General features: G+C 73.2%; 47 protein-coding genes and 1 rRNA gene (1 of these 48 cut by a window edge). 14 read left to right on the plus strand and 34 right to left on the minus strand.

The window, feature by feature from the left end; translation table 11 throughout:
* The 4 genes from ACLQ2U_RS25905 to ACLQ2U_RS25920 form a co-directional block, all read right to left on the minus strand.
* Positions 1-541, minus strand: the start of a protein-coding gene (locus ACLQ2U_RS25905; RefSeq protein WP_425753465.1) for an ABC transporter substrate-binding protein. 782 nt of this gene lie to the left of the window's left edge; 541 of the gene's 1,323 nt are visible here — the first part of the coding sequence; the start codon lies at positions 539-541; the stop codon falls past the left edge of the window.
* Positions 538-1,395: a carbohydrate ABC transporter permease gene (locus ACLQ2U_RS25910; protein ID WP_425753467.1), complete on the minus strand. Its 858-nt coding sequence runs from the start codon at positions 1,393-1,395 to the stop codon at positions 538-540. Before ACLQ2U_RS25910 ends, ACLQ2U_RS25905 begins: the two co-directional genes overlap by 4 nt.
* Before the next feature lie 25 nt (positions 1,396-1,420).
* Positions 1,421-4,234, minus strand: coding sequence for an exo-alpha-sialidase (locus ACLQ2U_RS25915; RefSeq protein ID WP_425753469.1), 2,814 nt, complete (start codon positions 4,232-4,234; stop codon positions 1,421-1,423).
* Positions 4,235-4,646: 412 nt separating this feature from the next.
* Positions 4,647-4,835: a hypothetical protein gene (locus tag ACLQ2U_RS25920; protein ID WP_425753471.1), complete on the minus strand. Its 189-nt coding sequence runs from the start codon at positions 4,833-4,835 to the stop codon at positions 4,647-4,649.
* A 48-nt stretch (positions 4,836-4,883) separates the two neighbouring features.
* On the opposite strand from ACLQ2U_RS25920, the gene ACLQ2U_RS25925 reads away from it, so the two are divergent.
* Positions 4,884-5,258, plus strand: a complete 375-nt coding sequence (locus ACLQ2U_RS25925; RefSeq protein WP_425753473.1) for a winged helix-turn-helix transcriptional regulator — start codon at positions 4,884-4,886, stop codon at positions 5,256-5,258.
* A 262-nt stretch (positions 5,259-5,520) separates the two neighbouring features.
* Positions 5,521-6,609, plus strand: a complete 1,089-nt coding sequence (locus ACLQ2U_RS25930; RefSeq protein WP_425753475.1) for a hypothetical protein — start codon at positions 5,521-5,523, stop codon at positions 6,607-6,609.
* Positions 6,610-6,657: 48 nt separating this feature from the next.
* On the opposite strand, the gene ACLQ2U_RS25935 is transcribed toward ACLQ2U_RS25930, so the two are convergent.
* The 8 genes from ACLQ2U_RS25935 to pepN all read right to left on the minus strand — a co-directional run bounded on the left by ACLQ2U_RS25935 (position 6,658) and on the right by pepN (position 15,731).
* Positions 6,658-6,933 (minus strand): helix-turn-helix transcriptional regulator, encoded by a 276-nt coding sequence (locus ACLQ2U_RS25935; protein ID WP_425753476.1) that lies wholly within the window; start codon positions 6,931-6,933, stop codon positions 6,658-6,660.
* A gap of 76 nt (positions 6,934-7,009) precedes the next feature.
* A complete protein-coding gene (locus ACLQ2U_RS25940; RefSeq protein WP_425753478.1) occupies positions 7,010-9,427 on the minus strand; it encodes a ComEC/Rec2 family competence protein in 2,418 nt (805 codons plus the stop codon).
* On the minus strand, positions 9,424-10,269 hold the full coding sequence (locus ACLQ2U_RS25945; protein WP_425753480.1) for a helix-hairpin-helix domain-containing protein: 846 nt from the start codon (positions 10,267-10,269) through the stop codon (positions 9,424-9,426). The genes ACLQ2U_RS25940 and ACLQ2U_RS25945 overlap by 4 nt, the downstream gene beginning before the upstream one ends.
* Before the next feature lie 202 nt (positions 10,270-10,471).
* On the minus strand, positions 10,472-11,338 hold the full coding sequence (locus ACLQ2U_RS25950; protein WP_425753482.1) for a DegV family protein: 867 nt from the start codon (positions 11,336-11,338) through the stop codon (positions 10,472-10,474).
* A gap of 48 nt (positions 11,339-11,386) precedes the next feature.
* The gene (locus ACLQ2U_RS25955) at positions 11,387-12,034 is read right to left on the minus strand and encodes a histidine phosphatase family protein (protein WP_425753483.1); all 648 of its coding nucleotides are present in this window, start codon (positions 12,032-12,034) and stop codon (positions 11,387-11,389) included.
* On the minus strand, positions 12,031-12,438 hold the full coding sequence (rsfS, locus tag ACLQ2U_RS25960; protein ID WP_425753485.1) for a ribosome silencing factor: 408 nt from the start codon (positions 12,436-12,438) through the stop codon (positions 12,031-12,033). Before rsfS ends, ACLQ2U_RS25955 begins: the two co-directional genes overlap by 4 nt.
* 110 nt (positions 12,439-12,548) lie before the next feature.
* Positions 12,549-13,145, minus strand: coding sequence for a nicotinate-nucleotide adenylyltransferase (nadD, locus tag ACLQ2U_RS25965; protein ID WP_425753487.1), 597 nt, complete (start codon positions 13,143-13,145; stop codon positions 12,549-12,551).
* A 69-nt stretch (positions 13,146-13,214) separates the two neighbouring features.
* Positions 13,215-15,731 carry an aminopeptidase N gene (gene pepN, locus ACLQ2U_RS25970; protein WP_425753489.1) on the minus strand — a complete coding sequence of 839 codons (2,517 nt, stop codon included), beginning with the start codon at positions 15,729-15,731 and terminating at the stop codon, positions 13,215-13,217.
* A gap of 66 nt (positions 15,732-15,797) precedes the next feature.
* Here pepN and ACLQ2U_RS25975 point away from each other — a divergent pair, with 66 nt between their 5' ends.
* Positions 15,798-16,016: a DUF397 domain-containing protein gene (locus ACLQ2U_RS25975; protein ID WP_334490961.1), complete on the plus strand. Its 219-nt coding sequence runs from the start codon at positions 15,798-15,800 to the stop codon at positions 16,014-16,016.
* Between the two features lie 14 nt (positions 16,017-16,030).
* Here ACLQ2U_RS25975 and ACLQ2U_RS25980 read toward each other — a convergent pair whose 3' ends face one another.
* Entirely contained in the window at positions 16,031-16,441 is a 411-nt protein-coding gene (locus ACLQ2U_RS25980) for a hypothetical protein (protein WP_425753491.1), read from the minus strand.
* Positions 16,442-16,664: 223 nt separating this feature from the next.
* On the opposite strand from ACLQ2U_RS25980, the gene ACLQ2U_RS25985 reads away from it, so the two are divergent.
* Positions 16,665-17,912 (plus strand): cytochrome P450, encoded by a 1,248-nt coding sequence (locus tag ACLQ2U_RS25985; protein WP_425753493.1) that lies wholly within the window; start codon positions 16,665-16,667, stop codon positions 17,910-17,912.
* Positions 17,913-17,970: 58 nt separating this feature from the next.
* On the opposite strand, the gene ACLQ2U_RS25990 is transcribed toward ACLQ2U_RS25985, so the two are convergent.
* From ACLQ2U_RS25990 to ACLQ2U_RS26010, 5 genes are all read right to left on the minus strand, one after another.
* Entirely contained in the window at positions 17,971-18,345 is a 375-nt protein-coding gene (locus ACLQ2U_RS25990; RefSeq protein ID WP_425753564.1) for an alcohol dehydrogenase catalytic domain-containing protein, read from the minus strand.
* Between the two features lie 7 nt (positions 18,346-18,352).
* Positions 18,353-18,991, minus strand: a complete 639-nt coding sequence (locus ACLQ2U_RS25995; RefSeq protein WP_425753495.1) for a cyclase — start codon at positions 18,989-18,991, stop codon at positions 18,353-18,355.
* A 185-nt stretch (positions 18,992-19,176) separates the two neighbouring features.
* Positions 19,177-19,827: a DUF3618 domain-containing protein gene (locus ACLQ2U_RS26000; RefSeq protein ID WP_425753497.1), complete on the minus strand. Its 651-nt coding sequence runs from the start codon at positions 19,825-19,827 to the stop codon at positions 19,177-19,179.
* A complete protein-coding gene (locus ACLQ2U_RS26005; RefSeq protein WP_425753499.1) occupies positions 19,824-20,288 on the minus strand; it encodes a phage holin family protein in 465 nt (154 codons plus the stop codon). The genes ACLQ2U_RS26000 and ACLQ2U_RS26005 overlap by 4 nt, the downstream gene beginning before the upstream one ends.
* Positions 20,289-20,319: 31 nt before the next feature.
* Positions 20,320-21,141, minus strand: a complete 822-nt coding sequence (locus tag ACLQ2U_RS26010; RefSeq protein ID WP_425753501.1) for a hypothetical protein — start codon at positions 21,139-21,141, stop codon at positions 20,320-20,322.
* A gap of 202 nt (positions 21,142-21,343) precedes the next feature.
* Between ACLQ2U_RS26010 and ACLQ2U_RS26015 the strand changes: the two genes are divergently transcribed.
* Positions 21,344-21,826, plus strand: coding sequence for a DUF4383 domain-containing protein (locus ACLQ2U_RS26015; protein WP_425753503.1), 483 nt, complete (start codon positions 21,344-21,346; stop codon positions 21,824-21,826).
* A gap of 109 nt (positions 21,827-21,935) precedes the next feature.
* Positions 21,936-22,595, plus strand: coding sequence for a DUF6766 family protein (locus tag ACLQ2U_RS26020; protein ID WP_425753505.1), 660 nt, complete (start codon positions 21,936-21,938; stop codon positions 22,593-22,595).
* Between the two features lie 24 nt (positions 22,596-22,619).
* On the opposite strand, the gene ACLQ2U_RS26025 is transcribed toward ACLQ2U_RS26020, so the two are convergent.
* From ACLQ2U_RS26025 to ACLQ2U_RS26065, 9 genes are all read right to left on the minus strand, one after another.
* Complete coding sequence (locus ACLQ2U_RS26025; RefSeq protein ID WP_425753507.1) at positions 22,620-23,069, minus strand: GNAT family N-acetyltransferase; 450 nt, start codon at positions 23,067-23,069, stop codon at positions 22,620-22,622.
* Positions 23,070-23,139: 70 nt separating this feature from the next.
* Entirely contained in the window at positions 23,140-24,621 is a 1,482-nt protein-coding gene (obgE, locus tag ACLQ2U_RS26030; RefSeq protein ID WP_425753509.1) for a GTPase ObgE, read from the minus strand.
* A gap of 90 nt (positions 24,622-24,711) precedes the next feature.
* Positions 24,712-24,966 carry a 50S ribosomal protein L27 gene (gene rpmA / locus ACLQ2U_RS26035; RefSeq protein WP_425753511.1) on the minus strand — a complete coding sequence of 85 codons (255 nt, stop codon included), beginning with the start codon at positions 24,964-24,966 and terminating at the stop codon, positions 24,712-24,714.
* Between the two features lie 11 nt (positions 24,967-24,977).
* On the minus strand, positions 24,978-25,292 hold the full coding sequence (rplU, locus tag ACLQ2U_RS26040; RefSeq protein WP_425753513.1) for a 50S ribosomal protein L21: 315 nt from the start codon (positions 25,290-25,292) through the stop codon (positions 24,978-24,980).
* Between the two features lie 195 nt (positions 25,293-25,487).
* Positions 25,488-25,970 (minus strand): hypothetical protein, encoded by a 483-nt coding sequence (locus tag ACLQ2U_RS26045; RefSeq protein WP_425753515.1) that lies wholly within the window; start codon positions 25,968-25,970, stop codon positions 25,488-25,490.
* Positions 25,971-26,090: 120 nt separating this feature from the next.
* Positions 26,091-29,075, minus strand: a complete 2,985-nt coding sequence (locus tag ACLQ2U_RS26050) for an Rne/Rng family ribonuclease (RefSeq protein ID WP_425753516.1) — start codon at positions 29,073-29,075, stop codon at positions 26,091-26,093.
* A gap of 131 nt (positions 29,076-29,206) precedes the next feature.
* Entirely contained in the window at positions 29,207-29,926 is a 720-nt protein-coding gene (locus ACLQ2U_RS26055; protein WP_425753566.1) for a TIGR03936 family radical SAM-associated protein, read from the minus strand.
* Positions 29,927-30,120: 194 nt separating this feature from the next.
* Complete coding sequence (locus ACLQ2U_RS26060) at positions 30,121-30,243, minus strand: hypothetical protein (RefSeq protein ID WP_425753518.1); 123 nt, start codon at positions 30,241-30,243, stop codon at positions 30,121-30,123.
* Between the two features lie 66 nt (positions 30,244-30,309).
* Positions 30,310-32,295 carry a TIGR03960 family B12-binding radical SAM protein gene (locus ACLQ2U_RS26065; RefSeq protein ID WP_425753520.1) on the minus strand — a complete coding sequence of 662 codons (1,986 nt, stop codon included), beginning with the start codon at positions 32,293-32,295 and terminating at the stop codon, positions 30,310-30,312.
* A 159-nt stretch (positions 32,296-32,454) separates the two neighbouring features.
* On the opposite strand from ACLQ2U_RS26065, the gene ACLQ2U_RS26070 reads away from it, so the two are divergent.
* On the plus strand, positions 32,455-33,771 hold the full coding sequence (locus ACLQ2U_RS26070) for a hypothetical protein (protein WP_425753522.1): 1,317 nt from the start codon (positions 32,455-32,457) through the stop codon (positions 33,769-33,771).
* Positions 33,772-33,833: 62 nt separating this feature from the next.
* Positions 33,834-35,306, plus strand: coding sequence for a cryptochrome/photolyase family protein (locus ACLQ2U_RS26075; protein WP_425753524.1), 1,473 nt, complete (start codon positions 33,834-33,836; stop codon positions 35,304-35,306).
* Between the two features lie 33 nt (positions 35,307-35,339).
* On the opposite strand, the gene ACLQ2U_RS26080 is transcribed toward ACLQ2U_RS26075, so the two are convergent.
* A complete protein-coding gene (locus ACLQ2U_RS26080; protein ID WP_425753526.1) occupies positions 35,340-36,041 on the minus strand; it encodes a lysophospholipid acyltransferase family protein in 702 nt (233 codons plus the stop codon).
* Positions 36,042-36,177: 136 nt separating this feature from the next.
* Positions 36,178-39,324 carry an isoleucine--tRNA ligase gene (gene ileS / locus ACLQ2U_RS26085; RefSeq protein WP_425753528.1) on the minus strand — a complete coding sequence of 1,049 codons (3,147 nt, stop codon included), beginning with the start codon at positions 39,322-39,324 and terminating at the stop codon, positions 36,178-36,180.
* Between the two features lie 320 nt (positions 39,325-39,644).
* Between ileS and ACLQ2U_RS26090 the strand changes: the two genes are divergently transcribed.
* From ACLQ2U_RS26090 to ACLQ2U_RS26105, 4 genes are all read left to right on the plus strand, one after another.
* Positions 39,645-40,661, plus strand: a complete 1,017-nt coding sequence (locus tag ACLQ2U_RS26090) for an ABC transporter ATP-binding protein (protein ID WP_425753530.1) — start codon at positions 39,645-39,647, stop codon at positions 40,659-40,661.
* Entirely contained in the window at positions 40,658-41,428 is a 771-nt protein-coding gene (locus ACLQ2U_RS26095; RefSeq protein WP_425753532.1) for an ABC transporter permease, read from the plus strand. Before ACLQ2U_RS26090 ends, ACLQ2U_RS26095 begins: the two co-directional genes overlap by 4 nt.
* Positions 41,429-41,440: 12 nt before the next feature.
* Positions 41,441-42,229, plus strand: a complete 789-nt coding sequence (locus tag ACLQ2U_RS26100) for an ABC transporter permease (protein ID WP_425753534.1) — start codon at positions 41,441-41,443, stop codon at positions 42,227-42,229.
* Between the two features lie 115 nt (positions 42,230-42,344).
* A complete protein-coding gene (locus ACLQ2U_RS26105; RefSeq protein ID WP_425753536.1) occupies positions 42,345-42,785 on the plus strand; it encodes a carboxymuconolactone decarboxylase family protein in 441 nt (146 codons plus the stop codon).
* Positions 42,786-42,886: 101 nt separating this feature from the next.
* Here ACLQ2U_RS26105 and ndk read toward each other — a convergent pair whose 3' ends face one another.
* The gene (gene ndk / locus ACLQ2U_RS26110; RefSeq protein WP_425753538.1) at positions 42,887-43,312 is read right to left on the minus strand and encodes a nucleoside-diphosphate kinase; all 426 of its coding nucleotides are present in this window, start codon (positions 43,310-43,312) and stop codon (positions 42,887-42,889) included.
* A gap of 142 nt (positions 43,313-43,454) precedes the next feature.
* Between ndk and ACLQ2U_RS26115 the strand changes: the two genes are divergently transcribed.
* On the plus strand, positions 43,455-44,738 hold the full coding sequence (locus ACLQ2U_RS26115; protein WP_425753540.1) for a VOC family protein: 1,284 nt from the start codon (positions 43,455-43,457) through the stop codon (positions 44,736-44,738).
* A gap of 7 nt (positions 44,739-44,745) precedes the next feature.
* Here the strand turns inward: ACLQ2U_RS26115 and ACLQ2U_RS26120 are convergent, their stop codons facing one another.
* From ACLQ2U_RS26120 to ACLQ2U_RS26130, 3 genes are read right to left on the minus strand one after another with little or no spacing between them, the layout of a single operon-like run.
* Positions 44,746-45,174 carry a DUF4233 domain-containing protein gene (locus ACLQ2U_RS26120; RefSeq protein WP_425753542.1) on the minus strand — a complete coding sequence of 143 codons (429 nt, stop codon included), beginning with the start codon at positions 45,172-45,174 and terminating at the stop codon, positions 44,746-44,748.
* Positions 45,171-46,505: a bifunctional folylpolyglutamate synthase/dihydrofolate synthase gene (locus ACLQ2U_RS26125; protein ID WP_425753544.1), complete on the minus strand. Its 1,335-nt coding sequence runs from the start codon at positions 46,503-46,505 to the stop codon at positions 45,171-45,173. Before ACLQ2U_RS26125 ends, ACLQ2U_RS26120 begins: the two co-directional genes overlap by 4 nt.
* Positions 46,502-49,120: a valine--tRNA ligase gene (locus ACLQ2U_RS26130; protein WP_425753546.1), complete on the minus strand. Its 2,619-nt coding sequence runs from the start codon at positions 49,118-49,120 to the stop codon at positions 46,502-46,504. Before ACLQ2U_RS26130 ends, ACLQ2U_RS26125 begins: the two co-directional genes overlap by 4 nt.
* Before the next feature lie 69 nt (positions 49,121-49,189).
* Between ACLQ2U_RS26130 and ACLQ2U_RS26135 the strand changes: the two genes are divergently transcribed.
* Positions 49,190-49,873, plus strand: a complete 684-nt coding sequence (locus tag ACLQ2U_RS26135; RefSeq protein WP_425753548.1) for a hypothetical protein — start codon at positions 49,190-49,192, stop codon at positions 49,871-49,873.
* 128 nt (positions 49,874-50,001) lie between these two features.
* Here ACLQ2U_RS26135 and rrf read toward each other — a convergent pair.
* Positions 50,002-50,074: ribosomal RNA gene (gene rrf, locus ACLQ2U_RS26140) — 5S ribosomal RNA — on the minus strand; the annotation flags it as partial.

Here is a 50,074-nt window from a genome sequence, read left to right on the forward strand (position 1 = left end):
TCGCGGTGGCGGTGCCGACCAGGTCGTTCCAGGTCCAGCCGGCCTTCGGCTCCGGGACGCCGTGCTTCTGGAAGAGCGTGCGGTTGTAGTAGACGGCCAGGCTGGAGACGTTCTGCGGCAGGCAGAGCTGCCTGCCGCCCCACTTGAAGGCGTTCATCGCGACCGGGTAGTAGTCGGCCGGGTCGATCGCGTCGGAACCGGCGATCCGGTCGTCCAGCGGCTCGACCACGTCCTTGGCGGCGAACTGGCCGTAGAAGCGGTAGTTCATCAGGAACAGGTCCGGCGGCGCGCCGCCGGCCACCGAGGTGGCCAGCCGGGCCAGCAGGTCCTTGCGGTCGCTGGCCTCCACGAGCTGCACCTCGGCGCCGGGCCGGGCCTCCTCGTACGCCTCGATGAGGGTGCGGTACGCGGCCAGCTCCTCCGGTGCGCCGAAGACGAGCAGGCGCACCGGCCCGTTGGCCGAGGGCCCGGAGCCCGAGCCGCAGCCGGCGGCGAGCAGCACGGTGGAGAGCAGCAGGGCGAGCAGCGCCTTGGGTCTCATGGGTTCCGTCCCGTCGGATCGTCATCGTGGAGGAAGCGCCGCTGGGCCAGCACGAAGACCAGAAGCGCCGGCGCCGTGGCGAGCACCGCCCCGGCCAGGAACACCGGGAAGTTCGTCGGGTCCAGCACCGACAGTGAGCGCAGTGCCAGCGGCAGGGTGAACAGGTCGCGGTCGTAGAGGTAGATCAGCGGGTCGAGGAAGTTCGACCAGGTGAGCACGAAGGTGAGCGCGGTGAGGGCGGCGGTCACCGGGCGGACCAGCGGGAGGGCCACCCGCCACCAGGTGCGCATCGGTGAGAGGTCCTCCACCAGACAGGCGTCGTAGAGGTCCCCCGGCAGCGCCCGGAAGGCCAGGTAGTAGACCAGGACGTAGAGCGGCGAGGTGCCCAGCAACGCCGGGGCGATCAACGGCACCAGGGTATCGGTCAGCCCGAGGATCCGGAAGATCGCGAAGCGGGGCACCAGCAGGGCGATGGCCGGCACCATCAGCGCGACCAGGGAGGCCGCGACGACGGTGGCGGTGGTGCGCGGGGCGAGCCGGGCCAGCGCGAAGCCGGCCAGGGAGGCAACGAGCACGCTCAGCGGCACCGCGACGACCGCGACCAGCACCGAGTTCAGCGATGCCCGCAGCAGCCCGCCGAGTTCGACGGCCTGCTGGTAGCCGGTGGTGGACACCGGATCGGGAACGAGTTGCGGGGTCGGTGAGGGCGGCAGGCCGGGCTCAGTGAGCGAGCCGGAGACCAGCAGCAGCAGCGGCGGGACGAAGACGAGGATGACGAAGGCCGCGCCGAGGGCGCGCCAGATGCGTCCGGCCGCCTCGGGCAGCGGTGAGGGGCCGCTCGCGCGGCCCCTCACCTGGTTGGTGCCGATGATGTTCTACCTACTTCAGGTTCAGCTGCCAGGCGCTGAGGCCGTGCGAGGCGGCATAGAGGATCCGCTTGCCCGGCACGATGGTGAGCCCGGCCACCTCGACGCTCGGCATGCCGCCGGCCGCCTTGGTCCAGGTCGTCGTGCCGTTGGCCAGCCGCAGGACGCCGAAGTCGGTGGACGCGTAGAGGTCACCGGTGACGTCGTCGCGGACCAGGTCGGTGATCGGCTGGTCGCCGAAGTCGTACGACCGGTCCGTCCAGGTCGCCGTCGCGCCGGCCACCTTCACCTCGAACGCGTGCCCCACGGTGGCCGGGGTGTTCGAGTTGAACCCGCTGTAGGAGATCCACGCCCGGGCCGGGTCGGCCGGGTCGATGTGGATGCTGGTGACGAAGCGGTTCGGCGTGGTCGCGGTGTCGATCCGGGTCCAGGTCACCGCCGAGGCCGGCTCGGCGTCGGCGTTGCGGGTGACGAACACCCGGCCTGTGCTGGTGGCCGCATACGCGGTGGACGAGTCGGAATCGACCCGCTGGATCACCGAGACCGCGCCGCCGGCCCGGTCGCCCCAGGCGGCGTCGGTCAGCGGGGTGGCCCCCAGCTGCTCCCAGTCGCCGCACTGGGTCCCGCTGGTGTTGATCCAGCTGCTGCAGAGCCGCTTCGCGTCCTCGATGCTCCGGTTGCCCAGACCGAAGGTCTTGGTGCGGTAGACGGAGCGGCCGGTGCCGGCGAACATCGTGCCGCTGACCTTGGGGTCGCTGATGATCGGGGCGTAGAAGAGGCTGCCGGCGTGGCCGAAGATCGGGTCGCCGGTCCAGATCCAGCCGCCGATGTCCCCGTTGTCGAAGTTCACCTCCGGCGTGACGTCGAAGAAGGAGTGGAACCGGAACTCCGGCTTGCCGACGTCGAAGCCGGAGGCCCCGCCGTCACCGATCATCGTGTTGACCCAGCGCGTGCGCTGGCCCTTGTTCTCCCAGGTGCCGTTGTCCTGGGTGCCGCCCTGCAGCAGCGTGTGGTCGTGCGGGCTGACCGACAGGCTGATGAACTGCAGCGTGTTCATGCCCTTGTTGATGCTCTCCAGCTTGGAGGGGATCTTCGAAAGCATCTGCTTGCACCGGTCCCGCTGCCCGGTGCTGTTGTTGAGCCCACGCTGCGGGTCGTTGCACCACTCCGAGCGGTCGACGAACTCGCCGCTGGATCGCATCACGCCGCCGTCGTTGGACTCGAAGAACTGGTACGGGTTGTTGGGGTTGGTGACCAGGTCGTGCTGGTCGGGGTGCAGCCCGTTCGGGTGCAACTCGTTGGTGCCGTCGAAGGTCATGTCCGTGCCGCTGACGCCGGCGTCGGTGGAGAGGACCACGGCCCGCTTGTTGGCGATCGTCTCGCCATAGGCGTACGAGCCGCCGGTGTAGACGATGTCCGGGTGCCCCTCGGGGGTGTGCACGAAGACGTCGTACCAGCACTGACCGCCGCACTGGTCGTAGGTGGCGAATCCGGGGTCGGCCGGGTTCGAGCTGGTCAGATCGGTGAAGGTGGGCGTGCCGCTGGCCACGTCGTCGCTGCGGAACAGCCGCGAGTACGGGTTGCCGATGTTGCCCTCGTAGACGTACATCCGGGTCTTGCCGTTGGGCAGGGCGGTGACGTCGATCGCGGGCCGGGTCTGGATCACCGCGGGGTTCAGCGACGGCTTGATCTGCGTCCAGGTGGCGCCGGCGTCCGCCGAGCGCCAGACGCCCCGGGCGTACGAGGAGGCATAGACGATGTTCGAGTTCTTCGGGTCGAGCTTGACCTGGCGGACACCGCGCGGCGAGCAGGCCGCGGTGTTGGTGAACTCCGCCGCGCTGCCGGTGCACTGCGTCGCGTCGGCCGAGCCGTTGTGGATGAACTTCCAGCTCTTGCCGCTGTCGGTGGTCTTGTACAGGCCCCACTTCGCTGCGTCCGGCACCGGACGGGTCACGCCGGTGCAGCAGGAGCTGGACATGCCGCGCAGCGCGGTGGTGGTGGCGACGTAGAGCGTCTTGGGGTCACCCGGCTTGATGGTGATCTCGCCGATGCCCTTGCCGCCGAGCAGGTCCTTGCCGAGCGGCCCCTGCCAGGTCGCGCCGCCGTCGGTCGACTTGTACAGGCCGACGCCCGCCACGCAGCCGGAGCCACAGGTGTTCGCCTCACCGGTGCCGATGTAGACCGTCCTGCCGGTGGGGTCGTTCTTGTCGATGGTCACCGAGCCGGCCGCGTTGATGCCCAGGGGCCCGCCCTGGTAGGTCCACTGCGGCTGGGCGGCCAGCACGTCGGGGGTCGCCCAGACGCCGCCACCCGCCGGGGTGATGTAGGCGCGGCAGGAGCCGGGTTGGCAGTTGTCGCTGATGGCAATCGAGGTGGTGCGGCCGCCCGCCACGTACTCGTTCGGCACGTAGTTGTACGCGTTGCGGAACTCGGTGAACGGGTAGAGCGCCTCACTCGGCCCGACGTTCGTCCACGTGCCCTTCATGACCCTGCCGGTCGGCACGGCGCGAGCCTGGGCGGACTTGTGGGCGGCCTTCGCCCGGTCCACCTGGGCGATGCTGATCGTGTTCGCCGGAAAGGCACGCTCCAGGAACTCCTGCTGGGCGGCACCGCCAGGACCGTCCGGCGACATGCCGTCGTTGCCCGGCACTGCCTGCCGCAGTCGCTCCAGGCGGGCGCCGAGTGCGCCCGGCATCTCGCCGTCGCCGACGGCCGCGGCGGCGGTCGGCACCTCGGCTCCGCTGTAGTGGATGCCGGCGGCACCCGTCGTCGCCACGAGGGCGGCGACCGCTAATCCTGCGAGCAGATGGCGACGTCTGCGCTTCACGAGGGATCCCTCCGGAAAGCGTCACCGCAGCGCGGCACCTCGGATTGGCGACCGTCACTGGCAGCGTCCATGCAGGAGAATGTCAGAGTGCGTCGACGCAGGCAACCCCCCTCGATGGATGCCGTTGGACAAGTGATTGCATTCGCGCGGGAGGGTTACTGCGCGGACATGCCAGCGCATCACGAGGACTACCGCGAATCGCGATCATCACCGGCGCCGACTCCGGCATCGGCAAGGCCTGCGCGGTCGCACTCCACGATCACGCGCCCCGGGTCGGCTCGTCGGCGTACTCGGGCTCGGGCCGCTAACCAAGGTGATGGCGCAGGAGCTGGCCGCGGACGGGATCACGGTCAACGCGGTCGCCCCGGGCGAGATTGCCACGCGATGACCGGGCAGGAGGACGTCGACCCGTTCACCGAGGAGCGGCCGGGGTACCGGTCGGGCGACCGGGGGACGCGCGGGCGATCGCCGCGGTCGTGGCGCTGCTGGCGTCACCGTCGGCGGCGTACGTCGCGGGGGCGTCCTGGGTGGTGGCGGTTAGTTGCCGGCCGCCGCCGCGGGCGATCAGAGCGGGTTCCTCGGTGGCGCTGTCACCGCCCAAGCAAGGCGGGTAAGAATTTTCGGGCATTTACGCGCGTATCATGGCAGTATGAGCAGGCTGCCTGCCGGCCAGCGCTGGCAACAGGAGTTGATCGCGCTGGAGATGAGCAACCCCGGACACTCGATCGACGCCATCGCGGAACGCCTGGACATCAGTCCCCGGACCGCTGCGCGACGGGTCCGGGCCGTGCTCCAACGCATCCCGGTACAGGAAGCGGACACGCTCCGCCGGCAGTCGGAAGCGCGGATCCTGGACTGGATGCGGCGGTGTAACACCCCGCTGGACTCCCCCGGGCTGTCAGTTCAGGACACGATCCGGACGCTCTCCCTGCCGTCCACGCTGGAGCGCGACCGGGTGCAACACTTCGGCCTGCGCACACCCTCCGCCGTGGTGGGCCAGCTAGAGCAGGCCGGCACCCGGTGAGCCCCCTGGCACGGCCGGACCTGAACGGCCCCGGCGCGCTCGGCCGGTGCCGCACCCATCGCCGGCCCCTGCTCCCGTCGCGGGTGTCCGACCTAGGGCGCGCGGCGGCGGACAAGGCGGCAGGGCAGGCACGCGAGCGCCTGGAGCAGATGGGCGAGCCGGCACCCGAGCCGGGCACGTGGCAAGCGAAGACACAGCGCCGGGGCTACTGCGCGACGGACGCGGCGGAGGCCGCCTGGACCCGACTCACGGAGGCATCCCGATGATCTACCCGACCGACAAGCGCGTGCGGTATGCCCCGACCCTGGCCGTGTGGATCGTGGACACGCAGGCGAGCCACGCCGGAGGCGCGGATCAACTCTTGGCCGCGATGATGGTCTACGCCACGGAATCCGGGAACATGCCGGACGGGTGCACCTGCGCGCCGGAGTCCTTCAGCGTCTCCGCCATGACCGGGGTGACCGCCAGCCCGGCGCGAGTCCACCCGCTCGGCCAGCAGGGTGGAATCGCCGTGTACGGACACGGCACCGTGCCGGAGAACGGCGTGGCGCCGGAGCGGCGCAACGCGCACCAGTGCCCGCGCGCGGACGCGGCCGGAGAGCGGCAGGCGCGCAAGCTGGTGAAGGCTGGCCGCTGGGGCGACCTGTACGCGCTCACCGAGCCGTTCCCGCCCGCGCCGGGCACCCTCCAGCCCGCCGCGCCGGATAACAATGCTCCGGCGTGGCAGGCTGAGCCGCTGTCCGTGCCCGGGGTTGGTCTGATCCCGGACCGGCACATCCACCCGGCCACCCGGGCGGACCTGGCCAGGCTCGGCACGCTCGCGACGGAGGCCACCCGGCTCGGCAGCGAGGCGCGCAAGGCGCAGGCCGCAGCGGCACAGGGACCCATGGAGGTCCGGCGGCTCGCGACGGTGGCCGCGCTGTCCGGCAAGGCGCTGGACGCCGCGGAAGTGGCCAAGATGGTCCGCGAGCGACAGGAAGCGGCGGAAGCCGCGCAGGCCGCGGCGGACGGGACGAGAGACGCGGTGGACAAGGTGCGCCGCGAGGTGGCCGCCGGGATCGCGGAGCGCCGGGAGGAGTGGCTGACGTACCTCCACGACCAGGCCACCGCCGGGCTGGCGCGCCTGGACCTCGTGGTGGCGGAGCTGGAGGCTGCGGTGGAGAACCTGGCAGAGATCGATCGGGTACGGCAGACCGTGGAGCAGGCCGACTCCGGCCGCCTGTTCTCCGCCGGATCCATGATCGTCGGCAACGCCGTGGAGGCGGCCAGGCGGAGCCGGGAGCGCGCGGCTACGGCGCTTGCCGGGCTGGAGCGGCACGCGAGCAAGGACAAGGCCACTCAGGCAGCCTGAGCCCACCTGGACGAACGGCCCGGGACCCTCCGCAGGGTCCGGGCCGTTTCAGCACTCGTCCGGGTCAGCGCCACGCGCCTGGTGCGGCCGGTGTTCCGTGATCCACGCTTCCACGTCCTCCACCAACCACACCGCTCCCCCGGCCAGCCGATCGAACGGCTCCGGGAAGTCCGGGCGGGAAACGATCTGCACGACCCGAGCGCGGGACACCTGTAGGCGTTCCTGTAGCTCCGAGCCGCCCAACCCGCACCGGGCCACCGGGCGCTGCGCGCAGTGCCGGGGCAACGGGTGCGAGTTGCTCGAGTGGGCAATCGGAGTGGTCAAGGCACACCAGGAATCCCCCGCCGTGCACTGACAGATGCCACTACGCGACGGGGAAACTCAGCGCCAGATCGAGGCGTCACGGCTGCCGCCCCAGACGGGTGTCGCGCCCCACTACCGCTACCGCGAGTCCCCGCCCGTCCAGCACCACCGCCGCATCTCCGTCGGTGTCGGTGCGCAGCACCCGCGCACCGCCCCGGGTCAGCCGGCCCAGCAGGCCCGGGTTCGGGTGCCCGTAGTCGTTGCCGGCACCCACCGACACCAACGCGACGGCGGGACGGACCGCGTCGAGGAACTCCGGCGCCTGGTAGGCCGAGCCGTGGTGGGCGACCTTCAGCACGTCGGCGCGGAACGCGCCGGGCGGCGCGGCCTCCAGCAGCGCCCGCTGCTCCTCGGTCTCGGCGTCCCCAGGAAGCAGGATCCGCACCCCGCCCACTGTGGCGGCCAGCACGAGCGAGTTGTTGTTCGGGTCGGACCTGCTGCCCCGGACCGGGTACGGCGGCCCGACCACGACCAGCTCCACTCCCCCGGCCCGCCAGGTCCAACCCACCGGCGCGGTACGCAGAGCGGCCGAGCCGGCCCGCGCGGCGACGCGTACCTGAGACAACCCGAAGGCCGGCTCCGACCACTGCGGAACCAGCACGGCGGCGACCCGCCGGCCCCGGAACACCCCCGCCACCCCGCCCACGTGGTCGGCGTGGAAGTGGCTCACCACCAGCAGCGGGACCTCCCGTACGCCGAGCCGGCGCAGGCACCCGTCCACCGCGGACGGCTCCGGGCCGGCGTCGACGACCACGGCCCGCCCGGCCGCCACCGGAAGCACCAGGGCGTCGCCCTGGCCGACCGCGCAGCCGACCACCACCCAGCCGGCGGGTGGCCAGCCGCTGGCGATCAGCCGGATCGGCAGGGTGCCGAGGATCACCGCGACGGTGCAGACCGCCAGCAGCCGGCGGACCACCGGCCGGCGGGCGGCGAGGAGCAGCCCCAGGGTCAGCCCGGCCAGCAGCAGCGCGCCGGGCACCCCACCCGGCCAGGGCAGAGTGCCCAGCGGCAGCCGGGCCCCGACCCGGGCCACGGTCACCAGCCACCAGGCCGGCCAGCTCGCCAGCCAGGCGGCGAACTCCGCGCCGGCCGGCCAGAGCGGCGAGACCGCGGCCGCCGCCACGCCGAGCACCGTGGCGGGCGCGATCGCCGGCACCACCAGCAGGTTGGCCGGCACGGCGACCAGGCTGACCGTCCCGGAGATGCCGGCCACGACCGGTCCGCAGGTCAGTTGCGCCGCCGCCGGGACCGCGAGCGCCTCGGCCAGCCCGGGTGGCACGCCCCGCCGCCGCAGCGCGTCCCGCCACCCGGGGGCGAGCAGCAGCAGCCCGCCGGTGGCCAGGACGGAGAGGGCGAAGCCGGCGTCCCCGGCGAGGTCCGGGTCGACGAGGACCAGGACGGCCACCGCGGCGCTCAGCGCCGGCAGCGCGGCCCGGGGCCGCCCGGCGGCCAGCGCGGCCAGCGCGATCGCGCCCATGGTCGCGGCCCGGACCACGCTCGGCGACGGGCGGACCAGGACGACGAAGCCGACCAGCGCCAGCCCGCAGAGCACGGCGGCCGCCCGCGGACCGGCCCGGGCCCAGCGGGCGAGCAGCAACACCGCGCCGACCACGATCGCCACGTTGGAGCCGGAGACCGCGTTGAGGTGGGTCATCCCGGTGGCCCGGAAGTCCTCCTCCACCGCGGCGGGCAGCCGGCTGGTGTCCCCGACCACCAGGCCGGGGAGCAGGCCGCCCTGCTCGTCGGGGAGCGGGGCGCAGGCCCGTTGCAGGCCGGCGCGGAGCGTACCGGCGGCCCGCTGGAGCCACGGTGGCGGACCGAGCGGCACCGGCGGGCCCACCGTGGTGAGCACGGCCGCGGTCAGGTCGCCGCCGCGGGGCGCGGTCAGCCGCCCCTCGGCGGTGAGCCGTTGCCCCGGCAGCAGCCCCCGCCAGCCCGGATCGGTGGCGAGCACCAGCACGCGTACCGGTGCGCGCAGCCGGCCGCCGTCCGGACCGGTGAGGTGGACCAGCTCCGTCGCCACCAGCAGGGTGGCCGACCGGCCCGGCGCTCCGCGTACCGGGCGGGGGTCGTCGCGGACGGCCAGCTCGGCGGTGACCCGCACCCGCTCGGCCACCAGTGCCCGCAGCGGACCGGCGTCGCGCCCGTGCAGCCGGGCTGCGGTGGCGGTGGCGCCGCAGACGACGCCGAGCAGCACGGCGACGGCGATCCAGCCGTACCGCCGGGTCCTCGGGCCTGGCCGCCCGACGAGGCCGGAGAGGTGCCCGACGGCGAGGCTGGCCAGACCGGCGGCGGAGGCGGCGAGCAGCGCCGCCGTCGGGGCGGTGAGGTGCAGGCAGGCCAGCGCGGTGAGCCAGGCCGCCACCGCCAGGCCGGCCAGGCGCAGGTCCGGTGGCTCCGCCGCCGGCTCCGGCGCCACGCCCCCGGGACCGCCCGGCCCGTTCGCCCGGTTCACACCGTCACCAGGTCCTTGAGCTGCTCGTACCGGGCATCGCCGATCCCCTCCACCTGGCGCAGGTCGCCCACCGAGCGGAACCCGCCGTGCTGGTCGCGGTGGGTCAGGATCCGCTGGGCGAGCACCGGACCGACCCCGGGCAGCGCGTCGAGCTGCGCCAGCGTCGCGGTGTTGAGGTTGAGTCGGCCGCCGGCCCCGGGTGCACCGCCCGGGCCGACACCACCACCGGCCGGTGCGCCGCCCGGGGCGGGCTGGCCGACCGGCGCCGCGACGCCGACCAGGATCAGCTCCCCGTCGGCGACCTTGCGCGCCGGATTGAGCAGGGCGACGTCGACGCCGGGAAGCGCCCCGCCGGCCGCCTCGACCACGTCGGCGACCCGGGCGCCGGCGGGCACCCGGACCAGCCCGGGACGGCGTACCTTGCCGGCGACGGCGACCACCAGGTCGCCGCCCGGGGTGGCGGCAGTCCCGGGCGCGGCGGACGGGTCCGCGGCGACTGGCGCGGCGGCCGCGGGTTCCGGTCGGACCGGCTCGGCGCGCGGCCGGGACCGCCAGGCCCAGAAGCCGGCCCCGAGCACCACGACCACGGCGACGACGGCCAGCGCCCGCACGCCACGTCGACCGGGGTCGAAGGCGCCGGGCCCGGGGAGCCGCGACCCGGGCGGGGCGTCGCCGTCGTCGGTGGTCACGCCCGCCCGGCCGTCCGCCGGGTCCTCGACCGGCCAGGACCCGGCGGACGGCCGGGGCGCGGGGGCAGGCCCGTCCACCCGATGCGCCCCCACCGCCGGATCGACCAGCCGGAACAACCGCCGCCGCACCATGGTCTCCTCGTCGTCTGACACGGCGCGAGGGTAGGGCGGCCGACGACTCCCGGTCAGCGCGCCGGCGGTCGGCTGTGGACGGGACGGCGCCCTGTGGACAACCGCCTGATCATGGACCGGTCTGCTACCGGGACGGGACCGGGGTCAGCTCGCCTCGGGGTCGAGGCCGAGCGCCGCCCGGCCGACGCCCCGGCCACCGCCGGTGACCACGTACGACCGGCCGTCACGCATCGTCGGAGGGTCCCGGCCTGCGGTGCACGACGACGCTGGCCAGGCCGGGCCCGGCGTGGGCGGCCACCACCGCGCCCGCCTCGGAGACGTACGTGTCGTGCAGCCGGTCGCCGAACCGGACGGTCAGCGCCTCGACCAGTTCCGCGGCGCGCTGCGGTGCGGCCAGGTGGTGCACCCCCAGGTCGACGTCGGCGTCGCCGGCCGCCTCGACCGCGAGGTCGACCAGGCGGGCCACCCCCCGGCTGGCGGTGCGCACCTTGTCCTTGAGCACGATCGCGCCGTCCGGCATGTGCATGATCGGCTTGACCGAGAGGGCGGTGCCGAGCAGCGCCTCGGCCGCGTTGATCCGGCCGCCCCGGCGGAGGAACTCCAGCGTGTCGACGTAGAACCAGATGGTCGTGCGGTCGACGGCGGCGAGCGCCGCGTCGCGGACCGCGGCCAGGGGGGCGCCGGCCTCGGCGGCGGTGGCGGCGGCGAGCACCGGGAAGCCGAGGCCCATTCCGGTGGAACGGCTGTCGACCACCTCGACCCGGTCGTCGACCTCGGCGGCGGCGAGCCGCGCCGCCTCCACCGTGCCGGAGAGTTCCGCGGACAGGTGCACCGAGAGCACGCCGTCCGCGCCGGCGTCGAGCAGCTCACGGTACGTCCGGGCGAACTGTTCCGGCGACGGCCGGGACGTGCTCACCGAGACCCGCCGGCCGCCGAGCACCCGGGTCGCGTCGGCCGGGAATGTCTCCACCCCCTCCAGCCCCTCCGCGCCGTTGAGCACGACGGTCAGCGGCACCACGGTCAGCCGGTGCGCCTGCACCAGCTCGGGCGGAAGGTAGGCGGTGGAGTCGGTGACGACCGCGACGGGCATGCCCGGCACGCTAGCCGATGACGGGACCGGACGCCCGGGCCGGAGGACTCAGACCGGCTCGGTCGACGCCGGCCGGGTGATCAGGCCGACATTGTGGGAGCGCAGGTGCCAGCCCGGGGCGGCACGCCGCGTCACGCCGTCGTCGTACCGCAACTCGGTCCAGTGGCAGTTGGCCAGCGAACCGACGGTGCGCAGCACCGCGTGGTCCCAGCCGAGCAGGTGGCCGACGCCCTGCCGGGCCCCGCCGCCGTGGGTGGTCACCACGACGGTGCCGCCGGCGGCGAGGTCGGCGGCGTCCTGGAAGGCCGTGCCGACCCGCTTGCCGAGGTCGTCGAGGGTCTCGATCTCGGCACCCGGGTCCGGGTCGCCGGCCCGCCAGCGGGCGTACTCCTCGGGGAAGCGCGCGGCGGCCTCGGTGAGGGCCAGCCCCTGCCACAGGCCGAAGTACCGCTCACGGAGCCGGGCGTCGGTGCGTACCGGCAGGCCGGTGACCTCGGCCAGGGCGGCGGCGGTGTCCACGGCCCGGCTGAGGTCGGAGGCCACGATGACGTCGGGGCGCAGCGCGGCGAGCAGCGGCGCGGCCGCCCGGGCCTGCTCCCGGCCGAGGTCGTTCAGCGACACGTCGGTCTGGCCCTGAACGCGGCTGGCGGCGTTCCAGTCGGTGTTGCCGTGCCGCCAGACGATCAGCCGGGTCATTCGGCGGAGACGGAGCCGGTCGCGTCGGCGTCAACCAGGTCGCGGTCGACGAACTCGATCTGCGGGCAGTCCTTCCACAGCCGGTCGAGGGCGTAGAACTCCCGCTCCTCGGTGTGCTGGACGTGCACCACGATGTCGACGTAGTCGAGCAGCACCCAGCGGCCGCCCCGCTGGCCCTCGCGGCGGACCGGCTTGGCCTTCTCCGGCAGCTCGAGCAGGCGCTCCTCGATCGCGTCGACGATGGCCAGCACCTGACGCTCGTTGGGGGCCGAGGCGACCAGGAAAGCGTCGGTGATGGCGAGCTGGTCGCCCACGTCGATGATGACGATGTCCTGTGCCTTCTTGTCGGCCGCAGCCTGGGCGGCGGCCATCGCCAGCTCGTGAGCGCGTTCGGAAACTGTCACCATTCTCCTTCGATCAACCGTGCGACTCTCCAAGCGTCTCATACCCGGCGGTGCGACGACTTGTCAGTTCTGGTCGATTACGGGGACGAAACACCACAGACCGCGCGGATTCATGGCTGGTAGAGGCGCCGTTTCGCGATGTACTGCACCACCCCGTCCGGCACCAGGTACCAGACCGGCTCCCCCCGGCCCACCCGGGCGCGGCAGTCGGTGGAGGAGATCGCCATCGCCGGCACCTCCACCAGGCTGACCGTGTCGGCGGGCAGGTGCTTGTCGGTCAGTTCGAAGCCCGGGCGGGTCACCCCGATGAAGTGGGCCAGCTCGAAGATCTCGTCCAGATCCTTCCAGGAGAGGATCCGCTCCAGCGCGTCCGCGCCGGTGATGAAGTACAGCTGGACCTTCGGGCCGTACTCGGCGTGCAGGTCACGCAGCGTGTCGACGGTGTAGGTGTGGCCGCCGCGGTCGATGTCGACCCGGCTGACCTGGAAGCGGGGGTTGGAGGCGGTGGCAATCACCGTCATCAGGTAGCGGTCCTCGGCCGGGCTGACCGGTTCGTCCGCCTTCTGCCAGGGCTGACCGGTGGGGACGAAGACGACCTCGTCCAGGCCGAACCGGTCCGCCACCTCGCTGGCCGCCACCAGGTGCCCGTGGTGGATCGGGTCGAAAGTGCCGCCCATGATCCCGATCCGCCGGATGTCTTCCTCCACCCGTTGATCGTAGGCCGGGGCCGGCCGGCGACCCGTTCGGGCCGCCGTACCGTCCCGGACACCTGCCCGTCACGCGGCCGCCGCGGCCACCGCCGTCCTGGCCACCAGCGCCCGCCGCAGATCGTCGTCGGCGTCCGTCACCACCCGGCGCAGGCCCGGGGTGAGGTCGTCGCGGGCCAGCAGCGCCGCGGCCGATTCCCGGGTCGGCTGCGCCACGGCGTAGCGGGGGAAGGCCAGGCCCGCCACCCGGTCGGCCACCCACGGGGTACGCCGCCGCGCGGCCTCCGGCATGTCGGTGAAGTACCGGTCGACGTACCCGGCGGTCAGCTCGACCTGCTCGGGCTGCCAGAAGCCCTCGGCGGCCGCCTCGACCAGCCGGTTGGAGAGATCGGTGTTGCGGGTGATGATCTCCCAGGCGACCTCCTTGGCCGACACCTCCGGCAGCGCCGCCCGGCAGCGGGCGGCCCGTTCCGCGCCGGTGGCGCTCGGGTCCGCCGCCGCCTCCGCGGCGATCTCGGTCTCGCCGGCCGCGCCGAGCACCACCATCCGGCGCAGCAGGGCCCAGCGCAGCTCGGCGTCGACCGTCAGCCCCTTTGGCGCCCCGTCACCGGCGAGCCAGCCGGCCAGCAGGTCCGCGTCGGCGGTGGCGGCGATCAGGCCCCGCCCGGCGGCGAGCTGCAACGAACCGCCGGCGGGGGCGCCGGCGAGCAGCGCGGCGGCGGACCCGGCGATGCGGAGCAGGGCGGCGTCCCGGGCCAGCGGGTCGAGGTAGCGGTCGACCAGGACGCGGCTGCGCCCGAGCACCTCCTCGGCGATGATCACCTCGGTCTCGGCGGGCAGCGCCGCCGTGATCAACGCCACCACGGCGGCGACCGGGCGCTCCCCGTCGGTGGCCGCGTCCAGCGCCTCGCCCCAGAGCAGCGCCCGGGCCAGCGGGTCGTCCAGGCCGGGCAGCACCATCGGCACCGCGTCGGCGGAGGCGGGATCGAGGCGGATCTTGGCGAAGGTCAGGTCGCCGTCGTTGGGCAGCAGCAGGCCGGTGGCCGGCTCGCCGACCAGCTCGGTGAGCGCGGTGCGCCCCTGGTCGGCGTCCGGGTCCAGATCCACCTCGAACCGGCGCGCCGCGCCGTCGGCGGCGTACCGGCCGACGCCGACGCGGTGCGGGCGCAGCACCGGGTACGCCTCCGGCGCGGTCTGCACCACGGCCGCGCCGGTCCACCGGCCGTCGGCGTCCACCGCGGTCTCCATCCGCAGCGTGTTGACCTGGGACCGGCGCAGCCAGCACTCCGCCCAGTCGCTGAGGTCCCGACCGCCGGCGGCGCTGAGGCTGGCGAGCAGGTCGGCGAGGGTGGCGTTGCCGAAGCGGTGGGCGGCGAAGTGGGCGTTGAGCCCGGCGAGGAAGGCGTCGTCACCGAGCCAGGCGACCAGCTGCCGGAGCACGCTGGCGCCCTTGGCGTACGAGATGCCGTCGAAGTTGAGCAGCGCCTGCGCGGCGTCGGCCACCTCCTCCGGGGCGACCGGGTGGGTGGACGGACGCTGGTCGGCGGCGTACCCCCACGCCTTGCGGCGGATCGCGAAGGTGGTCCACGCCTGGTCGAACCGGGTCGCCTCGGCGGTCACCCGGGTGCCCAGGTATTCCGCGAACGACTCGTTCAACCAGAGGTCGTCCCACCAGCGCATGGTCACCAGGTCGCCGAACCACATGTGCGCCATCTCGTGCGCGATCGTGGTCGCCCGCACCTCCCGCTCGGTGTCGGTGACCGCCGAGCGGAACACGTAGTCGTCGCGGAGGGTGACCAGGCCCGGGTTCTCCATCGCGCCCGCGTTGAACTCGGGGACGAACGCCTGGTCGTACTTGCCGAACGGGTAGCGCTGGGCGAAGAGCTGGTGGAAGCGGTCCAGGCACTGCCTGGTGACGGTGAAGATCTCGTCGATGTCGGCGTCCAGGTGCGCGGCGAGCGAGCGGCGGCAGTAGACCCCCAGCGGAATGCCGTCGTGGGAGTCGCGGCGCACGTGCCAGGGCCCGGCGATCAGCGAGACGAAATAGGTGGACAGCGGCGCGGTCGGGGCGAACTCCCAGCGGCCGGGGCGGGGGCTCTCGGCGAGCTGGCCGTTCGCGGCGACGGTCCACTCCGGCGGCGCGGTGACCGACAGGGTCACCGGGGCCTTCAGATCGGGCTGGTCGAAGGCGGCGAAGATGCGCTGCACGTCGTCCAGGAAGGACATCGCGTAGAGGTAGGTCTCGCCGTCGGCCGGGTCGACGAAGCGGTGCATCCCCTCGCCGGTGTTCGAATACGCCATCTCGGCGGTGACGGTGAGCGTGTTCTCCGCGGCGAGGCCGAAGAGCGGCAGCCGGTTGTCGTCCAGCGTGCCCGGATCGAGGTCGCGGTCGTTGAGGCGTACCCCGAGCAGGGCCGCGGGTCTGACCTCGGCGAAGGTCCCGGCGCCGGGGGTGGCCCGAAAGCGGATGGTGACGGTCGAGCGGAACCGCTCGCCGCCACCGGTCAGGTCGAGGTCCACCTGGTAGGACTCGACGGTGATCAGCGCGCGACGCGCGGTTGCCTCTACACGGGTCAGGCTCGGCATCCGCTTATCCTGCCCGACGGGGGCCGGACCGGCTTCCCCACGACGCGTGGTGATGGAGGACGAACAATGGGTCAGCACCCCAAGGGCGATTTCGACCTGTCCCGGGCGGTCTGGCAGCGGGCCGAGGGTGACACCACCGACAGCGCGGTCGAGGTGGCCTTCGTCGACGACCTGATCGGCATGCGCAACTCCGCCGAGCCGGACGGCCCGGTGCTGGTCTTCACCCAGGCCGAGTGGGACGCCTTCGTGGCCGGAGCCCAGGACGGCGAGTTCGACCTGGACTGACCGCCGGGCGCGGCTCATCCGTCGCCCTCGCCCCAGCCGAGCCCGCCGGGCCCCGGGGCGTGGTGGAAACCGGGATGGCCGGCCACGTCCGCGCAGCGCTCGCCGTCCGGCCCGACCGCGCCGCAGAAGAGCCGCTCCGCCCGGTGCCAGGCGTCGGCCGGCGACAGGGCGGCCGCGCCGAGCGCCAGCTCCGGGCGGAGCAGGCTCAGCGCCTCGGCGTACGCGACGGCGAGGTCGCGGGCCTGCTCCGGCCCGTCCGCCTCGAAGCCGAGATGGGCGGTGAAGCGTCGGGGTGGCCGGGGCGCCCGCCGGGGCGCCGAGATCAACGGCGGGTCGTCGGGGCGGCGGCCCGCCCCGCCGCGACCGCCGCCGATCGCCTCGACCGCCCGCCGCTGCCGCCAGTACGGCGGCCTGTTCTGCCGCATCCGTCCTCCCCGTGGTCGACGCCGGCCGGACACCCGCTGCCGGCCCGGGGACGAGCCAACCAGGTTTCCGGCGCCGTGGGAGGGGCCAGCGGACGACCCGCCCGCTGGCCCACACCCGGCGGACGGCGCCGCCGGGTCCGCCGCCGGAGGGGATTGTGCGGTCCCGACCCGGGTAGACGACCGACCAGAACGGCCGAAACGTCACCCGTGTCAGGAGCATCCGATGGCCACCACCCCCGTCGACCGCAGCCCGGAGAGCACGCTGGCGTTCCTCCGCGAGGGGTACCGGTTCATCAGCTCCCGCTGCGAGCGCTACGGCAGCGACGTCTTCGCCACCCGGCTGCTGCTGGAGCCGACCATCTGCCTGCGCGGCCGACCGGCGGCGGCGCTCTTCTACGACCCGGAGCGCTTCCACCGCGCCGGCGCCGTGTCGACGCGGGGGCAGCGGACGCTGACGGGTCGCGGCGGCGTGCAGGGGCTGGACGGCCGGGCGCACGCCGACCGCAAGGGCATGTTCATGTCGCTCATGACGCCCTCCGCGGTCCGTCGGCTCGGCGACCTCGTCGAGGACGAGTGGCGGGCCCGGATCCCGGTGTGGGAGCGGTCCGGCCAGCTGGGGCTCTACGACGAGGTGGGCCGGATCCTCGCCCGGGCGGTCTGCGCCTGGACGGGCGTACCGCTGGCCGAGGGCGAGGTCGCCCGGCGCACCGACGAGCTGCACGCGATGATCGACGGATCGGTCGCGGTCGGCCCCCGGCACTGGCGGGGGCTGCTCGGCCGCCGCCGGGGCGAGCACTGGATCGCCGACGTGGTCGAGCGGGCCCGGGTGGGCACGCTGCCCGCCCCCGAGGGGAGCGCGCTTCGGGTCATCGCCGAGCATCGGGGCGCGCGGGGCGAGCTGCTGCCCCGCCGGATCGCCGCGGTGGAGCTGCTCAACGTGCTGCGCCCCACCGTCGCCGTCGACCGGTACGTGGTCTTCGCCGCGCTGGCCCTGCACGACCACCCGGCCTGGCGGGACCGGGTCCGCGCCGGTGACGACGTCGCCGAGTGCTTCGTCCAGGAGGTGCGCCGCTACTACCCGTTCTTCCCGGTGGCGGCCGCCCGGGTCCGGCGCTCCTTCGACTGGCAGGGCCACCACTTCCCGGAGGGCCGCCGGGTGCTGCTCGACCTGTACGGCACCAACCACCACCCGGAGCTGTGGCCCGAGCCGGAACGGTTCCGCCCGGAGCGGTTCACCGGCTGGCGGGGCGACCCGTACGGCTTCGTGCCGCAGGGCGGGGGCGAGCACCTCGGCGGGCACCGCTGCGCCGGCGAGTGGATCACCATCGAGCTGATGAAGCGGGCGGTCACCCTGCTCACCGGCGCGATGCGCTACGAGGTGCCGCCGCAGGACCTGGCGCTGGACCTGAGCCGGATACCGACCATGCCGCCGAGCGGATTCCTGATCGACGACGTCCGCCGCACCGACTGACCGGCGCCGGACCGCGCAGATCGAATCGACGCCCGGCCCGCGCCGCTCAGGGCCTTGTTCATCGCCGCGTCGAGCGGGCACTTGTCGACCAGCCCGCCGTAGACCCCGACGATGCTGACCGTGCCGCCCTTGCGGCAGGCCATGATCGCCTGCCGGACCGAGGTGGGCCGGTCGGTGGGGCCACCACCGAGCCGACCACCACCCGGTTGCCGGCCTTCAGCCGCTGGACGCCGCGCCCGGTCTCCACCACCTCGCCCATGAACTCGTGGCCGAGGATGTCGCCCTCCCGCATCGCCGGCAGAAAGTCGTTGATCAGGTGCAGGTCGGATCCGCAGACGCTGCTGGCCCGGACCTTGCGATGATGTCCCCCTCGGCCCGGATCCGCGGCTCGGGCACGTCCCGCACCGCGAGCTTGCCGACACCTTCCCAGCAGAGCGCCCTCACGCCCGCCCTCCCGTCGTCCGCTTCTCCCGGACCTTGTCGGTCGCCGCCTCCTGCGCCGGGGTCCGCCCGGACGGGTCTCGCCGGGTGTCGATCATCTGGCCGCTCTCGACCAGCGACTTGATCCGGCGCAGCGCGTCCCGCAGGCCCAGGTCCGGCTCGTCGCCCCGGGCCAGGCCGAGCGCCCGGCGCAGCGGCCCACCGGTGCGGTAACGCAGCTCGGCCCGGATCTCGGTGCCCTGGTCCTGGGGCGCGGTGGCCAGGTCGACGTGCCCCTCCTGCGGGACCGGTCCGTCGGTCACCCGCCAGCTCAGCCGGCCCGGGCCGTCGACGGTGATCTCGGCCCGCCACTCGGTGCCGCCGCCGGCCGGGTCGCTGGCCACGCAGCGCCACCGGTTCTCGTCGAGCTGTTCCAGGGTGGCCCACTCGGCCAGGGCCTGGTCCAGCCGTTCCCGGTCGGTCCAGAAACCGATGACGGCGTCCATCGGCCGGTCCACGGTGATCCCGCGCCGCACCACATACCAGCCGCCCTGCCGGTCGGGTTGGTGGCGCCGTCGTCGGGCCACCACCCGGCCGACCCCGACCGCGGTCACGGCGGTGGCGCCGAGCAGCGCCCACCTCGTTCCGTTGCTGGTCATCACGTCTCCTCCGCCCGGGGCGCCCGGGGATGGACACCCGCATCCCGGAGCGCTACCCGGCGAGGGACCGTCGAAACGCCCCAGTTTGACCCATCCAACGCGGCCGGCCCGGGACGCAGACAGCTCGCGGCCACGTCCCGGCGGACGCCGGGAGTGGCCGCGAGCTGCGGTGTGCGACGAACCGGTCAGTACCGGACCTGTTCGCGCGACTGCTGCGCCTGGTCCTTGACGTCGTGCGCGGCGGAACGGGTGTCATCCTTGACCGCGTGCACGGCGTCCTGCGCGGTGGACTTCACCGACTCGGTGGCGTGCTGCGCCGGCTCGCGCAGTTCCTCCCTGAACTCGCTCGCGGCCTCGGCCAGCTTCTCCTTGACGGCGCCGCTGTGCTCGTTGGCCTTCTCCTTGACCTGCGTGGCGAGCTGCTGCTCGCGGCGGGTGGCCGGGATCAGCGAGGAGACCAGCATGCCGACGCCGAACGCGATCATGCCGGCGGCCACCGGGTTGCCCTCGGACTTCTGCCGGATCACCTGCGGGGCCCGCTGGGCGGCGTCACCGACGGTGGAGGCGGCCGAGTGGGCCTTGTCGCCGACGGTGGAGGCCGTCGAGGAGGCGCGGTCGCCGACCGAGTGGGCGGCGTGACCGGTGCCGTGGCCGAGGTCGGAAGCGGTGCCCATAACCTTGTCCCTCACATTCTGCAGCGCGTTGCGCGCCCGCTGCTTGCGGTCGTCGACGATGCGGCTGGGGCTGACCTTGTACGCCAGCGCGTCCACGTCGGTGCTGAGGCTGGTGCGGGTGGCCTCGATCTCCCGGCGGATCTGGTCGGGATCGGTGCTCATCGGGTTACTCCCTCCGGGTGAGGCTTCAGCGCGTCGGGGATCCGCTGCACGCTGTCGTTGGTCTGCTTGAGGCCGCGGATCCGCTCGGCGTTCTTCTTGCCCATGGAGTAGAGGACCGCGGCGATGGCCGCCCAGATGACGGCGACGATCAGCCCGGCCCAGCCGGCGTCCATCACGTTGGACAGCCCGGCCCAGAGGGCGAGCGAGAGGAAGAGCGCCACCATGTAGCCGCCGAAGCCGGCGCCACCGAAGAGACCGGCGGCCTTGCCCGCCTTCTTCCCCTCCTGGCGGATCTCGGCCTTGGCCAGCTCCACCTCCTGCCGCATCAGGGTGGACAGGTCGGTGGTGACCTGGCGCATCAGCTCACCGAGTGAGCTGCCCCGCACCTCGTCCGCGGTGTGCGGGGCACCCGCGGGGTGGTACCCGGAGTCCAGTCCGGACCCCTGCGTCGGCATGCTCATGCCGCCGCCTCCCTTCGGATGACTCGTGCGCTCACGGACGGGTGGTGCCGCTGGACGGGACGCCCGGCAGCGGGTCGGTCTGGGTCACCGGCGGCAGCGGCTGGCCGGTGCCGCCGGCCGGGTCGGCGTAGCTGGTGCTGGTGCCCCGGTCCGGGTGGGCCGCGCCCTGGCCGGAGTAGCCCGGGTCCGGCTCGGCGTAGGTGCCCGGGGTCGGGTCCAGGTAGCCGGCCGCCGGGACCGCGTCCGGCACCGCGCGCGGCGCCGGCGGGGTCGGGATGACCGCGGTCTGGTCCGGGTCGGTGTGGCCGGTGGTGGAGCCGTACCGGCCGGGCGCGCCGCTCTGGCCGTCGCTCGCCGAGGTGAGGCCCTTGGTCAGCCGGCCGGCGACCACGCCGAGCAGGGCGGCCCCGACCAGGAAGGTGCCGGGGTTGCGGCGGGCGTAGTCCTTCACCTCGTGGATCAGATCGCCCGGCTCCCGCTCCTCCAGCCAGCCGGCCACGCCGTGCACCCGGTCGGCGGCCTGGTGGGCGAGCTCGGTCACCGGACCGGGCTGGCCGCTGTTCTGCGCCATCGAGCGCATCTCCTCGGCCAGCGAGCGCAGGCCGCCGGCGGCCCGGCGCTGCTGCTCGCCGGTCTGGCCGGCGAGCTGGTTGCGGGCCTCGCCGTAGAGGTTGCGGGCCTGGCGCTTGGCCTCGCCGACCACCTCGTGGCCCTGCTCCTTGGCGGTCTGCGCGACCGCGCCGCCCGCGTTGGCGGCCTCGGATCCGACCTGACGGGCCTGGTCCCGGGCGCCGCCGCCGTTGCTCTGCCCCTGCCCGTAGGTGGAAGTCGTGGGTGAAAGATCGTAAGTCATGATGTCCCTTCCGCTCGGACACTCGTCGCGGTTCTGCGCTTGGGGGAACCCGCCGACCGTGACGTCGGCGTATCCAAGTCCCTACCCCCAGTCGTCGGGTCCATGCCTGATTCGTCATTTCTCTGCGGAAAGGACCGGGCGCGATCACACAATGGAGGGTCGTCCGGCCCCGGCCGGCAGCTGATCCACGGAGGTGACATCGATGGCACGTGACGTGCGCGGGCGCGCCCCGGCGGGCCCGAGGCCCCGGATCAAGGCGGTCGCCGCCGCGGTGGCCGCCGTCTTCGCGCTGATCGGCGTGCTCGGCTTCGTTCCGGGGATCACCACCCACTACGACGAGCTGACCTTCGCCGGTCACCACTCGGGGGCGAAGCTGCTCGGCCTGTTCCAGGTGTCGGTCCTGCACAACGCGCTGCACCTGCTCTTCGGCCTGGTCGGCCTGGCGATGGCCCGCAGGGTGGTCGGCGCCCGGCTCTTCCTGGCCGGCGGCGGCGCGCTCTACCTGGCGCTCTGGCTCTACGGCTTCGCGATCGACCGGGAGGCCACGGCCAACTTCATCCCGGTCAACGACGCGGGCAACTGGCTGCACCTGGCGCTCGGCTTCGGCATGCTCTGTCTCGGCCTGCTGCTCTCCAACGACGTGGGCACCGGCGGCCGACCGGACACCCCGATCGACCGCCCCTGATCACACTCAGCCGCGACTGACCTGCCCGGATGGTCCAGCGTGTCGGAGTTTGACCACTCGCCGGACGGGGCATCGGGAAGATCTCGATGCGCGAGACGAGGAGGTCCCGATGCCGCGGTGGATCCGGAGCAACGCGCTGACCGTCGCGATGCTCGGCGCGTTCCTCGTCTTCCTGGCGTTGCAGAGCGTCTTCGGCTGGCAGACCCACAACGAGGAGCTGGCCGGGTACGGCGCGCAGCCGCTGAGCTGGCTGGCGTACCTCGGCACCGGCCACTTCGCCGAGTCCGTCTTCGAGAACTGGGAGTCGGAGTTCCTCCAGATGGGCGGCTACGTGCTGCTCACCGCGTACCTGGTGCAGAAGGGTTCGGCCGAGTCGAAGCCGGAGGATCAGACCGACCGACCGGAGGACGACGAGCGCCGGGCGAAGCCCGACTCCCCCTGGCCGGTCCGCGTCGGCGGGCTGCCGCTGGCGGTCTACCGCAACAGCCTCTCGCTCGCGCTGCTGCTGATCTTCCTCGGCTCGTTCGTCGGGCACCTGCTGGGCGGCGTGGTGGACTACAACGAGCAGCAGGCACTGCAGAGCGGGGCCGCCCCGATCAGCGCCTGGCAGTTCCTCGGCACCAGCGACTTCTGGTTCCAGTCGATGCAGAACTGGCAGAGCGAGTTCCTCGCCGTGGGGACGCTGATCGTGTTGAGCATCTTCCTGCGCCAGCACGCCTCGCCGGAGTCCAAGCCGGTCACCGCCGCGCACGCCGAGACCGGCGCCTGAGGCGTCCGCCCTGGCGGCGACCGCTCAGGCCGTGACCGGCAGCCGCTTGGCGAAGCAGACGCTGTACGGGTTGCCGACGTACTCGCCGTAGACCGGAATCGGCTCGTAGCCGCACGAGGTGTAGAGGCCGATCGCGGCCGGCAGGTAGGTGCCGGTCTCCAGGCAGAGCACCGAGTGCCCGCGCTGCAAGGCCAGTTCCTCGAGCGCGGGCAGCAACTGCCGGGCGATGCCTCGCCCCCGGTACGCCGGGCGGACGTACATCCGCTTCAGCTCGCCGGTGTCCGCGTCGAGCGCTTGGATCCCGCCGCAGGCCACCGCCCGGCCACCGAGCACCACCGCCAGGTAGTGGATGTCCTCGTGGGTGACGGTGACCTGGCCGTCCAGGCCGCCGTCGGCCTCACGCAACTCCCGCTGCTGGGCGACGACCAGGGCGCCGATCTCCGGATCGGTGACGGGACGGGACTCGATCAGCATCATCCCACGCTAGGCCGAGCCGATTTCGCGAAGGTTTCCGGCGATCGACCCGAACACGGCCGGAATCGAGCTATTCCCGGTCCTCGTCGTCGTCCAGGTCGTCGGAGAGATCGGCGTCCAGGCCGCCGGCCGCCTCCACCTCGTCGGCGGGGCGCTGCCGGCGCGCCTTGCGGGCGGCCAACCGCTCCCCCGCCGAGGCGCGGGTCGACTTGTCCTCCAGCCGGAGGTCGGTGCCCCGGTTGCCCGGGACGAAGTCCACCCCGGCGTAGAGGGTGGGCTGCCAGTCGAACTCGCGGTCGCCGATCCGCACCAGGTCACCCGGGTTGGCACCGGCCTTGGCCAGCTTCTCCTCCACGCCGAGCCGGGCCAGCCGGTCGGCCAGGAAGCCGATGGCCTCGTCGTTGTCGAAGTTGGTCTGGCGCACCCAGCGCTCGGGACGGCTGCCCCGGACGGTGAAGGAGCCGTCGGCCTCGGCCTCGATGGTGAAGCCGGCGTCGTCGACCGCCTTCGGGCGGATGACGATCCGGGTCGGCTCGGCCGGCGGCGCCGCGCTGCGAGACTGCTCCACCAGCTCCGCCATCGCGTACATGAGCTCCTTGAGCCCCTCGCGGGTGGCCGCGGAGACTTCGAAGACCCGGAAGCCGCGCGCCTCCAGGTCCGGCCGGACGATGTCGGCGAGGTCCCGCCCGTCCGGTACGTCGACCTTGTTCAGCGCCACCAGCCGGGGCCGGTCGGCCAGGCCGCCGTACTCGGCCAGCTCGGCCTCGATGGTGTCGATGTCGGCGAGCGGGTCCCGGCCGGGCTCCAGCGTCGCGGTGTCCACCACGTGCACCAGCACGGCGCAGCGCTCGACGTGGCGGAGGAACTCCAGCCCGAGCCCCTTGCCGGTGGCCGCGCCCGGGATCAGGCCCGGCACGTCGGCGACGGTGAAGGTGTGGTTGTCGACCCGGACCACGCCCAGGTTCGGCACCAGGGTGGTGAACGGGTAGTCGGCGATCTTCGGCTTCGCGGCGGAGATCACCGAGATCAGCGACGACTTGCCGGCCGACGGGAAGCCCACCAGCCCGACGTCGGCGACGCTCTTCAGCTCCAGCACCACGTCCAGCCGGTCGCCGGGCTCGCCCAGTTCGGCGAAGCCGGGGGCCTTGCGCCGGGCGTTGGCCAGCGAGGCGTTGCCCCGGCCGCCGCGCCCGCCCCGGGCCGCCTCGAACGTGGTGCCCGCGCCGACCAGGTCGGCCAGGACCTCACCGTCGAGGTTCTGCACGACAGTGCCGTTCGGCACCTTGATCACCAGGTCGTGGCCGTTGGCGCCGTCCCGGTTCGAGCCGGCGCCACCCTTGCCGTTCTCGGCGTTGAGGTGTGGGCGGAAGTGGAAGTCGAGCAGCGTGGTCACCTGGGGGTCGACCACCAGCGAGACGCTGCCGCCGTGCCCGCCGTTGCCCCCGTCGGGGCCGCCGAAGGGCTTGAACTTCTCCCGGTGGATGGAGACACAGCCGTGCCCGCCGTCGCCGGCCAGCATGTGCAGGACGACCCGGTCAACGAACGTCGTCACGACGCCAATCCTTCCAGCGAGGTACGCCCTCGCACGCGAAAAGACGAAGCGGGCCGGGACACGAGGTCCGCGGCCCGCTTCGCCAGAGAACTACTGCTGCGGCACGATGCTGACGGTCTTGCGGCCGCGCTTGGTGCCGAACTGGACCGCACCGGCGGCCAGCGCGAAGAGCGTGTCGTCTCCGCCGCGGCCGACCAGGTCACCGGGGTGGAACTTGGTGCCACGCTGACGGATGAGGATCTCACCCGAGCTGACGACCTGACCACCGAAGCGCTTCACGCCGAGTCGCTGGGCCGCGGAGTCACGACCGTTACGCGAGCTGGACGCACCCTTTTTGTGAGCCATTGGAGGACGACCTACTTCCCGCTGGAGATGCCGGTCACCTTGACCTGGGTCAGCGGCTGGCGGTGACCCTGGCGCTTGTGGTAGCCGGTCTTGTTCTTGAACTTGTGGATCCGGATCTTCGGGCCCTTGGTGTGCGCGGCGATCTCGCCGGACACCGCGACCGAGGCAAGCTTCGTCGCGTCGGTCACCAGGTCGTCACCGTCGACGAGGAGCACCGCGGTGAGCTTCACCGCGTCGCCGGGGGCACCGGCGAGCTTCTCGACCTCGATCACGTCGCCCTCGGCGACCTTGTACTGCTTGCCGCCGGTCTTGACGATCGCGTACATCGGAGGCGGACTCCCTGTCGTTGAGGCTGCTGGCGGTCGTTCCCACGGCAACTCGCCGGGTAGCTGTGACACCGGCGGCGCGGGCAAGCGGGAACTCGGCACACCAAAGTGCGCCGCAGGAAAGAGTACGCCATGCACCGGCCGACGCCCAAACCGGGCCCGGCCGGCGGCCGGTCAGCGGGCGCAGAGCTGGTCTCAGCGGGCGCAGAGCTGGTCGAGGCGCTGCTGGAGCCGGTCCAGCTCCGTCTCGTCGATCGACTCGACGTCGGTGCCGAGCATGCCGACCTCGGCGGCCAGGTCGGTGAGCAGGGTCTTCAGCTGCGGGTCGGTGGCCCGGGCGGACTCCTGCCGCAGCGCCGAGCGCCAGGCGGTCAACGCGCCCTCCGCCCGCTTCCGGGCGGTTTCCGCCCCCGTGCTGTCGTTCGCCCCGACCGCGGCGATCATCTTGCCCAGTTCCTCGACGTACGTGCGGACGGCCGTCGAGGAGGCCTGCTCCGCCTCCGCGCAGATCTGCGGCCCGTTGCCCCCGGCCGGGGAGCCGCTGACCGGGACCGACGGGACGACGGTGGGCGCGGCGGAGATGGCGGGGCCGGCGAGGTTGTCCGATCGGTCGTCGGAACAGCCGGCGCCGGTCAGCAGGGCGGTGGTCACCACGATGGCGGCTAACAGGCGGCGCATGGTCTTCTCCTAGCCCGGGGGTGACCGATCGTAGCCCCGGGGTGGATGACGCGGCAGGGCCCCTCCCGCCGGCACGGTCGCCGGGGAAAGGGCCCTGCTGGGCGTCGGGCGGTCAGCGCGTCACGGACGGGTCCGTCGACGGGCGCCGCCGCGGCGGGACCGGCGCCGGCCGGTGCCGCCCTCGCCGCTCTCCTCGTCGGCGTCGCCGATCGCGTCCGGGTCGTCCGTCCCTGCCAGCCGGGCCGACTCGCCCTCCTGGGCGTCGGCGACGGTCGGCGCGGCCGGGGTCTCCGCCTCGTACCGGGACAGGTCGTAGCCCATGGTGTCGTGGTACTCGGCGTCGGTGCCGGCGTCGGTCGCCTCGGGGCTCTCGGTGGTCTCGGCCACGGTGCGCTCCACCGCCGCGCCCTTGCGGGAACGACGCCGGGACGAACCGGCATCGGGCTGCTCGGTGGTCGGGGTGGTGACCGCGGCGGCCACCGCCTTGACCTTCTCCCCCGGGCCGCCGGTACGCGGCTTCTCCGGCACCGGCTCGGTGTGGATGATCAGGCCGCGGCCCTTGCAGCACTCGCAGGGCTCGCTGAACGCCTCCAGCAGGCCCGCGCCGATCCGCTTGCGGGTCATCTGCACCAGGCCGAGCGAGGTGATCTCGGTGACCTGGTGCTTGGTGCGGTCCCGGCCCAGGCACTCGGTCAGCCGGCGCAGCACCAGCTCCCGGTTCGACTCCAGCACCATGTCGATGAAGTCGATCACCACGATGCCGCCGATGTCGCGCAGCCGCAGCTGCCGGACGATCTCCTCGGCCGCCTCCAGGTTGTTGCGGGTGACCGTCTCCTCCAGGTTGCCCCCGGAGCCGGTGTACTTGCCGGTGTTGACGTCGATGACGGTCATCGCCTCGGTGCGGTCGATCACCAGCGAGCCACCGGAGGGGAGGTAGACCTTGCGGTCCAGCCCCTTGATGATCTGCTCGTCGATCCGGTAGTCGGCGAAAATGTCGGTGGCGCCGACGTGCCGGCGCAGCCGGGCGACCAGGTCCGGCGAGACGTGCGACAGGTACGACTCGACCATGTCGTACGACTGCTCGCCCTCGATCACCAGCTCGCGGAAGTCCTCGTTGAACAGGTCCCGGACCACCCGGATCACCAGGTCGGGCTCCTCGTAGAGCAGCACCGGGGCGCCACCCTCGGCCGCCTTGGCCTGGATGTCCTCCCACTGCGCCTGGAGCCGCTTGACGTCCCGGGCCAGCTCGTCCTCGCTGGCCCCCTCGGCCGCGGTACGGACGATCACCCCGGCGCCATCCGGCACCAGCTTCTTGAGCACGTCCCGCAGCCGCTTGCGCTCGGTGTCCGACAGCTTCCGGCTGATGCCCGAGGCGTTGCCGTTCGGCACGTAGACCAGGTGCCGTCCGGAGAGCGCGATGTGGCTGGTCAGCCGGGCGCCCTTGTGCCCGATCGGGTCCTTGGTGACCTGCGCCAGCACCGAGTCGCCGGAGCGCAGCGCCTGCTCGATCGAGCGGGCCCGCCCCTCCAGGCCGGCGGTGTCCCAGTTGACCTCGCCGGCGTACAGGACGGCGTTGCGGCCGCGCCCGATGTCGACGAAGGCCGCCTCCATGCTGGGCAGGACGTTCTGCACCTTGCCCAGGTAGACGTTGCCGGCCATGGTGGCGGAGGAGTTGCGGGTGACGTAGTGCTCGACCAGCACGCCGTCCTCCAGGACAGCGATCTGGGTGCGGTCGCCGCGCTGGCGGACCGCCATCACCCGGTCGACCGCCTCCCGGCGGGCCAGGAACTCCGACTCGCTCAGGATCGGCGGGCGGGTACGCCGCTGCTCACGGCCGTCCCGGCGGCGCTGCCGCTTGGCCTCCAGCCGGGTCGAGCCGGAGACGCCCTGCACCTCGTCGACGGCCTTGCGCGGCTCACGGATCTTCACCACGGTGGGCACGCCGTCGTCGGCGCCCCCCTCGACGTCCCCGGCGCCCCGGCGGCGACGACGGCGACGACGGCGGGTCACCCCGTCGCCCTCGCCCTCCTCTTCCTCGGCCTCCTCGGCCTCGCCGCCCTCGGCCTCCGCCTCGGCGGCCTCCTCGGCCTCCTCGTCCTCGGTGTCGTCGACGCCGCCCTTGCCGCGACCGCGGCCCCGGCGCCCACGACGACGGCGGCGGCGAGCGGCGGCGGTCTCCTCGTCGTCCTCGTCCTCGGTGTCGATGCCCTCCTCGGCCTCGCCGGTGGGCTCCTCCTCGGCCGGGGCCTCCTCGGCCGCCTCGACCGGCTCGGCCTCCCGGCGGGCCCGCCGGCGACGCCGGCCGGTCTCGGCCGGCTCCTCGGCGGCCGGCTCGGCCGCGGGGCCGGGCTCGACCACCCGGACGGCGGGCAGCTCGTCGGGCTGCGGGGCCATGAAGAGCACGGTGGGCGCGGAGAGCGCTGCCCGGCGACGGCGGGTGCGCGGCTCCGGCTCGGCGGCCTCCGCCTGCTCGCCGCCGGTGACGGCGACGCCGGGCGGGACCTCCCCGGCCCGGCTCTGGGCGCCGGAGGCGGCGACGGCCGGCTCGGCCGTGGCGGACTCGCGGGCGGTCCCGGCGGCGGGCGCGTTCTCCTCGTCGACGACGGTGGGCTCGGTGGGTGCCGCCGCCTCGACGGCGGGCTCCTCCTCGGCCTCGGCCGGCGCCGTGACCTCGACCGGCTCGGCCGGGGTGACGGCGGGCTCAGCCGGAGCGGCCTTCTTCCGCCGGGTACGGGTCACCTTGACCGGCGGTACGAGCTCCGCGGAGCCCTCCTCCGCGTCGGTGGCGACGACCGGCTCCTCGGCCGCCTTGGCGGGCGTGGCCTTGCGCCGGCGACGGGTGGTCTTCGGCGCGGTGTCCAGTTCACCGGCGACCGGGGCGATCACCTCGGCCTGGTTCGTCTCGTCGGTGGCCGACGCGGCGGCGGCCGGCGCCTCGGCGGGCGCCTCGGCCTGCTCCGGCTGGTTCAGCGGGGCGGCCCGCCGCCGGGTGGTGCGCCGGCGCGTCGGCGCGGCTTCCGGGGTGCTCCCGGTGGTGCTGTCGGCGGCGTCGCCGGCCGGCTGTGAACCGGTCCGTTCGCCGCCCTCGGGCTCGTTCTCGAGCATGGAGGTTCTCCAGTTCTGGCTGCCCCGGGCGCGGGTGAGCGCTGCCACGCAGGGTTGCCGCGAAGGTGTTTCCGCCGGGCACGCGAGATGCGCGACCGCCGAAGTCTGCCTGCCAGAGCGCTGACGTGGGGTCAGTGCTCTCCGATGGGTGCCCCGCCGCGATCCGCTTCCAACGGATCCACGATCGCGCCCTGCGCGGTCAGCGTGCCCTGTGCCAGCCGGATCACCCTCGGGGGAACCGGCGGCTCCAGGTCGGCCACCACGCGGAGGCCGGAAAGGACGTCATCGGGCCGTACGGACGGGGTGACCTGCCGCACGACCAGTTCGAGTATCGCACACGACACGCCCGGGTCCCCGGAAGGCATCTCCGTCGGCGGGACCACATCGATGCGCATGACGGCCGCGCGGGCGTCGAACGTACGCCGGCCCTGCTTGGTCATCCGCTCGACCTGCACCTCGTCCGCGGCCACGAAGGCCGAAACCGCCCGTTCCAGGACGGCCGGATCGACCTCGGGCAACTCGATCCGCCAGTGTGACGCCTCGATCCGGTCGGCGAGGCTCCCGCCGCCGGCCACCACCGCGTCCAGGACGTCCAGGCCGGGCGAGAGCGCGGCGTCCAGCGCGGCGCGCAGCTGCTCCGGGTCGACCACCGCCTGGAGCCCGATCTCGAGGTACTCCGCCTCGCTGGCCACCCCGGTCGGGGCGGCGCTGGCGTAGGAGATCTTCGGGTGCGGGGTGAAGCCCTGGGAGTAGGCGACCGGTACGCCGCCCCGGCGCAGCGCGCGCTCGAAGGCGCGGGCGAAGTCCCGGTGCGAGGTGAACCGCAACGGTCCCCGCTTGGCGTACCGGATCCGGATGCGCTGGACGACGGGCGCCTGCCCGCCCTCCGGCTGTGGTTTCCTGCTGATCGTCGTGCTCCTTGCTCGGGTTCTGTCGCTGCCATCCTCGCCCGGCGCCGCTGCGGCGGCCAGTCGCCCCGCCCGGACGGTGCCGGGGTGACCGGACACCGGGGACGCCCGGCGCACGGGGGAAGCCGGGGGGACGGTCAGCCGTCGCGGCGCCAGAGCGCCCAGTGCTGGTCGGCGTTCCCGCCGATCCGGTGGAATCCGTACGTGGTGCCGTCCCAGTCCACACTGTGCCGTTCGCCCGGCTGACGGTAGCGGACCAACGTCCTCCCGCCGCACCCAGTGGCCCGCGCCCCGCCGCAGCGTGCCGGCGGGGTCACGGGCGGCGGTCAGCTCCCGGACGGGACCTTCAGGCCACCGCCGTTGACCGGGGTGAGCGGCAACAGCTTCTTGCCGGTCGGGCCGATCTGGATCTCGGTGTCCATGGACGGGCAGACACCGCAGTCGAAGCACGGGGTCCACCGGCAGTCGTCCTGCTCGTACTCCGAGAGCGAGTCCTGCCAGTCCTGCCAGAGCCAGTCCTTGTCCAGGCCGGAGTCGAGGTGGTCCCAGGGCAGGACCTCCAGCTCCTCGCGCTCCCGGGTGGTGTACCAGTCCAAATCGACGCCGAACGTGGGCAGCACCTCGGCGGCGGCGTCCACCCAGCGCTGGTACGAGAAGTGCTCGCTCCAGCCGTCGAACCGGCCGCCGTTCTCCCAGACCCTGCGGATCACCGCGCCGACCCGGCGGTCACCGCGGCTGAGCAGGCCCTCGATCAGCGACGGCTCGCCGTCGTGGTAGCGGAAACCGATCGCCCGGCCGAGCGAGCGGTCCGAGTTGATCTCCTGCTTGAGCAGCTTGAGCCGGTGATCGATGACCTCCGGCCGCGCCATCGCCACCCACTGGAACGGCGTGTGCGGCTTCGGCACGAAACCGCCGATGGAGACCGTGCAGCGGATGTCCTTCGAGCCGGTGGCGGCCCGGCCGGCCTTGATGACCTCGTGGGCCATCCGGGCGATCTGGAGCACATCCTCGTCGGTTTCGGTGGGCAGGCCGCACATGAAGTAAAGCTTCACCTGCCGCCAGCCGTTGGTGTACGCGGTGACCACGGTGCGGATGAGGTCCTCCTCCGACACCATCTTGTTGATCACCTTGCGGATCCGCTCCGACCCGCCCTCGGGGGCGAAGGTCAGACCGGTGCGCCGGCCGTTGCGGGACAGCTCCTGCGCCAGGTCGATGTTGAACGCGTCCACCCGGGTCGACGGCAGCGAGAGCGAGACGTTGGTGCCCTCGTACTGCTGGGCCAGGCCGGAGCACATGTCGCCGATCTCGGAGTGGTCGGCCGACGACAGGGACAGCAGGCCGACCTCGTGGAAGCCGGAGAACTCCAGGCCGTCGCGGACCATCTGGCCGACGGTGGTGATCGAGCGCTCCCGGACCGGGCGGGTGATCATGCCGGCCTGACAGAACCGGCAGCCCCGGGTGCAGCCCCGGAAGATCTCCACCGCGTACCGCTCGTGCACCGTCTCGGCGAGCGGCACCAGGGGCTTCTTCGGGTACGGCCAGGCGTCCAGGTCCATCGTCGTGCGCTTGTGCACCCGGAACGGCACGTCCGCCCGGTTCGGCACGACCCGCTGGATCCGGCCGTCGGGCAGGTAGTCCACGTCGTAGAAGCGGGGCACGTAGACGCTCTCGGTGCGGGCCAGCCGCAGCAGCAGCTCGTCCCGGCCGCCCGGCGAGCCCTCCGCCTTCCACTCCCGGACGATCGTGGTGATCTCCAGGACCGCCTCCTCGCCGTCGCCGAGCACGGCGGCGTCGACGAAGTCGGCGATCGGCTCCGGGTTGAAGGCCGCGTGGCCGCCGGCCACGATCACCGGGTCGGCGTCGGTGCGGTCGGCGGCGAGCATCGGGATGCCGGCCAGGTCGATCGCGGTGAGCAGGTTGGTGTAGCCCAGCTCGGTGGAGAAGGAGATGCCGAACACGTCGAAGTCGCGTACCGAGCGGTGCGCGTCGACGGTGAACTGCGGCACGCCGTGCGCGCGCATCAGCTTCTCCAGGTCCGGCCAGACCGCGTACGTCCGCTCCGCGAGCACGTCGGGCAGCTCGTTCAGCACCTCGTAGAGGATCTGCACGCCCTGGTTGGGCAGGCCGACCTCGTACGCGTCGGGATACATCAGCGCCCAACGGACGGTCGCCGCGTCCCAGTCCTTGACCACCGCGCCCAGCTCGCCACCGACGTACTGGATGGGCTTGGTCACCTGGGGCAGCAGCGGCTCCAGCCGGGGCCAGACGGAATTGGCCGCGGCGGCGCGCGGCGGCGTGGACGGGGCACTCATGATGCCGAGGGTACGCGCCGGCCGACCGGCCACCGCGCCGCACCGCACGCGCCGGCCGACGGAGGGTGTCCGGTCCCACACCCGGCCCGACCGGCCCGCGGATCGCCGACGTGGCGCGCCGGTACTAACCTCGGACCGGCGCGAGAGGAGACAGCCGCGATGCCGCAGCCGCAGCCGGGAGCCGACCGGCCGGCCGAGGGGAGCACTCCGGCCCCGGACCCGGGCCGGGATCCGGCGGCCACCGGGGAGCCGCCCTCTCCCGCCGTACCGTCGACCGCCGGACCCGGCACTGGCCCGGAGGGCACCCGTGAGCTGCCCACCGACGCCGGTCCGGCCGAAGCCGGGGCAACGGCGGAGCCGGCCGTGCCGGCGGGCGCCCCCGCCCCGACCACCGCCGACGACGCCGCGGAACCCGACCGGCCGGCGCCCACCCGGGTCGACCCCGCGCTGCCGGCGCCCACCCGGGTCGACCCGCCGGCGCCGAAGTGGAGCGGCTCCGCCGCGGTACCGCCCCCGCCGTCGCGCCGGCCCGCCTGGGGCGAGTCGGCCGAACCCACCCCCGTCCCGCCACCGCCTCCGCACGAGCTGCCCGAACACCGCACCCCGGTGGACCCGTGGGCGGGCGTGGACACCGGCGGCTGGGAGGTCGACCATCCCGACCTGACCCCGCTGCCGCCGACCCTGCCCTACCCCGCGCCGCCGCCGACCAGGCCCTACCAGGCCGCGCCGTCGCCCACCCGGACGTACCCCGCCGCGCCGCCGCCGGCCGTCGGGCCGCCGCCGGCCCCGCCGGTCTCCCCGGCACCACCACCGCCGCCGCCCGCGCGGACCCGGCCGTCAAAGCAGCGCCGGGGCCGGCCGGAGCCGGTCACCCCCCCGCCGGGGTGGCAGGCTCCCCGGGGGTACGTCCCGGTGCCGGTGCGCCGCCGGCGGCGCTGGCCGTGGGTGCTGCTGCTCACCCTGGCCTGCTGCTGCGGCTGCCCAGCCTGGTTCGGCCAGCCGATGTGGGAGCAGTACCCGGCCAACGCCGCGCTGCCCGGCCAGGTGGCCGACCTGACGCTGCGCCAGGACGCCCGTAGCAGGGCGACGGTCAAGCGGCTGGAGACCGAGGTACGCCAGGCGAACCTGCTCGCCGAGGACGTCTTCGCCGGCGTGTACGGCACCCCGGACGGCAAGCGGGCCACCGTCTTCGGCGGCACCGGTTTCCGGCTCAACCCGGAGTCCGACGCCGACGACGAGATGACCCGGCTCACGGAGACCTACCGGCTCGGCGAGGCGCAGCCGGTCGACACCGGCGTCCGCGGCCGGTACGAGCGCTGCGCGGTGGGCCGCGCGGACGGCGGCGACGTGGTGGTCTGCACCTCGGTCGACTACGGCAGCATCACCACCGCCGTCTTCACCCGGCTCTCCGTCGATGACAGCGCCCGGCTGCTCGCCACCCTGCGGGAGCAGATCATCACGTCCGGGCAGGCCTGACCGGTCGGCGTGGTCTCGACTCCTTGCACCCGACCAACCGCCCGTCAGTGCACAATAAGGACATGTCGCGGCGTTGGCTCTTCGCCGATCAGCTGGGGCCGCACTTCCTCGACGACCGGCGCCAGCCGGTCCTGCTGATCGAGTCGAAGGCGGTCTTCCGCCGCCGCGTCCACCACCGGCAGAAGGCGCACCTGATCCTCTCCGCGCTGCGCCACCGCGCCGCCGAACTCGGCGACCAGGCCCGCTTCCTGCGCACCGAGACGTACGCCGAGGCACTGCGGAAGGTCCGCGAGCCGCTGGAGGTCCGCCACCCCACCTCCCGCCGGGCGCTGGAGTTCGTCCGCCGGCGGGACGGGGTGACCGTGCTGCCGCCGCGCGGCTATCTGACCAGCCTGGAGGACTTCGCCGACTGGGCGGACGACCGGCGGGGCGCACTGCGGATGGAGGCCTTCTACCGGTTCGCCCGGGTGCACCACGGCGTGCTGATGCAGGGCGACGAGCCGGTCGGCGGCCGGTGGAGCCTGGACACCGAGAACCGCCAACCCCCGCCGAAGCAGGCCGACCGGCTCGACGTCCCGGCGCCGCCGATGCCGAAGGAGGACGACATCGACGCCGAGGTCCGGGCCGACCTGGACCGCTGGGAGCGGGAGGGGATCCGGTTCGTCGGCCGGGACGGCCCGCGCCGCTTCCCCGCCACGGCAAAGGAGGCCAAGAGCCGGCTGCGGCACTTCCTCCGGCACCGGCTCGCGATGTTCGGCCCGTACGAGGACGCGATGCTCGCCGGCGACCCGTGGATGGCGCACAGCCTGCTGTCGTCCTCGTTCAACCTGGGGTTGCTCGACCCGATGGAGGCGATCCGGGGCGCGGAGCAGGCGTACCGGAAGCAAGGCGCGCCGCTGCCCAGCGTGGAGGGCTTCGTCCGGCAGATCCTCGGCTGGCGGGACTTCGTCTGGCACCTGTACTGGTACTTCGACGCCGGCTGGCAGCGCAGCAACGCGCTGGCCGCCCGCCGCTCGGTGCCGAGGTGGTGGACCGAACTGGACGCCGACGCGGTCGACGCGCGCTGCCTGTCGGACGTCCTCGCCGACGTGCGCGACCACGGCTGGGTGCACCACATCCCCCGGCTGATGGTGCTCGGCAACTACGCGTTGCAGCGCGGCTGGCGCCCGACCGAGCTGGGGGCCTTCTTCCACACCAGCTTCGTCGACGGCTACGAGTGGGTGATGACCGCCAACGTGGTCGGCATGAGCCAGTACGCCGACCTGGGCCGGATGACCACCAAGCCGTACGTCTCCGGTGGCGTGTACATCAACCGGATGAGCGACTACTGCGGCGGCTGCCGGTACGACCCGAAGAAGCGTCTCGGCGAGGACGCCTGCCCGTTCACCGCCGGCTACTGGGCCTTCCTGGCCCGCAACCGCGACCGGATCCCGGGCAACGCCCGGATGGCCCGCGCGATGAAGCAGATGGAACGCCTCTCCGACCTCGACGCGGTGGTCGCGCAGGAGAAGCAGCGCGGCAACGACCCGCCGTGACCGGCGCCGCGGCGGGGCCCGCCGGCCCGCGGGTCAGATCGCGGTGGGGGGCTCGCCGCTGACCGGCGGGTGGGCGCGCGGCGGGGCGTAGCGCGGCACGTACTCCTGGCCGGTGAGTTTCTGGATCTCGGCCATCAACTCGTCGGTCATCTCGCGCAGCGAGGTGCGGTCGTCCGACCGGCCGGTGAAGTCCAGCGGCTTGCCGAACCGGATGCTGATCTCGGCCCGGCCGGGCCGGGGCACCCGGGTGCCGATCGGCTGCGCCTTGTCGGTGCCGGTCACGCCGACCGGAATGATCGGCACGCCGGCCGCCACGGACAGCCGGGCCGCGCCGGTCCGCCCCCGGTAGAGCCGGCCGTCGGGCGAGCGGGTCCCCTCCGGGTAGACGGCGACGAGGTCACCGGCCTTGAGCACCGGGATCGCGGCGTCGAACGCGGACAGCGCCGCCCGGCCGCCGGCCCGCTCGACCGGGATGGCGCCCAGGCCGGTGAGGACGAACTTGGAGATGGCGCCCTTCGGGCCGGTGCCCTTGAAGTACTCCGCCTTGGCCCAGAAGGCCAGGTGCCGGGGGACGACGGTGCCGAGCAGAAGCTCGTCGGCGACGGAGAGGTGGTTGCCCGCGAAGATCGCGCCGCCGGTCGCCGGGATGTGCTCCAACCCCTCCACGGTCGGACGGAAGGCCAACCGGAGCGCGGGCGCCACGGTGAGCTTGCCGATGGTGTAGAGCAGGGGCACTGGTCCTCCGGCGGTCGTGCGTTGTACAGGCGGTGTCACGGTAGCGGACGCTCCCACGCCCACGTCAGGGCGGTGGCGGGCGGTCCAGCCGGTGGTCCGGCGACGCGCACGTCGCCGGACCACCGATGTCAGCGGGTCATACCCGCCGGACGGCGACCGTCACCCGCTCGCCCTCGCCGACCTCACCGGCGAAGCCCTCGACCCCCTCGCCGAAGTCGACGGTGTCGGCCAGCACCTCCCGGGCCACGAAGTCGATGAACCCGGCCACCGCCGCGCGGACCTCCTCGGAGGCGGACAGCAGCACCACGATCCGGTCCGAGACGTCCAGGCCGGCGTCCCGGCGGGCCTGCTGCACCACCCGGACCACGTCCCGGGCCAGCCCCTCGGCCGCCAGCTCCGGGGTGACCTCGGTGTCCAGCACCACCACGCCCTCACCGCCGGGCAGCGGCACGGAGTGCTCGGCGTCGGCGGCGACCAGGCGCAGCTCGTACTCGCCCTCGGCGAGGGTGACCCCGGCGGCGACCGGGGCGGCGTCGACCAGCTCCCACTCCCCCGCCTTGACCGCCTTGATCACCTGCTGCACCGCCTTGCCGACCCGGGGGCCGAGCGCCCGGGGCACCACGGTCAGCACCTGCTGGCAGTACGCGGACACCTCGTCGGTGAACTCCACCACCTTCACGTTGACCTCGTCGGCGACCAGGTCGGCGAAGGGTCGCAGCTGGGCGGCGACCGGCGAAGCCACGGTCAGCCGCGACAGCGGCAGCCGGACCCGCAGCCCCTTCGCCTTGCGCAGCGACAGCGCCGCCGAGCAGACGTCCCGGACGGCGTCCATCGCGGCCACCAGCTCGTGGTCGGCCGGGAACTCCGTCGCCTCCGGCCAGTCGGCCAGGTGCACCGACCGCTCGCCGGTGAGGCCGCGCCAGATCTCCTCGGCGGTCAGCGGCGCCAGCGGCGCCAGCACCCGGCAGAGCGTCTCCAGCACCGTCGAGAGGGTGTCGAAGGCGTTCACGTCACCCGACCAGAACCGGTCCCGGGAGCGGCGCACGTACCAGTTGGTCAGCGCGTCCAGGAAGGACCGGACGGTGGCGCAGGCGCCGGAGATGTCGTACGCCTCCATCTGGCCCTGGACCGTCTCGACCAGCTCCCGCGTCTTGGCCAGCACGTACCGGTCGAGCAGGTGGGTCGAGTCGGTCCGGCGCCGCGCGGTGTAGGAGTCGGCGTTGGCGTAGAGCGAGAAGAAGTACCAGACGTTCCAGAGCGGCAGCAGTACTTGCCGGACGGCGTCCCGGATGCCCGCCTCGGTGACCGCCATGTCCCCGCCGCGGAGCACCGGCGAGGACATCAGCATCCAGCGCATCGCGTCCGAGCCGTACGCGTCGAAGACGTGGTAGACGTCCGGGTAGTTGCGCAGGCTCTTGGACATCTTGCGGCCGTCCGAGCCGAGCAGGATGCCGTGGCTGAGGCAGTTGCGGAACGCCGGCCGGTCGAACAGCGCGGTGGCCAGCACGTGCATGGTGTAGAACCAGCCACGGGTCTGCCCGATGTACTCGACGATGAAGTCGCCCGGGTAGTGGTGCTCGAACCAGTCGCGGTTCTCGAACGGGTAGTGCACCTGGGCGAACGGCATCGAGCCGGACTCGAACCAGCAGTCCAGCACCTCCGGCACCCGGCGCATCGTCGACCGACCGGTCGGGTCGTCCGGGTTGGGGCGGACCAGGTCGTCCACCGCCGGGCGGTGCAGGTCGGTCAGGCGTACGCCGAAGTCCCGCTCGATCTCCTCCAGCGAGCCGTACACGTCCATTCGCGGGTAGTTCGGGTCGTCGGACTTCCACACCGGGATCGGTGAGCCCCAGAACCGGTTCCGGCTGATCGACCAGTCCCGGGCGTTGGCCAGCCACTTGCCGAACGAGCCGTCCTTGATGTGTCCCGGCGTCCAGTTGATCTGCTGGTTCAGCTCGACCATCCGGTCCTTGAACCGGGTCACCGCGACGAACCAGGACGACACCGCCTTGTAGACCAGCGGGGTGTCACAGCGCCAGCAGTGCGGGTACGAGTGGGTGTAGGTGTCCTGCCGGAGCACCACCCCCCGCTCCTTGAGCTCCCGGATCACCGGCTTGTTGACGTCGAAGACCTGCTCGCCCTGGTACGGGGGGACCAGCGCGGTGAACCGGGTGTGGTCGTCCACCGTGACGATGGTCGGGATGCCGGCGGCGTTGCAGACGTTCTGGTCGTCCTCACCGAAGGCCGGGGCCAGGTGGACGATCCCGGTGCCGTCCTCGGTGGTGACGAAGTCCGCGCCGAGCACCTGGTACGCGTTCTCCCCGGCCTGCTCGACCAGGAAGTCGTAGAGCGGCGTGTACCGGCGCCCGACCAGGTCGCGGCCGTACACCGTGCCGAGGAGCTCGAAGCCCTCCAGCTCCTTGGCGTACGCGCCGAGCCGGGCCGCGCCCACCACGTAGCGGGACCCGTCGCGCTCCAGCACCGCGTACTCGATGTCCGGGCCGACGGCGAGCGCCAGGTTGGACGGCAGCGTCCACGGGGTGGTGGTCCAGACGCCGAGCCGCACCGGGCCGCGCAGGAGCTCGTGGGCCGACTCGTCGGCGGTCAGCTCGAACCAGACGGTCAGCGTGGGGTCGTGCCGGTCCCGGTAGACGTCGTCCATCCGGGTCTCGGTGTTCGACAACGGCGTCTCGCACCGCCAGCAGTACGCCAGCACCCGGAAGCCCTCGTAGACCAGCCCCTTGTCGTGCAGGGTCCGGAAGGCCCACATGACGCTTTCCATGTAGTCCAGGTCGAGGGTCTTGTAGTCGTTGGCGAAGTCGACCCAGCGGGCCTGGCGGGTCACGTACCGCTCCCAGTCCTGGGTGAACTCCAGCACGGAGGTGCGGCAGGCCTCGTTGAACCGGGCCACGCCGAGGTCGAGGATCTCCGCCTTGCTGGTGATGCCGAGCTGCTTCTCGGCGACCACCTCGGCGGGCAGGCCGTGGCAATCCCAGCCGAAGCGCCGCTCGACGTGCCGACCGCGCATGGTCTGGTAGCGCGGCACCACGTCCTTGATGTAGCCGGTGAAGAGGTGGCCGTAGTGCGGCAGGCCGTTGGCGAACGGCGGGCCGTCGTAGAAGACGTACTCGTTCTTGCCGTCGGTTCCGGCGGGACGGGCCTCGACGGACGCCTCGAAGGTCTTGTCGGCCGTCCAGTGCTCCAGGACCCGGCGCTCGACCGCGGGCAGGTCCGGGCTCGCCGGGACACCGGCGGCGGTCGGGTCGTGCAACGGATAGGCCATCGGGGGTCGCTCTCCTCGCGCAGCTCACTCGTCGTGTGGGTCTGCGAGGACGAACCTTCTCGGGTACGCCGCCGGCGCCCCCGGGCAGGCCCGCGGTACCACCCCGCTTGGCGGCCAGGATCGACCGCCCGCTCGTTGGCCGGCTGTGACGGGCCGGACCCGCCCGGTTCTACTCGGGCGCGAGGCCCTTTCTTCCGGAGGCTCGCCGGTGATGGCCGGGTCGTCGCCTTACGGTCGTCAAGACTACCCGGCCCCGGACGGAGATCGCCGCCGAGTAACGGGAGTGCGGGGCGGTGGGGTCGGCCCATAGATTCGCGGGCATGAGCGATCACGCGATCGAGGCGGTCGGCCTGCGCCGCACCTACCGCAGCCGGACCGGATGGCTACGACCCCAGCGCCGGGAGGTGGAAGCGGTCCGCGGCGTCGACCTGACGGTCGGCCACGGCGAGCTGTTCGGCCTGCTCGGCCCGAACGGCGCCGGCAAGACCACCACCATCAAGCTGCTCAACACCCTGCTCATCCCGACCGCCGGCGAGGCCCGGATCTGCGGCTACGACGTGGTCCGGCAGACCCGCGAGGTGCGCCGCCGGATCGGGTACGTCTTCGGCGGCGACCGCGGCCTCTACGACCGGCTCTCCGCCCGGGACAACCTGCGCTACTTCGCCGAGCTGTACGGGGTGCCGGGCCGGGAGCAGAAGCGGCGGATCGCCGAGCTGTTCGAGCTGGTCCGATTGACCGGCCGGGAGGACGAGCGGGTCGAGGGCTACTCCCGGGGCATGCGGCAGCGGCTGCACATCGCCCGCGGGCTGCTGCACCGGCCGACGGTGCTCTTCCTCGACGAGCCGTCCATCGGCGTCGACCCGGTGGCCGCCCGGGAGCTGCGGCAGACCGTCGCCGACCTGGCCGCCACCGGCACCACCGTGCTGCTCACCACCCACTACATGGCCGAGGCGGACGAACTCTGCGGTCGGATCGCGGTGATCGCGGGCGGCCGGATCCAGGCCCTGGGCTCTCCTGCCGAGCTGCGCCACCACGCGGACGGCCGGCAGGTGCTGGAGGTCGAGGCGTACGGGGTGACCGACGGACAGGTCGCCGTGATCCGGGCCGTGCCCGGGGTGCGCGAAGCGAGCCTGTCGGTGCTCGGCGGTGGCGCGCAACTGCTCGGGGTGCAGTCCGACGCGGGGGTGGACGTGCAGGCCGACGTGCTGCGGGAGCTGGGCGGGGTACGCCTGGGCCGGGTGACCGCCCGGCAGCCCACCCTGGAGGACGCGTACGTGGCCATCGTCAATCGGACGGCGCAGCCGGCGCCGGTCGCCGAGGAGGAGGTGCCGGCGTGAGGACGCTGCGCCTGATCGCGCTCGGCGCGCTGCTGCACGTCAAGCAGGCCAGCCGGTCGCCGTTCGAGATCGCCATCGCGCTGCTGGTGCCGGTGGTCCAGGCGACCCTGGCGGTCTACCTGTTCCGGGCCGGCGGCGAACCGGACCGGCTGCTGCAGGCCGCCGTCGGCGCCGGGCTGATGGGGGTCTGGTCGACGGTGCTCTTCGGCTCCGGTGGGGCGATCCAGAGCCAGCGCTGGCAGGGCACCCTGGAGATGATCATGCTGGCGCCCCGGCCGCCCGCGCTGATGATCCTGCCGATCACCCTGGCCACCGGGATCACCGGCACGTACGCCATGCTCGCCACCCTGCTCTGGGGTCGGCTGCTCTACGGCATCCGGCTGGACTTCGCCCATCCGCTGGCCTTCCTGGTGGCGGTGCCGGGCTGCATCGTCGGGCTGGGCATGTTCGGCCTGCTGCTGGCCTCCACCTTCGTGCTGATGCGCAACGCGAACGCGCTGGCCAACACCCTGGAGTACCCGATCTGGCTGGTCTCGGGGATGCTCGTGCCGGTCACCGCGCTGCCCGGCTGGACCGGGCCGGTCGCCGCGGTGCTGCCCACCACCTGGGGGGCCCGGGCGGTGCACGAGGCGGCCGCCGGCGGTCCGGTCTGGCCGGCGCTCGGCGTCTGCCTGGCGATCAGCCTGGCCTGCCTGGCCGCCGGCTGGCTGATGATGACGTACGTCGAGCGGCGGGCCCGGGTCGCCGCGACCCTGGCGCTGACCTGAGGAGGGCATCCGATGACCGCACTGTTCCGGCTGGTCGGCACCGGGGGCGTGATCGCCTACCGGGCCCTGTTCAACTGGACCACCCCGTCGATCTTCATCGGCACCCTGCTGGTCGGCCCGCTGTTCCAGCTCTTCTTCTTCGCCTACCTCGGCCGGCAGTTCCAGGTGGCCGACGACCGGTTCTACATCGTCGGCAACGCGGTGCTCACCGCCTCGCTCGCCTGCGTCTACGGTGGCACCATGGCGGTGGCCAACGAGCGGCGCTTCGGCACCCTCGGGCACGTGCTGCTCTCCCCGCGCAGCCGCACCGCCGTCTTCCTCGGCCGGGTCCTCCCGTACGCCGGCAATGGCCTGCTGATCGCGGCCAGCACGCTCACCGTGGCGTCGCTGCTGCTCGGCCTGCGGATCCCGGCGGCGGCCCTGCCCGGGCTGCTGCTCGCCCTGGCGTCGGCGTCGCTGACCTGCGGCTTCTTCGGCCTCACCCTGGGCGCGCTGGGTCTGCGATTCCGGGACGTCTTCCTGATCTCGAACGTGTCGGTGGCGCTGCTGCTGCTCTTCACCGGGGTGAACGTGCCGGCCGACGGCCTGCCGGCCGGGATCCGCGCGGTCGGGTCCGCGCTGCCCATCACCCACGCCGCCGACGCGGCTCGCCGGCTGGCCGCCGGCGCCCCGCTCGCCGACGCCCTCCCGGCGATCGCCACCGAGCTGGCCATCGGCCTCGGCTACGCCGTGCTGGCGGCGCTGCTGCTCAAGGTGTTCGAGGCGGAGAGTCGTCGCCGCGCCTCCCTCGACACGTTGTGAGCCTCAGCGGGGCGGGGCGGCTCGACGGGCATGACCGGCGTCACAGCCCGGCGCCGTCACGCCCCGCCCCGGCAGGCCGTCGTATCGGTGTCACACACCGACCAGGGAGGTTGTCATGCAGCGGATCAACGCGGCCGAAGTGGCGCCGGAGGCGTACCGCGCCGTTTTCGGTCTGGAGAAGTACGTCCGGGCGAACGTCGACCACACCGTGCTGGAGCTGGTGAAGCTCCGGGCGTCGATGCTGAACGGCTGCGCGTTCTGCGTCGACATGCACAGCCGGGACGCGCTCGCGGCGGGCGAGTCGGGCCGGCGGCTCTTCGCGGTCGCCGCCTGGCGCGAGGCGCCCTTCTTCGACGAGCGGGAGCGCGCCGCGCTGGCGCTCACCGACGCGGTCACCCGGCTCGGCGAGCACGGCGTGCCGGACGACGTGTGGGACGCGGCGGCGAAGGTGTGGTCCGAGAAGGAGCTGGTCGACCTGCTGATGGCGATCGCGACGATCAACGTGTGGAACCGGATCGCCGTGACCTGCCGGACGGAGCTCCCGACGGACGCGTGACGGTCACCGAGGCGGCGCAGGCGGCCGGTGCGCTCGACGCGCACCGGCCGATGCTGCTCGGCTTGGCGTGGGCCGGGCCCGGTCAGCTCGCCCGCCGGGGGTCAGCCCAGCTCGGGGAACCAGAGCCCGATCTCGCGCTTGGCGCTGTCGACCGAGTCGGAGGCGTGCACCAGGTTCTCCCGGTTGGACAGGGAGAGGTCGCCGCGGATGGTGCCGGCGGCGGCCTTGCGCCCGTCGGTGCTGCCGATCATGCCGCGGACCACCTCGATCACCTGGTCCCCGGAGAGCACCAGCGCCACCAGCGGGCCGCCGGTCATGAAGGCCTTCAGCGGCGGGTAGAACGGCTTGTCGACGTGCTCGGCGTAGTGCTGGTCGGCGAAGTCCCCGTCCAGGGTCCGCGTCTCCATGGCATCGATCCGCAGGCCCTTCCGCTCGAAGCGGGAGATGATCTCACCCACCAGGCCGCGGCGGACCGCGTCGGGCTTGATCAGTACGAGCGTGCGCTCATCCGGGCTGCTGCTGGACACGCTGGTTTCCTCCTGTGCGCGGAAGGCGGTCGGGCTGGGTACGGTCAGCCTAGCGACCCGGTCCCGGCGTCGGCGCGGCGGCTGTTCCTTCCCTCGGTTGCCGATCGGCCCTAGCCTGGCCTTGACCCTGGGAGGTTCCACTGTGGCGAATGGCGGGAACCGCACCATCGCGCCGGTACGCAAGCTGATCGCCGCGGTGCTCGGCACCGTGGCCACCTTCGTGGTCCTGTTCGGGCTGGGGATGACGAGCTGGGCGGTCGTCGCGCTCGGCGTGGCCCTGCTGGTGCTGGCGATCGCCCTGGCCACGGTGCGCGGCGGTGGGCGCACCTGGGTGGTCGGCGTCGGGCACGTGCACAGCGCCTCCGAGCCGCCGACCCAGTACGCCTTCGGCCGCTGCGAGCTGCAGCTGGTGATCGACGCGCCGGGCCTGCCGCCCCGCTCCAAGAAGATCATCGAGCCGCAGGTGCCGGTGGCGAAGTGGCCGTCGTTGGGGCAGACCCTGCCGATCCGGGTGGCCCTCGACGACCAGCGGCACGTCCGGGTGCTCTGGGACGACGTGCCCACCCACGCCGAGACCGCCGCCACCGCCGCCACGGTCGCCGACCTCCCCCCCGAGTACGCCGACGCCGAGCCGGTCGACGAGGTGCTGATCCAGCAGGAGGCCCCGCCGTGGGCGGGCCGTACGGCCGACGACGACCTGCGCGACGAGCTCCGCGACCCGCCTCCGGCAGACCCGCTCCGGGGTGACCCGCTGGCCGACGACGTCGAGGTGCTGACCGATGAGCGCGAGCCGGTGGTGCTGCATCACCGCCCGGGCGGCCCGGTCGTGCTGGAGGGCATCCTGGTCGAGCCGCCGCCGAGCAGCGGGCTGCCCCGCCGGGCCCCGACCCCGCGCCCGCCCGCCGAGGAGCGCTTCGACGCCCCGATCCTCGACCCGATCGACGTACCGCTGGACGACCCGGGCCCGGCCCGCGACCACCTCGGCCCGGACGATCTGGACGAGGCGATCTTCGGGTTCGACCCGGCCGCGGCACCGGCGGACCCGGCCGCCCCGTTCGGCGGCGTCGGGCTCACCCTCCTGGTCACCGACCTGGCCCGGTCGCTGGACTTCTACCGGGACGTGCTCGGCTTCACCGAGGTCGACCAGGGCCCCGGCAACGCGGTGCTCGCCTCCGGCAGCACCCGGGTGGTGCTGCGGGAGGTCACCGGGGCCGCCCCGATCAGCCGGCGCCTGGTGCACGTCAACCTGGAGGTCGACGACATCGACGCGGCCTACCGGCGGCTCAGGGATTCCGGCCTCCGCTTCACGTACGCCCCCCGGGTGGTCAACCGGGGCGCGAAGCTGGAGGTGTGGGCGGCCGCCTTCCGGGACCCGGACGGCCACGGCATCGCGCTGACCCAGTGGCGGGAACGCGCCGACGCCTGACCGCCCGTCAGCCGAGGATGACCCGACGGACGTGCAGGGCGTACGCCCACACCAGGGCGAAGATGACGCCCAGCACCAGCAGCGACCAGTGCAGCAACCCGGAGAGCATCAGCAGGCCCTGCAGCACCGTGCCCGCGTTCCACGCCCAGGGCCGACCCATCCGGCCGGCCAGCACCACGCAGGCGACGGCCAGCGCCACGATCGCCGCGATGGCCGCCCCGCCCAGGTCCCCGCCGACCACCCGGATGGGCTGGATGGCGAGCAGCAGCACCAGCGCCTCGAGGGCCAGCGTCCCCGCGCCCAGGCCGCGCACCGCCTTCTCGGGGTTCCGCAGCCCGGACCGCCGCTCCCCCGGTACGCCCTCGTCGGCACCCGGCCCCTCGGCCGGGCCCGGCTGGACGCTCGGGGTCGGACGGTCCTCCTCGGGGGCGCTCATCGCTTGAACAGCCGTCGGGCGTCGGCCACGGTCACCATCGACCCGGTGACCAGCACGCCGACCCCGGACAGCTCGCCGGGCACGTCGGACTCGGCCTCGGCGATGGCCAGCTCGATGGCGTCCGGCATCTCCTCGGCAACCTGCACCCGATCCGGTCCGAAGAATTCCTGGGCCAGCTCGGCCAGCTCGTCGACCGGCATCGCCCGTGGTGAACTGTTGCCGGTGACCACCAGCGAGTCGAGCACCGGTTCCAGCAGCTCCAGCAGGCCGGCCGCGTCCTTGTCGCCGAGCACGGCGAGCACGCCGACCAGCTTGCTGAACGCGAACTCCTCCTGCAGTGCGGTGACCGTCGCGGCCATCCCGTGCGGATTGTGCGCGCCGTCGAGCAGGACCGTCGGGGCGGTACGCACCTTCTCGAGGCGACCGGGGGAGCTGGTCCCGGCGAAGCCCTCCCGGACGGTCTCGATGTCGAGCTGCCGCCGGGCGCCGGCCCCCAGGAAGGCCTCGACGGCGGCGAGCGCCACGGCGGCGTTCTGTGCCTGATGGGCGCCGTGCAGCGGGATGAACACCTCGTCGTACACGCCGCCGAGGCCCTGGATGCTGAGCACCTGGCCGCCGACCGCGACCGCCCGGCCGAGGACGCCGAACTCGGCGCCCTCCCTGGCGAGGGTGGCGCCCACCTCGGCGCAGCGCTCCAGGATCGGCCGAGCAGCCTCCTCCTCCTGCGCGGCGCAGATGACGGTCGCGCCGGAGTGGATGATGCCGGCCTTGTGCAGGGCGATGTCCTCCAACGTGTCGCCCAGCCACTCGGTGTGGTCCAGCGCGATCGGGGTCAGCACGGCCACCCCGGCCTGGATCACGTTGGTGGCGTCCTCGGCGCCGCCGAGCCCCACCTCGACCACCGCGACGTCGACCGGGGCGTCGGCGAACGTCGCGAACGCCAGCGCCGTGGTCATGTCGAAGTAGGTCAGCGGCTCGGCCGAGCGCTGGTCGACCAGCTCGGCCAGCGGGGCCACCTCGCGGTACATCGCGACGAAGCGCTCCTCGCTGACCGGCTCGCCGTCCAGGCTGATCCGCTCCCGCACCGTCTCCAGGTGCGGGCTGGTGTAGCGGCCGGTGTGCAGCCCGAACGCCCGCAGCAGCGAGTCGATCATCCGGGCGGTCGAGGTCTTGCCGTTCGTCCCGGTCAGGTGGATCGACGGGTACGCCCGCTGCGGGCTGCCGAGCAGGTCAAGCAGGGACTCGATCTTCTCCAGCTCGAAGGCCATCCGGGTGAAGCCCCGCCCGGCCAGCTCGGCGTCGATGGCGGCGAAATCGGTACGGTCGGTCATGAGGGCAGCGCCTCCAGAGCGGCGTCGATCCGGACAAGGTCCGCCTCGGCCACCGCCAGCCGGTCGCGGATCTTGGCAACAACGGGCTCGGGGGCCTTGCCGACGAACGCCGGGTTGTCGAGCTTCGCCCGGGCCTGCGCGACCTCCTTCTCGGCCGCCGCGCGGTCCTTGGTCAGCCGGGCCCGCTCGGCGGCCACGTCGATCGAACCCCGGGTGTCCAGCGCGACGCTGACCTCACCCGGCATGGCGAGGGTGGCGCTGGCCTGGAAGTCGTCGCCGGGGGCGTCGAGCCGGACCAGCGAGCGGATCAGCGGCTCGTGCGCGGCGATGCCGGCGACGGTGAGCCCCTCCAGCCGGGCCGCGACCCGCTGCGTCGGGCGCAGCCCCTGATCCGAGCGGAACCGCCGGATCTCGGTCACCACCCGCTGGACGGTGCCGACCTCGCTCTCCGCGGCGTCGTCGACGAGGGTACGGTCAGCGGCCGGCCAGGCGGCCTTCAGCAGCGTCTCGCCGCCGGTGAGCGCCGTCCACAGCTCCTCGGTGACGAACGGGATCACCGGGTGCAGCAGGCGCAGCAGCTGGTCCAGCACGTGGCCGAGTACCCGGCGGGTGGCGTCGGCGGCCGGTCCGGCCTCGGCGAGCACCGGCTTGCTCAGCTCCACGTACCAGTCGCAGACGTCGTCCCAGGCGAAGTGGTACAGCAGGTCGCAGACCTTCGCGAACTCGTACGCCTCGAACTGCTCGTCCACCTCGGCGGTGACGTGCGCCAGCCGGGAGAGGATCCACCGGTCGACGGTCGACAGCTCGCCGGCGGCCGGCAGCGGGCCGTCGGTGTGCGCCCCGTTCATCAGCGCGAACCGGGTGGCGTTCCAGAGCTTGTTGCAGAAGTTCCGCGAGCCCTGGCACCACTCCTCGCTGACCGGCACGTCCTGCCCGGGGTTGGCGCCGCGGGCCAGGGTGAACCGGGTGGCGTCGGCGCCGAACCGGTCGATCCAGTCCAGCGGGTCGACCACGTTGCCGAACGACTTGGACATCTTCTTGCCGTGCTCGTCGCGGACCATGCCGTGCAGGGCGACCACGTCGAACGGCTGCCGGCCGTCCATCGCGTAGAGGCCGAACATCATCATCCGGGCGACCCAGAAGAAGAGGATGTCGTAGCCGGTGACCAGCACGCTGGTCGGGTAGAACTTCGCCAGGTCGGGGGTCTGCTCCGGCCAGCCCAGGGTGGAGAAAGGCCACAGGCCGCTGGAGAACCAGGTGTCCAGCACGTCCTCGTCCTGGCGCCAGCCGTCGCCGGTGGGCGGCTGCTCGTCCGGGCCGACGCAGACGATCTCGCCGTCCGGGCCGTACCAGACCGGGATGCGGTGGCCCCACCAGAGCTGCCGGGAGATGCACCAGTCGTGCATGTTGTCGACCCAGGCGAAGTAGCGCTTGGCCAGCTCGGCGGGCTCGATCTTCACCCGACCGTCGCGGACCGCGTCACCGGCCGCCTTGGCCAGCGGGGCGGTGTTGACGAACCACTGCAGCGACAGCCGCGGCTCGACGGCGGTCTTGCACCGCGAGCAGTGCCCCACCGCGTGCACGTACGGCCGCTTCTCGGCCACGATCAGGCCCTGCTCGCGCAGCGCGGCGACGATCGCCGGGCGGGCCTCGTACCGGTCCAGGCCCTCGAACGGGCCGGGGGCGGTGATGATGCCGCGCTCGTCCATGATCGTCAGCGCCGGCAGGTCGTGCCGCTGGCCGATCTCGAAGTCGTTCGGGTCGTGCGCCGGGGTCACCTTGACCATGCCGGTGCCGAAGGCCGGGTCGACGTGCTCGTCGGCGACGATCGGGATCCGCCGGTCGGTGAGCGGGACGGCGACCTCGGTGCCGATCAGGTGCCGGTAGCGCTCGTCGTCCGGGTGGACGGCCACCGCGGTGTCGCCCAGCATCGTCTCGGCCCGGGTGGTGGCCACCACGACGTCGGCGCTGTAGCGGATCGAGATCAGCTCACCGTCGTCGTCGGTGTGCTCCACCTCGATGTCCGACAGCGCGGTGAGGCAGCGCGGGCACCAGTTGATGATCCGGTTGGCCCGGTAGATCAGTCCGTCGTCGAAGAGCTTCTTGAACATGGTCTGCACGGCCCGGGAGAGGCCCTCGTCCATGGTGAAGCGCTCGCGGTCCCAGTCGACCGCGTCGCCGAGGCGACGCATCTGGCCCAGGATCGCCCCGCCGGACGCGGCCTTCCACTGCCAGACCCGCTCGACGAACTTCTCCCGGCCGAGGTCGTGCCGGGAGAGCCCCTGGCTGGCGAGCTGCCGCTCGACCAGGTTCTGGGTGGCGATACCGGCGTGGTCCATGCCCGGCAGCCAGAGCGCCTCGAAGCCCTGCATCTTCTTGCGCCGGGTAAGTGCGTCCATCAACGTGTGCTCGAACGCGTGGCCCATGTGCAGCGAGCCGGTGACGTTGGGTGGCGGGATGACGATGGTGAAGGGGGGCTTGTCGCTCTCCGCCGACGCCCGGAAGTGGCCGGCGGCTACCCACTGCTCGTACCGTCGCTGCTCTACCTCGCCGGGCTGGTACTGGCCGGCAAGGGCGGGGGCGTCGGGGCGTCGGGCATCCAGTCTCTCGGTCACCCTGAAAGTCTACGGAGCGCTTCCGCGGACCTGACGTGCGCCACCTGTCATTCGCGTACGGTGGCGGACATGTCCGACGCACATCTCACCGAGCGTCAGCTCATCGAGGGGCCCGAGCCGGTCGACCTGACCGAGGAACCGATCCGGCTGAGCAACCACGACCCGGAGGACGACCCGGCCCGTCGCGCCCCGGCCTCCCGCCGCCGGCGGATCGCCCTGGCCGTGGCGCTGGTCGTCGGTCTGGCCGGGGCCGGTGCCCTCGGCACGGCCAGCTGGCGGGTGGCCCAGCAGAAGGACACCCGGCTGACCGCCCCGGACCAGGTCGCGGGGCTGAGCCGCGACGACTCCGAGCGGGCCCGGAGCACCGCCGACTACCTGCGCAGCGGGTTCGCCGCCGACATCGACCTGGACCGCAGCTTCGGCACCATCTACCGCGACCCGGCGGACGAGAAGCGGGCTGTCCTGCTCTTCGGTGGCACCACCCTGCTCTGGCAGCCGGAACGCGACCTGGACAGCCTCTTCGGCCTGATGGCGGACGAGACCGGCACGGTGACCGGCGTCCGTGAGGTGCCGGCCGGGACGTTCGGCGGCGTGATGAAGTGCGGCACCACCAGCGGTGACGGCGGCGACTTCGCGGTCTGCGGCTGGGCGGACCACGGCAGCGTCGCGATGGCGATGTTCCCGAACCGGTCGGTGGAGGACGCCGCCGGCCTGTTCCGCCAGATCCGTGAGGGCGTCCAGACCCGGGACTGATCGGTGGTCAGGGTTGCGGCCGAGTCCCGCTCCGCGCACGCCGCGGCCCTTTCCCCGGGTACGCACATCGCGACGTCCTAAAAACGCAGTAGGCCCACCCCGATTCGGGGTGGGCCTACTGGAAGATTGTCCGGCGGCGTCCTACTCTCCCACACCCTCACGAGTGCAGTACCATCGGCGCTGGAGGGCTTAGCTTCCGGG

Source organism: Micromonospora sp. DT47 (assembly GCF_049844475.1).
GTDB lineage: Bacteria > Actinomycetota > Actinomycetes > Mycobacteriales > Micromonosporaceae > Micromonospora.

What these genes read in the sequence shown, in the direction of transcription:
- ACLQ2U_RS25925 (WP_425753473.1), top strand. Translation starts at nt 4,884, where the DNA reads ATGAGCAGGCTGCCTGCCGGCCAGCGCTGGCAACAGGAGTTGATCGCG.
- ACLQ2U_RS25930 (WP_425753475.1), top strand. Translation starts at nt 5,521, where the DNA reads ATGATCTACCCGACCGACAAGCGCGTGCGGTATGCCCCGACCCTGGCC.
- ACLQ2U_RS25950 (WP_425753482.1), bottom strand. Translation starts at nt 11,338, where the DNA reads ATGCCCGTCGCGGTCGTCACCGACTCCACCGCCTACCTTCCGCCCGAG.
- ACLQ2U_RS25955 (WP_425753483.1), bottom strand. Translation starts at nt 12,034, where the DNA reads ATGACCCGGCTGATCGTCTGGCGGCACGGCAACACCGACTGGAACGCC.
- pepN (WP_425753489.1), bottom strand. Translation starts at nt 15,731, where the DNA reads ATGCCGAGCCTGACCCGTGTAGAGGCAACCGCGCGTCGCGCGCTGATC.
- ACLQ2U_RS25975 (WP_334490961.1), top strand. Translation starts at nt 15,798, where the DNA reads ATGGGTCAGCACCCCAAGGGCGATTTCGACCTGTCCCGGGCGGTCTGG.
- ACLQ2U_RS25980 (WP_425753491.1), bottom strand. Translation starts at nt 16,441, where the DNA reads ATGCGGCAGAACAGGCCGCCGTACTGGCGGCAGCGGCGGGCGGTCGAG.
- ACLQ2U_RS25985 (WP_425753493.1), top strand. Translation starts at nt 16,665, where the DNA reads ATGGCCACCACCCCCGTCGACCGCAGCCCGGAGAGCACGCTGGCGTTC.
- ACLQ2U_RS25995 (WP_425753495.1), bottom strand. Translation starts at nt 18,991, where the DNA reads ATGACCAGCAACGGAACGAGGTGGGCGCTGCTCGGCGCCACCGCCGTG.
- ACLQ2U_RS26000 (WP_425753497.1), bottom strand. Translation starts at nt 19,827, where the DNA reads ATGAGCACCGATCCCGACCAGATCCGCCGGGAGATCGAGGCCACCCGC.
- ACLQ2U_RS26005 (WP_425753499.1), bottom strand. Translation starts at nt 20,288, where the DNA reads ATGAGCATGCCGACGCAGGGGTCCGGACTGGACTCCGGGTACCACCCC.
- ACLQ2U_RS26010 (WP_425753501.1), bottom strand. Translation starts at nt 21,141, where the DNA reads ATGACTTACGATCTTTCACCCACGACTTCCACCTACGGGCAGGGGCAG.
- ACLQ2U_RS26015 (WP_425753503.1), top strand. Translation starts at nt 21,344, where the DNA reads ATGGCACGTGACGTGCGCGGGCGCGCCCCGGCGGGCCCGAGGCCCCGG.
- ACLQ2U_RS26020 (WP_425753505.1), top strand. Translation starts at nt 21,936, where the DNA reads ATGCCGCGGTGGATCCGGAGCAACGCGCTGACCGTCGCGATGCTCGGC.
- ACLQ2U_RS26025 (WP_425753507.1), bottom strand. Translation starts at nt 23,069, where the DNA reads ATGCTGATCGAGTCCCGTCCCGTCACCGATCCGGAGATCGGCGCCCTG.
- rpmA (WP_425753511.1), bottom strand. Translation starts at nt 24,966, where the DNA reads ATGGCTCACAAAAAGGGTGCGTCCAGCTCGCGTAACGGTCGTGACTCC.
- rplU (WP_425753513.1), bottom strand. Translation starts at nt 25,292, where the DNA reads ATGTACGCGATCGTCAAGACCGGCGGCAAGCAGTACAAGGTCGCCGAG.
- ACLQ2U_RS26045 (WP_425753515.1), bottom strand. Translation starts at nt 25,970, where the DNA reads ATGCGCCGCCTGTTAGCCGCCATCGTGGTGACCACCGCCCTGCTGACC.
- ACLQ2U_RS26050 (WP_425753516.1), bottom strand. Translation starts at nt 29,075, where the DNA reads ATGCTCGAGAACGAGCCCGAGGGCGGCGAACGGACCGGTTCACAGCCG.
- ACLQ2U_RS26065 (WP_425753520.1), bottom strand. Translation starts at nt 32,295, where the DNA reads ATGAGTGCCCCGTCCACGCCGCCGCGCGCCGCCGCGGCCAATTCCGTC.
- ACLQ2U_RS26070 (WP_425753522.1), top strand. Translation starts at nt 32,455, where the DNA reads ATGCCGCAGCCGCAGCCGGGAGCCGACCGGCCGGCCGAGGGGAGCACT.
- ACLQ2U_RS26075 (WP_425753524.1), top strand. Translation starts at nt 33,834, where the DNA reads ATGTCGCGGCGTTGGCTCTTCGCCGATCAGCTGGGGCCGCACTTCCTC.
- ileS (WP_425753528.1), bottom strand. Translation starts at nt 39,324, where the DNA reads ATGGCCTATCCGTTGCACGACCCGACCGCCGCCGGTGTCCCGGCGAGC.
- ACLQ2U_RS26090 (WP_425753530.1), top strand. Translation starts at nt 39,645, where the DNA reads ATGAGCGATCACGCGATCGAGGCGGTCGGCCTGCGCCGCACCTACCGC.
- ACLQ2U_RS26100 (WP_425753534.1), top strand. Translation starts at nt 41,441, where the DNA reads ATGACCGCACTGTTCCGGCTGGTCGGCACCGGGGGCGTGATCGCCTAC.
- ACLQ2U_RS26105 (WP_425753536.1), top strand. Translation starts at nt 42,345, where the DNA reads ATGCAGCGGATCAACGCGGCCGAAGTGGCGCCGGAGGCGTACCGCGCC.
- ACLQ2U_RS26120 (WP_425753542.1), bottom strand. Translation starts at nt 45,174, where the DNA reads ATGAGCGCCCCCGAGGAGGACCGTCCGACCCCGAGCGTCCAGCCGGGC.
- ACLQ2U_RS26125 (WP_425753544.1), bottom strand. Translation starts at nt 46,505, where the DNA reads ATGACCGACCGTACCGATTTCGCCGCCATCGACGCCGAGCTGGCCGGG.
- ACLQ2U_RS26135 (WP_425753548.1), top strand. Translation starts at nt 49,190, where the DNA reads ATGTCCGACGCACATCTCACCGAGCGTCAGCTCATCGAGGGGCCCGAG.